Genomic DNA, 49755 nt, shown 5'->3' on the forward strand with positions numbered 1-49755 from the left:
CGCCGCGCGTGGCGGCGACAGGCCATGAATCAATGTCTGCTACGATTGTCGCGCAGGGTTAATCCTTTTTTTCGACGATCCAGATATTGCGGAAGACTACGGGGTTGCCGTGGTCTTGCAACATGATGGGGCCGGCCGTGTCGGCTTCTTCCTGGCCTCCCGCGGTCGGGCCGTCCAGTTCGAAATTCTCGTGAATCACCACGCCATTGTGCTTCACCGTCACCGTGGCCGGCTTCACCTTCTTGTCGCCATCGTACTTGGCGGCGGTGAAGTCGATGTCGTAGGTCTGCCACGCCAGCGGCGGAAAGCACATGTTCTCCTTTGGCGACTTCTTCTCATAGAAGCCGCCGCACTCGTTGTCCAAACCTTCCAGGCCAAACGAGTCCAGAATTTGCAATTCGTAGCGGTCTTGCAGGTACACGCCGCTATTGCCGCGCGCCTGACCTTCCGCCTTGGGCATATACGGTGTGCGGAACTCCAGGTGCAACGTGAAATCCTTGAACTTGTCCTTGGTCTTGCAGCCCCCCTTGAGCAGGCCGTCGTCGGTCAACTTGCCGCCTTCAAAGGCGTCGGCATTCTTGCCGTCGAACAGCACCTTGGCGCCTTCCGGGGCCTTTTCTCCTTCGGTCGGGCTTTTGCGCTCGAGCTTCTTGAGTTCGCCAAGCTGTTGATCGTCGACGCTCTTGATCGTCACCACGCCATCCTTCACGGCGGCGCTGCCTTCGTTCGCCACCAGTGTCACCACGCCATCGCGATCCTCGCTTTCGGCCTCCAGCTTGCCAAAACCATCCCAGCCATCGCCCGGCAGGCCGCCAAAGTAGGCGATGCCGCGATACTTGCCATCGCCGAGCGAGATGACCTGCATGCCGAACTTCTGCTCGGCGCCATCCCCCAGATCAAAATTTCCCTGATACTCGCCTTGCAGGGCGAAGTCCTCGCCAACTTTGGTCGGATCGGTGATCGCCTCGGCCCCTTCTTCAGCCCGCGCCACGCTGAGCGCGCCGCAGACCACTGCCACCATGAAATAGATGTTCCATTTGCGCAACATAGACCACTCCGAGAGAGAAAAACTTGGATGCTGGGGTGTGCTTGGCCGGCGCCAGACGGCGCCGGGAAAAGTTCATTGTGAACCCCGAAAATGCGGGTCGCAACCCGCCCCGGGCGGGAAAATCGCTTGTCGTTTGATTTGACCATTTGCATGCAGCGGCAAATCGCCGCCAGCAACGCCCCAGCAACCGTAACATTTTGCATCCTTTCCCGCTCAGTTAGTTATCGGGCGAGAGATCGCTCGCCTGCGCCAACCAGCCGAACTGACCGACGAAAGGATGTGAATCATGAATCGCCGCTCGACCTTTGTTGCCACCTTGGTCGTCACGCTTGCCATCACTGCCGGCGCCAGCGCCGACGAAAATCAAAATGCCCGTGGCAACCACCACTTGTTCCGAGCGTTCACAGAGAAGTTCAGCAATTCTCAGAACAGCGGCGGCAGCTTTGCCCGCAATGCCGACCTCTGGAGCGACATTTCAGGCATCGCATCGCGGTTCAAGAAACTCCACGACCACAAACCGCCGGAAACCACTAACCCAACTCCCATCGATCCCGGTCGCGGCGACGACCGCGTGCCCGTCGATCCGGTTGTGCCGCAGGGTCGACCGGGCTATGTGTGGGTCAACGACCATTGGGAGCGCGAGCGGGCCAATCAGCCAACAGGGCCGGTGATTGTCGACCCGACTCTGGTCGGCCCCGTGGTTCGCGATCATCGCACGCCTCGGCCCGCCAACAATGTCCCTTGGGGGACGAGCGCGCCGATCGTGCGCGATCATCGCAGTGACGCTCCGACCACTCCTTGGAACACCGGCACGCCCGTTGTACGCGATCATCGCGACGGCGCGGCTGGCGGCGCCGGGCCCGTGGTCAGAGATCACCGAACGAAATCGACTTCGACTGGCGCCAGTGGCGGGGTGACCGTCACCGGCGCCAATCCTGGCTCGGCGCGCCCAACGTCGCGAGGTGGCCGCAGCGTGACGATCAAGATCTGGAACCCTCTGTCCCTACTGCCCTAGCAGCAATCTACGCTCGTGTGAACAATCTCGCATGCGCCGCTCGCCCCGCGAGCGACGCATGTTAAGTTTGGTCCAACCTGGACAATGCTTCTTGCGACAAAAGCGGCGCATCGTCCGGCAGGCAGCAGCGCACACGGCGCGGCAACATAGACACTCGAAACTCTCGCTCGCGCAGCGGTTCGCCGTCCAGATTCATCGGCATCTCGTCGGTGGCATGAATTTCAAATGATGGCAATTGTCGATACACCATTTGTTGCGGATCTTCAGTCTCCAGATTTCTCATCTCGTTGAGCACCGCGCCCCCTTCCGCTAATTTCACCTCGGGGCCGATCACCAAATCGAGTAGCCCATCGTCCAATAGCGCTCGTGGCGCCACTCGATAACCTCCTCCCGCCAACCGACCGTTGCCGATGGCCAATAGCGCCATGCTCCCCTCAAATATCTGCGCTTCAGCATGAATGCTGGCCGTGTGAGGCGTCAGCGTCATGGCCTTGAAGAGTCCCACCAGCGAATACGCTGCCCCGCCCAGCACCCGTTTGATGCCCGGCGGCGTCTGCGCCGTAATCTCGGCGCCGATACCGGCGGTCGCCACATTCACAAAGGGGCGCTCGTTCACCATGCCCACATCAATCGCGCGCGGATCAGCCTCCACTGCCAGCAGTAGCGCTGCGAGCGCGTCGCGCGGAACGCCGCAACCGGTGGCAAAGTCATTGGCGGTTCCCAGGGGCGCCACCGCCAAACATGTTTCGATCTGGTCGCCTGCCCGCAGCAACCCCGTGACGACCTCATTGATGGTGCCATCGCCGCCGGCGGCCACCACAATATCCACACCGTCGCGCGCTCCCTCCTCGGCGAACTGCGCGGCCTGCCCCGCCTCCCAAGTGGCGCGCACTTCCACTACATGCCCGCGCTCGCGGATCTGCCGTACGGCTTCGCGCAGCGACTCGTCCTGCGCACGTCGGCCATTAAGCACGATTCGCAATCGCCGCTTGCCGCGCTGGGTGTGAGTCATGTTCGCCTTCTGTGGATGAGGTTGAGCGGCGGGGCACGCTATCGTCGCAGGAAACGGAAATGGAAGCCGCGACTCCATCCGCTGTTTGTCCAGGACAACACGGCCAACCTTGTGCCGGCGCTCGCCCCGCGTGGAATGCGCCGGCATAGTTCCCGTAGATCGATTCCACCACAAAATAGGCCCCGGAAGTCGACGTTCCGAGGCCTGGGATCGAAGTGAAGCACTGCCGTCGCCTACGCCAATATCTGGCTTACCGCGGCGCCCTTCACCAACTCGCGCGGCTGGTTCAGGTGGTTGTAGACGATCGTATCGGGCGCAATGCCCACACTGTGGTAGATCGTCGCCAAAAGATCGTTGGGATGCACCGGATCAGACAACGGCGCCGAGCCGGTGGAGTCGGACTGCCCATGCACAAAACCGCGCTTCACCCCCGCGCCAGCCACCACTGCCGTGTAGCAGTAGGGCCAGTGATCGCGTCCGTCGTCGCTGTTGCCATTGCCCGAGGTGCTCACGCCTCGTTTGGGACTGCGGCCGAACTCGCCCACCGCCACCACCAGCGTTTCCTCCAATAGGCCCCGCTGATCCAGATCGGCCAGCAGGCCGGCCAGCGCCGCGTCGAGCATCGGCGCCGCCTGGTTCTTCATGCGGTGCGTCAGACCTGAGTGGACATCGAACGAGTGGTTGTCGCTGTTGGCGATTCTTGGCCAGTTGACCTCGACAAAGCGCGTGCCCGCCTCGACCAGCCGCCGCGCAAGCAAGCAGCTTTGGCCAAACGTGTTGCGGCCATACAGGTCGCGCGTGGCGTCGTTCTCCTTCGTCAAGTCAAAGGCGTCGCGCGCCCTGCCGGATAGGATCAGGCCCAGCGCCTGTTGGTAGTACTCGTCCAGGTCGTACTTGGCGACCGCCTTCTCTAGCGCCGGCATGCCGCCGTTGATCAAGTCGCGCACCCGCGCCCGCCGTTCCAGCCGCGCGCTGGTGATCTCGGGCCGCAGCTTGAGATCGTCGACGTTCACACGGTCCATCTTGTTCATGTCCATGTCGTCGCCGGGCGGATACAGATAATACGGGTCGTACGCACGACCCAAGAACCCGGCCGTCCCCGCCTTGCCCACCACGTTGCTCTCTTGCAGCGGACGCGGCATCATCACAAACGGCAGCATCGGCGCGTCGGGCGGCTTGAGGCGCACGATGTTCGATCCGACATTCGGAAAGTCCTTGGGGCTCGGCGGCTCGAGCTGACCGGAGGGACTCACCTTGTCGGCCGTGTAGCCAGTGAGCATCTGATAGATGGCCGCCGTGTGGTTGAACAGCCCAATCGGCGTGTAGCTCATCGAGCGAATCAACGTGGCCTTATCGATCACCTGCGCCAGCTTTGGCATCAACTCGGTGAACTGCACCCCTGGCAGCTTGGTGTCGATCGGTCCAAAAGCGCTCTTCACATTGTCGGGCACGTTCGACTTGGGATCCCACAGGTCAAGATGGCTCGGTCCGCCTTGCAAGTAGAGCAGGATCACGCTCTTGGCTTTGTTCCAGCCGGCGCCGCCGACCACCTCGTTGGCCGAGGCTGTTTGCCAGCGCATGAGATTGGCGAGCGAAAAGCCAAAGGCCGCGCTGCCGCCGACGCGCAAGATGTCGCGCCGGGTGACGCCGTCGCATGTGTCCTTGCCCGACCGTCCTGGAATCACGAGCATGGCGAACTCTCCCGCGAAAAGGATTTGCTTGCGCTGAGCGCAGCCGAATGAATCGACGCGCTCTCGGCGCAAACCCTAAGTGCGTGACCAGCCAGAGTTTGACAACAGCATCTTGCCACTAGCGGGGGGACGTGTCAACTTTTTGAGCGCACCCACGCTGCTCAGCGCGAACAGCGACCGCCGCAGAGCGGCGAAGTCACGATTCAGGACGCGCAGTAGTCCATGACCTTGCCGGATTACCGGGCGGAGAATTTGCCTACCCCACCCGCTTCAGCCGGGTGAACTCGTCCATCGTCACCGTCGTCAACTCGCCGTCATCGCGGCGCAGCACAATGAGATCGCTAAACACCTTGTCGTCGACATTGCGGCGGTAGTGCAGTCCGTGTCGACGCCGCTCGGTCCGCACCACCGTCCCTTCCGTGACCGTGGGCCAGATCTCAGCGCCCACCTTCACCTCGTGGTACAACTCGACCCGCGCGCCGGGCGCTAGCTCCAAAAAGAGCGCGCGTGATTCCGCTTCCGTGACTTGGGAAAAATCGGCCGCCGTCGGCATCTTGCGTCCTTTCTCCAGAAGCGCCCCGCGCTACTCGATTTCCTTCACGTCGATCCAGCTCATCAGGCTCCGCAGCTTGCGACCCACCTGCTCCACCGGATGCTTCCGCTCACGCCGACGAGTCGCCTTGAACGCCGGCGCGTTCGCCTTGTTTTCCAGCAGCCACTCGCGGGCAAACTGCCCCGACTGAATCTCTTGCAGAATCTTCTTCATCTCGGCGCGGGTTTCGTCGGTCACAATCCGCGGGCCGCGCGTGTAGTCACCATACTCGGCCGTGTTCGAAATGCTGTATCGCATAAAGTTCAGCCCGCCGCGATACATCAGGTCGACAATCAGCTTCAACTCGTGCAGACACTCGAAGTACGCCATCTCGGGCTGATAGCCCGCCTCGACCAGCGTATCAAAGCCCGCCTTGACCAGGGCGCTCACTCCGCCGCACAACACCACCTGCTCGCCGAACAGGTCAGTCTCGGTCTCTTCCGCAAAGGTCGTCTCGATGACGCCGCCGCGCGTGCAGCCAATTCCCTTTGCGTAGGCCAGTCCAAGATTAAAGCTCTCCTTGCTCGCCCCATCGCTCACGGCGATCAGGCCCGGCACGCCGCCTCCCCCCTTGTACTCGTCGCGCACTAGGTGCCCCGGCCCCTTCGGCGCAACCAACACCAGATCGACTCCCTGCGGCGGCTCCACCTGCCCGAAGTGAACGTTGAAGCCGTGCGAACACATAAGCAGGTTTCCCGGCTTCAGGTGCGGCTTGATGTGTTGCCGGTAGATGTCGCCCTGCACTTCGTCCGGCAACAGCACATTGACCAAATCGGCTCGCTTGGTGGCGTCGTCCACGCTCATTGGCTCGAAGCCGTCGCGGATCGCCGCGTCGTAATTGGCGCTGCCCGGCCGCTGGCCGATGATCACGTTGCAACCGCTGTCCCGCAAATTCAAGGCGTGAGCGTGCCCTTGCGAACCATAGCCCAAGATGGCGATGGTTTTGTTCTTCAAGAGCGATAGGTCGGCGTCGTTGTCGTAATAAATCTTGGCGGGCATGTTGCTTCCTCACGCGGCGCTTGTCGGCGCCAAAACTAGGGCGGGTAGAAGGGTGTGTATTAGGTGGTTTCGGCCGGCTGCGGATCTCGCGAGCGGCATTGGCAGCGGACCATGGCAATGCGCCCGGTACGGACCAGTTCGACAATGCCTAGCGGGCGCATCATATCGATGAACGCCTCGATTTTGCTCTCTTGGCCCGCGATTTCGACGACGACTTCATCGATGCCGACATCGACGATACGACCGCGAAAAATGTCGGTCAGTTCGCGCACCTGCGTCCGTTGCTCGCCGGGCGTCGCCTTGACACGCATCAGCATCAAGTCGCGCTCCACATAGTCCTGAGCGCTCACATCGTCCACGCGCACCACGGTGACGATCTTTTCGAGCTGCTTACCGACCTGTTCCAGCGTCTTATCATCTCCCACGACGACAAACGTCATCCGCGAGAGATTAGGGTCTTCGGTTTCGCCCACCGCCAGGCTATCGATGTTATAGCCGCGCGACGCGAGCATCCCGGAAATGTGCGCCAGCACGCCGGGAACGTTTTGCACCAAAGCCGAAAGTACGTGACGCATGTTCTCTAATGGGTAAAAACGCGAAACCAGAATGTTAGTCGGCACTTACGTCTTGAACAAGGGGCCTGCCGTTCCTGCGGCGAGCGCACTGCTAACCGCCTGTGAGCCCCGCGCCAGCGTAAGCGGGTAGCGACAACGGTTTGCCTGTTCAGGTTCGGCAGTTACACAATCGCGCGGCCGCTCTAACGACCCTCGGTCAACATTCGGCGCCATTGAAAATAACTGAGATTCGCGGATTTCCGCCACCTGTTGCCGCCAAACGCCACGGCTTGGCCATGCTTTCCCCGCGCTTGCGCCGCGATTAGACTGCTGCCAGCCGCGAAGACTGCCGGTTCCGATTCCGCTGCTCGCGGCGCACCCACCACTGCGATCCCACCGAGGAGACTGCGATGCGTCGTGCCGCTTGCCTGTGTCTACTACTTTGCTGCTTCAGCGAGCTTGCCACGTCTGCCCGTGGCGACGACAAGAAGCCCGTCAAGATCAGCTTCAAGAAGTCAAAACTGGATCATGAATTTCGCAGCGAAGGGGTTGCGGTTGGCGACTTCAATCACGATGGCAAGCAAGACATCGCCGCGGCCAACATGTACTTCGCCGCCCCCGATTGGAAGGCGCACCCGATCGTCGACAAGCCAGAGACCTTTAACCCGGCCGTTTACAGCCACTCGTTTTGCAACTTCGCCGACGACCTGAACGGCGACGGCTGGGATGATCTGATCGTGTGCGACTTTCCCGGTCAGCAGACGTGGTGGTTTGAGAATCCTCAATCCGCCGCCGGCGCTTGGAAGAAGCACGAGTGCGTGCCGGTCACCAACAACGAAAGCCCCACCTATCTCGATGTCGATGGCGACGGCCGCCGCGAACTGGTCTTCGCCGATGGCACGCCCGCTATCGCCCTGGCCAGCCCCGCCGCCAAGCCTGCCGACCTCTGGAAGATTCGTCAGATCGGCGCGCCCAACACGCCGGGCACCAACAAGTTTTCTCACGGCCTCGGAGTAGGCGACGTGAACGCCGATGGCCGCAACGACCTCCTCTGCAACGAAGCCTGGTGGGAAGCGCCTGCCGACAATGCCGCCGGCGAATGGAAGATGCACCCCGCCAACCTCAGCCAGTTGTGCGCCAATATGTACGTCTATGATTTCGATGGCGACGGCGACAACGACATTCTCAGTTCTAGCGCTCATGCCTTCGGCATCTGGTGGCATGAGCAGACGCCCGACGGCTGGAAGGAGCACGAAATCGACTCCAGCTTCTCACAGACGCACAGCCTATGTTTCGCCGACATCAACAGCGATGGCCTGCCCGACTTTGTCACGGGCAAGCGCTGGTGGGCGCACGGCGCCAAAGGAGACCCCGGCTCCGATCAGCCGGCGGTGATGTACTGGTTCGAGTTCAGCCGTGAGGGAGGCAAACCGCGCTGGACGCCGCATCAGTTCGATCACGATAGCGGCGTCGGCACGCAGTTCGAAGTCGCCGACATCAACGGCGATGGACTGCTCGACGTGGCCACCTCGAACAAGAAGGGCACGCACTACTTCGAGCAGGTCCGCGAGTAGAAACAAGCGGAGGCGCTCCAGCGTGTCGCTCGAGCGCCTCCCTAATTGTCAGGCCGTGTACGCTGGCGCGTTACTTCGGCAAGATGTCCGCACGGTGGAACGTGATCGCTGTCGTCTTGTCGAAGAGCGTGTCGACATTCGCCTCGAAAAACGCCCGCAACTTGTCGGTCGGACTGGTTAGTTCGACCTTCTCTACTTCGCCTTGCGCGTTCTTCGTCACTGTGCCCTCCAGCTTGTCGGCCGCGATCGCCTCGGCCAGCACCTGCATCTTCGGCGTGCCGGTCACCTTCAGCGTGTCGCCGTTCACGTCGTAGCTCACGAACCAGAACTGCTTTTGATGGTCCAGGATCAGCTTGGTCTGCGTCGCGTTGCGATGCGCGACAACCGACATATCGACCCCTTCGCTGATGCTGGCCACGTAGGTGTCCTTCACCGGATTGGAAACAAAGTACAGACAGAACGGATCGGAGAACATCCGGTCCTTGGCGCTGTAGTTTTGGTACCAGGCCTGCATCAGTCCCGGTTCCGGCGACTGCCGGTTGGGATCGAGCGGCCGCGCGGCCGGACTCACGTGCAGCACGATCGATTGCTTCCCCTGTGCCGGATCGGCGTTCTTTTCGGGCTCAGACACCCACACCCCAAATAGTCGCTCGTCGCGATCCGCCTGATTGGGATCGATCAGCGGATTCTTCGACAAAGGTTGACACGCCGCAAACAAAAACAGCACCGGGATGACGGCGGCCAAGCGAACGATCGGGCGTAACATGACGGTTTTCTCCTGATTCAAGTGCGCGCGGTGCTCCAACTATTCTACGGCGCCAATTGCCATTTGGATCGCCACCTTTTTAAATGAAAACCGGGTCGACAAATTCCCGGTGCGCTACCCTCAGAAATGGGTTGATTCATCTCTGCGCAGAACTTGAGCCTACGAAATTGCTTGCGCAGGCCCACAATACAATGTCGATTCGACCCGAGCGCGGCGGCGACAAGGTGTTGAGGCTGAAATCATGCAAGAAATTGTCGATGACTCAGCTACGCCAAATAAGGGACGCTTGAAAAACGCCACCAGACGAATTCTTGCGCCGGCCGGGATCACGATCGCCCTGTTGGTGGTTGCCAGCGCCATTAGCTTGTTCGTCCGCGCCCCTTATTTGGCAAGTTTCTTCGGCGGGGACGACTGGGATCTGCTTTGTGAGATCGGCCTCTACCGCTGTGGGCGGCAGGGCTTGCTGGCAGGTTGGTTGTCGCCGGAGGGCCCGCACCTCATGGCGCTCTGGAAGGCCTTCTTTCATTTGGAATGGTTGCTGTTCGGCCTAAGGGTTGAAGCATTCCATGTGGTGATCGCGTTGGTGCACGCCTGCAGCGCCGTGCTGTTGTTCGGTATTGCCAGGCGTTGGGGTGTCAGCGCATTCGGTTCAATTGTCATGTCGCTCACTTGGGCCGGCGCCGCCTTTGGCGGATGGGACAATCCAACCCTGTGGCTCATGTGCGGCATGGCGCCAATGGCGCTTTGCTTTCTGTTTCTTTCGCTGTGGTTCGCCATTGATGTGGATTCTCCTCGGCGGCGCGATCGCTGGTGGATGGCCAGCTTCCTTGGGCTGGCGATGCTTACCTGGAGCGATATGGTTCTGCTGGCGCCCGTTATAATGTTGCAAGTTGCGCTGCGTCTCGGGCCGCGCGAGACTCTTCGCCGCGCACGTCGCTGGATTGCTGCGTGGCTCGTGCCAGTCGTTTTGATTGGCCTCCCGACAGCCGGATTCGTGGCCATTATCCTGCAGATTGCGTCAGCGGCACGGCCCGCCGATCGCTTTCAAGACCTCGGCCCAAGGCGACTTGTTTCGCGCACGTCGTGTCAGTTGGCGGTCGCGATGGGTTCGCTTACGTACGGCACGGTTCGTGAGCCTGATTTGGCGAATTCCGATCTATTCCGGACAACTCGACCAGCCATTCCAGACGAGGCGCTGGCGCCGAAATTTGCGATTGCCGGGGCGATGGTGCTTGCCCTCCTCCTGCTGCGACAACACGTGCAGTGGGGATATCTGGCGAACTTTGTCGCATTGAGCGGGGTATTTCTATTCGCCGCGAATGCTGGCGGCAAGGGAATGTCGTTCCACGACGCCATTAATCATGGGCATTACTTGTACTTCGCCTGCTTGTTGTGCTGCGTCTCATTCGGCGTGCTGGCCGACGGACTTTGGATGCGCTACGAAAGGTGCAGAATATTTATCGTAGTGATCGCCGTCATGTTGGCGCCATTATTTTTGGCGCATCAGCGGCAAGTGGCCGTTCAGGCCGCCGCGATTCATCGGCTCATGTTCGACGTCGGTCGTGTGGAATTCAAACAATCTCGCGAAATCCTTGAACGACTTTCGCTCGCGGCGACGCAAAAAGGCGCGGTTGTTCGCTTTCCCGATTCGCCCATCGATCTTCAAGCGCCGTCGCATCGCTACTGGCCAATCGCCGCCTTCTATTCGCTTTGCTTTCCGGCGGGGCTACCGAATTTGGAGGTGATCGATCCCGCCGAGGCGACCACTCGCGATTTGGAGCAAGCGGTCGAACTCCTCCGAGGGCAACACGCCAAGTACGCTGTCCGCTGGGCAAGCCTCATGGTCGCGTACTATCCAGTGCTCAAGTCACTGGTCTGGTTGAACCAGGTGGTGGACGCTCACCATCCAGCCGTTGCGATTCCCAACATCGAGGTCACGTTGGCATCTGCGTCGTATCAACTCGAGGAGCTTGCAGAACTAGGCATTGGCGCTACGGCGAACGAGTTGCGTTTTCAACGCCCAACGGCCAATGATCCGCCAACCCTCAAGCGAGAATTTCCGGCCTTTTATCAGATTCTCCAAAAGTCGAATCAGCCCGAAGCCAAGTATCTCTTGGCGGTCATTTTCCAGGAAAAATAGCGTTGCCAGCGCAATTTCTGCGCGGCCGCTCGGGTAGCTTTCCGTGTTGCCGGTTCAATCGCTCCAATGCCGAAAAGTCGCCGCGCACTCAGTCAATCAACGCCATGAAGGCCGCCGCGGCTATATAAAGTACTCGGCATCGCCCACCGTGTTTCGATAGCACTCGTAGTTTTCCGTGTCGTCGAAGCAGCGCAGTATTTGGCCATCGTCAAAGGTCAGCGATAGCGTTCCAAGCTCGTCCGCCGCGACGCTTGTCACCATGCGGCCCACAAGCCGCATCAGCGACGAAGACTCAACCGGCGGACATTGCGCCGACTTCGGCTCTGCGGAGTTCTCGTGCACGAAGGACGATTCAATCGTAATGGAAATGCGCTCTTCGAAGCCGATCCAAATTTGATAGGCGGCGAACGAAACCAATTCGATCCGCTTGCCGATAAAGAACGAGCCGTCGAAATCCTTGGGAAACCCATACATTCAACGACAGCTCCCAGGTTTCGCGCTGAACGGGCACTGTTCTCAAATCCTGACAAAAATCCGCTGCCGGTAGAGCCATAGGCACGCCAGCCACAGTACGAGCAGCACCAGCGCCGCGTGCGCGATCGGCTCGTAAACCGGGTCAAACACTTGCCGGCCGAACCACTGTCCCTCGAACACGCGCTGACCCAGATGTGTTTGCAAATTCATGGCGATCCACGGTCTGGCCTTCTCCGCCAGCAAATAAATAGCGATCGAGTTCATGCCCACAATCACCAGCGGCCAGGCCCAGCGGCGCCAGCCGCGAATGTCGATCACCCAAAAAAACGCCGCCAACAACAGGCACGTCCAGCCTGTGCTGAAGATCGTCCAACTGGGAGTCCAAATTCGCTTGACGATTGGGCAGACCGTTTGTCCCAACAGCCAGCCAATCGCCAGGCCGGTCACGCCCGCCGCGGCGAGTCGCCAGAACTTTTCGGCGTGGCTGCGCGGCCCGCGCATCAACTCCCCCGCCATCAGGCCAAAGATCATCGTCGCGATCGATGGCACGAAGTTCAGCGTTTGATAGCCGCCGCCGTTGAAGCGAAACGGCTCGCTGCGCGGAAACAGGTTCAAAAACCATACGTCAAACGCGTGCGCGAAATTGGCGTTCTTGTTCCAATGCGCGAACAATCCTGTCAGCCGCTCGACATCGCCTTCTACTCCCACTGCTTGCCAATCGAAGTCGGGTCCCGGCGCCGGATACAGCACGAACAGTAGCCAGTACGCCGCCAGGATCGCCGCCGCCACCCCCAGTTGAATTCGCCACCCCTGCCCTATGAACGGATACACCAGCGCATAGGCCAAGCCAATTTGCGCCAGCGTGTTCACGAACGTGTAGTTCGTCTCCGGGCGGCCAGTCGAGTATAAAAACACCCCCAGCGCCACCAGGATCGCCGCGCGATAAATCACGTGCGCGCCCCGCTTGAGCGACGATTCTCCCTGCGCCAGTCGGCTGGCGTACGAGTACGGCATTGCGACGCCGACCATGAACAAGAACGACGGCTGGATCAGATCCCAAGCTGCACAGCCGGTCCACGCCACATGGTCGGCCTGATACCCCAAAAACCGCCAAACGCGGCTGTCGCTCATCCGTTCCGCCACCGCAGCCAGGCCCAAACCTTCCGACGCCATCGCCAGCATCACAAAACCGCGATAAGCGTCGAGCGACATCAAGCGGTTGGTGGGCAGGCTGCTGGCCATACGTGACACATCTCCACGTTGCGGTCAAACCGCGATCAGACTACGACGCGCCGGCCAGCGCGTCCAGCGCCACGCGCCGGCAGGCCGTAACAAACGGCCCGCTGCTGCGCCTCATTGGATTGAGCCATCTCAAGACCCTGTTGCTCATTTTCCAAGGAGTGCCCCCGTCATGTTCCCACAATCGAGGAGTTTTTCCGCCTATCTCACGATCTTCGCGCTGACAGCGCTGGCGCAGGCCCACGCCGGCGGCTGGGGCGGCTTTGGCAATTACGGCGGTGGAGGTGGTGGCGGAGGCGGCAACGTTGGCCGCTTCATGCAGCGCTATAGCGCTCAGCCGGCGCAGTCGGCATCGCCGGTTGGGGCGCAACAGTATCGCGGCCAATTCAACACCAACATGCAGTCGCGCGTCGGCAAGATCCTTACGCAACCGTCGCTGCAATCGCAGGTTGGCAAGATCGTGTCGCAGCCAGCCACCCAATCACGTTTCCTTGACCGTATCGGCGCACAAGTGAAGAACCTGCAGGGCGGTGTTGTCACTCCTGGCGGCGCCGCGACGCCAACCCCCAACAACTTGTCGGCGCCGAACCGCATGGAGCGCGTTCTGCGTGGCGGTCTCGGCAACGTCATGAAAGGGAGCCTGCCGACCTTCACGCCCGATCAAATCAAAACGCTTCCGAACGACGCCAATCCTTCGACGCAAGTTCCGACTCCGCCCATTGGTCCAATCACCAAAGTACCGCCGTGGACAGATAAGTCGCCGCTCGACTCCAAGACCAAAGTCGAGATTCCCAGACCTTTGCCGAGCAGCCCCAATGGGCCATTCGACCCAAAACCGGGCAAGTGGAACGACCGGATCATCGACAAGGTGAAGTTCCCCTTCCCCGATTCGGCCACGCCTGGAACGCCCGCGCCCGGCAGCGGTACCCCTGCCCCCGGCACCCCGGCACCAGGGGGTGGCACACCGGCGCCAGCGCCCAGCCCGATGCCGACCGGACCGATTTTGCTCCCCATTATCATTGGCGGTGGTGGCTGGGGCGGTTCTCGCGGCGGCTACGGCGGCCGCGTGATATACAGTCAGCCGGCAACGGTTGTCGCCGCACCCACCGTACAACAGCCTGCCACTTTGCCCGATGTAAAGCCCGGCGTTATCAGCTTAGTGGAGGCGGGCGCCACCACCTCCGGCCCGCGCTATCAGGTCGTCGTTCGCAATGCCGGCACCGCGGCCACGCCACGCGGTTTCACCGTGGCGCTCGTCGCCACTGGCGCTGACGGCCAGCCCACCGCCGTGTCGCCCCGCGCCATCGGTCAACTTGGCGCCATGGCCAGCGGCGAAACCAAGTCGCTCGAACTGCGTTTTGACGCCCCGCTCGGCGCCGCGCAAACCCATCTCGTCCTGGCGGTCGACGCGCTGAGCGAAATCACCGAGTCGGACGAAGCCGACAACGTGACCACCATCACACGCCCCGTGGAGCCAATCGTGACGCCGGCCGCCGGCACGCTGCCCGCAATTTCTCGCGTGCGTGCCGGCGAAGAGGGAAGCATGATTGTTGAGGGCGAGCGGTTTGGCGACCAGGCAGGCCAACTCGTTCTGGAACTTGGCAGCGTGCGGCTGGCGTTGGAGACCACAAGCTGGAACGCGCGTTCGATCGGCGTAAAGCTCCCCCGGTTGCAAGCGCCAGGGGTGATGACTCGGCTGGTGGTTTATGGCGCCGACGGCGCGGCTAGCGCGCCTTTCGATCTGCCGGCCGCCGAGCCAAGCGCAGTGGCGAAGAATTGAATACTGCGCAGCAATCTTCACCCGACCTGATGAGGGGTCCGCGAGTCAATCCGCGGGCCCCTCATTTTTTCTGTGCCCCTTTCGCGTAACAGTTCTTCGCTTAGTGCGCTCCAAGAAAAGAGGGGCTTTACGACCGCTGCAACAACACATTGGCCGAGAACTGGGATACGAACCATGCTGCTTGAAATCAAGCGCGCTACATGTATCGCTATGGCCCTCATGGCGGGCATGGCGCTTTGCTGGCAAGTCGAAAACAGCAAAGACGCAGGCCGCGGCCTGCTGCCGCCCGTGGCAGCTTACGTCGATCGAGTCGCCGCCGTCGCGGCGAGTTGGAGAGAATCGACGAACCATGAGCCGGGTTCGCGGCCTGTTGCTAGCTACGATTCCGCATCGGTCTCGCTAGCTCTGTGAACTACTGGGCGAAGCGCCATCAACTTGCCGACCAGTCCCACGCCACGCGCAGCGCGCTGGCATAAAGCTACGGCGCCGATTGCTGGCGCTGAATTTGATCGACATTGCGACAGTTGCCAGCGCGTTAACGCTTCTCGGCGTCGCCGCCAACGGTCGGCACCACCCACACCTTGAGTTCGGCCTGAATCTCGTGCCCCATGTGCAGCTTCACCGTGTACAGGCCGAGTTCCTTGAGCGGGCCTTCCAGCCGCACCTGGTCGGTCGTGATGGTGAAGTTCTGCTGCTTGAGCGCGTTGACGATTTCGACAGCGCCCACCGAGCCGTACAGGTGTCCTTCGTCGTTGGCGTTGGCCTCGATGGTAATGCTCTGCCGGCTCAGTTCATCGGCCAGTGCCTGCAAGCCAGCCAACCGCTTGCGCTCAATCTCGGCCAGTTTGGCGCGATGCTTCTCCACCATTCGCTTGTGATGATTGGTGGCGATCGTCGCTAGCCCCTGCGGAATCAGGTAGTTGTTGGCGTAACCGGGCTTCACCTCGACAACTTCGCCGGGCTTGCCGAGATGCTCGACCGTTTGAATCAAAAGCAACTCGATGCCTCCGCGCTCGCCACGCGGCAGACGCTTTACTCGCACACGGCCCCGGCCCTTCACACTATTCGCCATGACTGTTTCCTCGTTCAGGGCTCGATCGGCGCTTCGCCGCAAGCCAAAGTCGTCTGTTGTCTGTTGTGTTCGATCCGCCCGCTATCCAACTCAATGGTGGTTTTCCTGCGGCGCTAAAATGGTATGTCGTCTTCGGTTGGCTCGCTGAACGAACCTCGCGGCGAATCAAAATCGGGCTCGCCGCCACCACCACCTCCGCCGCCACTCGATCGGCGACCACCGCCACCAGCGGGGCTACCGCCCCCCGGGCCCTGTCCGCGACCGCCTAATAGTTGCAGCTTTTCGCCAATGACTTTCAGTTTCGAGCGCTTCTGGCCGTCGGTTTCCCAGGTGTCGAGCTTGAGCCGCCCCTCGATCAGGGCGCTCGAACCCTTGCTCAGGTACTCGCTGGCAATCTCCGCGGTCCGGCCCCACAGCGTCACATCGACGAAGGTCGTTTCCTCGACCCACTCGCCAGCCTGATTCTTGCGGCGGTCGTTCACCGCCAGGCCGATGTCGGTCACGGCGGTGCCGCTGGGCGTATAGCGCAACTCGGGATCGCGGGTCAAATTGCCCACCAGCACCACGCGATTGTAGCTCGCCGCCATCGCCACGCATCCGCTACCGCGGAGCCTCAATTGATCTCGTGAAAACGGTTAGTTGGCGGCTTCCGCGGGCACTTCGTCGAATCCCGCCACGTTCGGCGTTGGCGCCGGCTCGGGCGCGCGGGTCTTGGGTTGGGCGCTGCCGCGTGCATGCGTCACTAGCGCGTCCGCGACCCGCGGATCGATCTTGAGGATCAGCGAGCGAAGAATCGAGTCGCTCAATTGGCAATCGCGCTCGATTGCCGCGATCTGATTCCCGTCGACCTTAAAATAGCAGAGCCAATACGTGCCCTTGCGATGGCCGTTGATCGGGTATGCCAGTCGCCGCTCTTCCCACACGCGGCTCACCAACGTTTCGCCACCGACATTCTTGATGAACTTGTCGATCTGGCCCGATACTCCCGCCGCGTCGCGCGCGTAACGGTTCGAATCCAAAACGAGCAGACATTCGTAAGTATGCACCGCCAACGTACTGACTCCTGAAACCGGGGCGCTCAAGCCTTCCGCGCCACATTTTTCGATGGTTGCCGCATCTGCAATAGTGTAACGATTACGGTAGTGAGTTGAACTGGTTCATCGCCGCCGCTGGCCCATCAGACAGCCATTTTTCAATGGCGTCCGCAGCCCGCTGGACCAGAATCCCCACTTCGCCCTGTTCTTCCTTCGTGAATTTGCTCAGCACGAAATCGGCGGCGTCCCAGCCAGCGGGCGGACTCCCGACCCCCAGCCGCAACCGGGAAAAATCGTCTCCCAGCCGCCGAATCACGTCGTCCAGCCCCTTCTGGCCACCGGCCGACCCCTTGGTCCGCATTCGCAACTTGCCCAGCGGCAAGTTGAAGTCGTCGCAGGCCACCAGGATGCTTTCGTTCTCAATCTTATAAAAGTCGCGAGCGTCTCCCACGCTCTGCCCGCTGCGGTTCATGTAGGTGTGCGGCGTCAACAAAAGGCACCGCGTTCCAGCAATCGTCGCTTCCCGTGTCTCCCCCTGAAACGCCAGTCGTCCGCCAGTCGCTTGGTGCCGTCGACCCAGTTCGGCTAACGCCTCAAAACCAATATTGTGGCGGGTGCCATCATATCGACGCCCCGGGTTCCCCAGTCCCACAATCAGCTTCATCTGCGTTAGCCCGCGGCGCCACCAACCCTGCTAGTACTAAGTATCCTCCTCGTCCGACTCCGCCTTCCGTCCAATGATCTCCGGCTCGCCAGCGCCCGGCGCGGCCGACTCTTCCCCCTCCTCCGAGACCGCGTGGCAAGTCACCACCGTCACATCGGCATCGGTCACCAGCGTGACTTCCGGAGGTAGCGTCAATTGGCCCGCCGTGAGGTGCTGCTCCAGGTGCAGCTCCTTCACGTTCACCAAAATCTTTTCGGGAATCGCCGTCACCGGACATTCAATCTCTAGCTCGTGCAGCACCAGATCGAGCACGCCACCTTCTTTCACGCCCGGCGCCTCGCCGCGAGTCTCCAGCGACACCGTCAGCGTCACCCGCTCCCCTTCCGAGACACGCACGAAATCGAGGTGCAGCACGTCATTGCCGTAGGTGTCCCACTGCAAGTCGCCAATGAGCGCCTTCTCGCTGACCGCTCCCGATAGGTCCACCAGCCGGCTGCCATGTCGAATCGCCGCCGACACCTGCTCGGCGGGCACGCATAGACTCACCGGTTCGGCGCCGTGGCCATACAACACGGCCGGCACCTGGCCCTGCCGCCGCAGCCGCTGCGACTGACGTGAGCCTCTTTGTTCGCGAATTTGTACGGTTAGTGTTTCCGCCATGGCAATTCCGGGCCAGAAAAAGCGCCGCGAGCAGAGCCGCCGGCGCTGTAAGTCCAATTCTCCCCGCCGGTTTTGATGCTTCGGCGCGGGTAGAGAATCGCCTATTTTGCCCGATTCGCCGCCAATTGCAAGCCCAGGCAATCGCACATTATGCCCACCGAGCCACCCCGTGGTTAAGCCCTAGGCTGCGGCGGAAAGAAGTGTTCGGCCACGGCCTTCCCGCGTCGCTCGTCAGAGGGCAGCGATGCGCAACCCCCAGGCCGACGTCAATCAAACAACCGGCTCACCGACTCGTTGCGGTGAATTCGCTTGATTGCTTCTCCCAAGAGCGGCGCCACGCTGAGCACCTTGATCTTTTCCAGCGCCCGATCGCGCCGCAGCGGAATCGTGTCGGTGATCACCACCTGCTTGATCGGGGCCGACTCCATTCGCTCCACCGCCGGGCCGCATAGCACGCCGTGCGTCGCCGCCACATAGATTTCTCGCGCGCCGTTTTCCTTCACCACCCGTGCGGCGCCGCAAATCGAGCCCGCCGTGCTGATCATGTCGTCGAACATCAGACAAATCTTGTCTTTCACCGACGCCCCGATGATGTTCTCTTGCGTCACATCGGTGGCGCTCGCCCGGCGCTTGTCCACAATGGCCAGCTTCCCTCCCAATCGCTTCGTGTGCCCGAGCGCCCGCTTGATGCTTCCTTCGTCCGGGCTGACCACCACCAGGTCGTCGGGCCGAAATCCCATCTGCGAGAAATAATCGGTCAACACTGGCGAGGCGTAGAGGTGATCCACCGGCACGTCAAAAAAGCCTTGAATTTGCGCGGCGTGCAGGTCCATCGTCAGCACCCGGTCGGCGCCGGCCCGAGTAATGATGTTCGCCACCAGTTTGGCGGTGATCGGCACCCGTCCCGCGTCTTTGCGGTCCTGTCGGGCATAGCCGAAGTACGGCATCACCGCCGTCACCCGCTCGGCGCTCGCCCGTTTGCAGCTCTCGATCAGGATCAACAACTCCATCAGGTTTTCGTTGACCGGCGGGCAGGTGGGTTGCACCAAAAAGACGTCGCGGCCGCGCACGTCCTCGTCCACCTTGCATGAAATTTCGCCGTCCGGAAAGTTGCCAATCGAGATGGCGCCCAGCGGCAGGCCCAGATACTCGCAGATCTTCTGCGTCAGGTCGGGGTTCGCCCGACCGCTAAAAATCTTCAAGTCGTTCATTGGGTGGCCGCGAGTCGCCACTCGCGGAAAGGGTGCCTGAGATTGCCCCTGGTCAAAGTAACCGAGGGATAAAGCTTCGCCCGCCGGACGTCCCATTGTAGCTACCAGCGCGCTAACCGTCGCAGGGGTGACTTAGCCACTTGCATGGCCGCCCATTTCGGGCCGAAGACCTGCGTATTAGCCTGCTTACGCCACAGTGGTTTGCCGCGGCGCCCGCCAACGACCAGCTCGGCTGTTTGCCGGCGCCAGACGTGCGAAGATTCTGCCTTGTGCGCCCAACACTGAGGGGCATCTCCATACGGTCTCACCGATGTGGCTGTGCGAATTGACCCGCTGTGGCGCGCCAAGTGAGCTACCACGCACAAGCCGCACGCTACTCGCGCGCTTGCGCGGGGTGTATCACCCTGTGGAGCGAGTCACACAACATCAATCACTGATTGAACTTAAAAAACCACACAAATTCGATGTCCCCATCCAGATGTGCGGCCCCGAAGATGCAATGCAGCGGGGCTGCGTAGGGCCCCTTCTCTCTTCTCTGGTTGCGCGCTTTAAGGAAGTACCATGCACGCCACCCTCACAAGTCGCTGGCTCGTCTGGATCATTTTCGCCGCTTCGGTTTTCGCGCTCTTGCTGCTCAGTTCCACTGCGGCGGGCGGCGACAACGCCCAAAAAGACAACTCCCAGAATGTGGGGCAGGCCGTGTCCGATTTCGCCCTGGAAGACACCCTCGGCGCCGCCCATCGGCTCAGCGACTACGCCAACTCCAAGGCCGTGGTTGTCGCCTTTCTCGGCATTGAATGCCCACTGGTGAAACTCTATGCGCCCCGGCTAGAGAAAATCGCGGCTGAGTACCGTGAACGCGGTGTGACCTTTTTGGCCATCGACTCCAATTCGCAAGACTCACTCGCCGAGCTGCAACACTTTGTGCGCACCTACGGGCTGACCTTCCCGGTGCTAAAAGATCCCGGCAATGTCGTCGCTGATCAATTCCAAGCGGTGCGGACTCCCGAGATGTTCGTGCTCGACAGCGATCACAAGATTCGTTACCGCGGCAGGATTGACGATCAATACGGCTTCCAAAAGGGAGTCGGCTATCAGCGGCCCGAAGCGAACCAGAACGAACTCTTGTCCGCGATCGAGTCGGTCATCGCGGGCGAAGATGTCGCCGTCGCCTCAACCGCCGCGCCCGGCTGCCTGATCGGCCGTGTCTCCAGCGGTGACGCGAAAACCGACATCACCTACTCCAATCAAGTCGCGCGAATCTTTCAAAACCATTGTGTGAGCTGTCATCGTGAGGGAGAAATCGCCCCCTTCGCGCTCTCCAGCTACGAGGAGGCGGCCGGCTGGGCCCCGATGATCTCCGAAGTGATTCTCGCTGGCCGCATGCCCCCTTGGCACGCCGATCCAAAGCATGGCGACTTCGCCAACGACGCCCGCCTCCCCGATGAAGACAAAGAGCTGATTCTCGCCTGGGCCAAAGGCGGCGCCCCTGAGGGCGATCCCTCCGACCTGCCCCCCCCGCGTACTTTCACCACCGGCTGGCAAATTCCCACGCCGGATCAGGTGCTGCCGATGGCGGACAAGCCGTTTGTCGTCCCCGCCGAAGGCAAAGTGGAGTACCAGTATTTCACGGCCGATCCCGGCTGGACTGAGGACAAATGGATCAGCGCCGCCGAGTGCCGTGCCGGCAATCGCGCGGTCGTGCATCACATCATTGTGTTCATCATTCCGCCGGGCGAAGACCCGCGCCCCGAGGCCGAAGGCATGTCGGTCCGCGAACTGCTCGCTGGCACCGCCCCCGGCAATCCTCCCACGGTGCTTCCCACCGGCATGGCCAAGCGCGTCAAAGCCGGCTCGAAGCTGATGTTTCAAATGCACTACACCGCCAACGGCCGCGAGCAGTCTGATCTCAGCTCTATTGGTTTCGTGTTCGCCGATCCCGCCACTGTCACTCGCGACGTCAAAACCGATCTGGCGATCAACGTCATGTTCGAAGTCCCCGCCGGCGCCGACAACCACAAGGTCGAGGCCTGGCGGCGATTTCGTCAAGACTCGCTGCTCATCTCGCTGATGCCGCACATGCACCTCCGCGGCAAGGCGTTTCGCTATGAACTCGAGTACCCCGATGGCCGCAAAGAGGTGCTGCTCGACATCCCCAACTACGACTTCAACTGGCAGAACAGCTACTACTTCAAAGAACCGAAGTTCGTGCCGCGCGGCGCCAAGATGCACTGCATCGCCCACTTCGACAACTCGGAGGAGAACCTGGCCAATCCCGATCCCTCGCAGCCCGTGCGCTGGGGCGAACAAACCTGGGAAGAAATGATGATCGGCTGGTTTGTGCGCGCGCCCGCCGAGGAAGGCGCCGATCCGGATGAGCGCCGACCCGCGAATGAGCGGGACGACGACAGTACCGACAAGGTCTCGCTTTCGCAGTGATGATCGCACTCTGACGATCTCGCCACCGCGCCCGCGAACCCAATGTACGCGGCGCAATTGGCAACCTGCCGACAGCGCGCGGCCAGACGAAACTGGTCGCGCGCCCGCTTGCTAAAAGCTTCGATCCGCGCTTTGCAGCGCGCTCAGCGGCGTTTCTTGATGGCCGCGTTCGCCGCGCCCAGCGCCAGCCCCTCGTCCGCCGTCAGCGCCGGCAGCACCACAACTTTGCCGTCCCCCATTCTGCCGGTGCGAGCCACTCCGATCACCTTGCGCACAATCTCCTCGACCCATACGTCGTCGACCCAAAGCGTAATCTCCACCTTGGGCAAAAATGCCAAGGCGTACTCACTGCCTTCGTATTGATCGAGATAATTCTTCTGCCGACCGTACCCTTTCACCTCCTGCACGGTGCATGCTTCAATGGGAGACAGCTTGAGCGTCTCCAGCACCTGCTCGGCCAGATGCGGCTTGACGACGGCGACGATCTGTTTCAACCCAAACTCCCGGCGCTTGATTTGTAATGTCTAACGAGTAGAAATGGCGCTACGCCGCGTCTCGACCTGACCCGCATTATCAGCCGCCGTTCCCGCGCAATCAAACCCCGATCGGAGCCACTTTGTTGAAATCCAGCCGCTACACAAAATGGGCCATCATCGCGGCGCTCCTCAGTAGCGCGGTCACCGGCTGTGGCACAGCCTCCTACGAAAAGCGCATGTCCGAGAGTGTTAGCGCGCGGCGCATTGTGGTCAGTAAGAATCGCGCCAAAGCGGCGAAAGACAAAAACAATCCAGATCAGCCCGCTGCTGGTCAACCTGCCCCTGCTCAAGCGGCGCCTGCCCAGCCCGCGCCTGCCCAACCCGCTGCTCCCGCCGGAAGCTGAATTCACGGTTCCGGTGGCCAGCGTCTCGACTTTTCTAGCGTCAAGGAATCTGCATGGACTTTCAACTCTCCAGCGAGCAGCGCATGATCCGCGATCTGGCTCGCCAGTTCGCCGAGCGCGAGATTGTGCCCGTCGCCCCGCGCTTTGATCGCGAGGCCGCCTTTCCGCACGACATTCATAAGCAGGCGTTGCAACTCGGTCTGCTCAATCTCACCGTGCCGGCGCAGTACGGTGGCGGCGGACAAGGCGTGCTCGAGTTGGCGCTAGTCACCGAACAACTGGCGTGGGGTTGCACCGGCATTGCCGGCGCCATCGGCCTCAACGCCGTCGCCTCCGACGCGCTGCTGGTCGGCGGCAACGAGGCGCAAAAGAAAGAATATCTCGGGCGGCTCACTACAGGGGGCTTTGGCTGCTACGCCATTACCGAGCCGGCCGCCGGGTCGGACGTCGCCAATATGCAAACGCGCGCCGTGAAACGCGGCGACAAATACCTGCTCAGCGGCGCCAAAATCTGGATCTCCAATGCCACCGTCTCGACCTTCGCCATCGTGTTCGCCAAAACGAACCCCGAGGCGGGCAACCGCGGCGTCAGCGCGTTTGTGGTCGATCTCGACCGCCCCGGCGTCGAGATCAGCAAAAAGTTCGACAAACTAGGTCAGCGCGCCTCGCCTGCGGCAGAACTCAGCTTCAACGAGGTTGAACTGCCGCCAAGTTGCCTCCTCGGTGAAGAGAACGCGGGCTTTCTGATCGCGATGCGCGTCTTCGACCGCTCGCGCCCCATGATCGCCGCCAGCGCGGTGGGGCTCATTGCCCGCTGCCTCGACGAAGCACGCCGCTATGCGCTGGAACGCAAAACGATGGGCAAGCCGATCATCGCCCATCAAGCGATTGGCCATAAGCTGGCCGACATGGCCATCAAGCTCGACGCCGCCCGCCTGCTCACCTGGCAGGCGTCGTGGCTGCTGGATCAAGAACAACCCAACACTCTGCAGGCCGCGTTCGCCAAGGCCTTTGCCGCCGACGCCGCCACCTGGGCAGCCAGCGAGGCGGTGCAGGTCTTCGGCGGTATGGGCTACAGCACAGAGTTTCCCGTCGAAAAGCTATATCGCGACGCCAAGGTGTTGCAAATCTACGAAGGCACGAGCGAAATCCAGCGCAACATCATCGTTCGAGAACTATCGCGCTAAATCGGTTTCATTTGTCTGGTTTCTCGACCGAACCATCGAAGAATTTTTCTTGTCATGCCCCCGCAATTGGGGGAGACTGGTTTGACTAGGGGGCGGCCGTTCACGCCGCCCCATCGCTCCGCATGAAACAGGGGTGGGCAGTGGAATCGACGACTCATTGGATTCTTGAGATCGGCGCCGGCAATCGAGACGCCGCCACCGAGCTTTGGAATCGTTATTACGATCGGTTGGTTCGCTTCGCACGACAGCGCTTGTCCACCGCGCCGCGCGCCGCCGCTGACGAAGAAGATGTGGCGCTCAGCGCGTTCAACTGCTTTTACCAGGCGATCGAGGAGGGGCGGCTTCGCGAGTTGCAAGACAGCGAAAGCTTCTGGCGGCTGCTCATCACCATCACGGCGCACAAAGCCATCTCACGCATTCGCCATGAGCGGTGCGATTGCCGCGACTATCGGCGCATCGACGGCGCCGCCTCCAAGTTGCTCGAAGGCAACGAATCGAACGAACTCGATCCCGATTTCGTTGTCGAAACCATCGACACCTGCCGCGAGTGGTTAGAACGTCTCGGCGATGGCTCGTTGCGGCTCGTGGCCATCCGCCGGCTCGAGGGTTACTCGAATCCCGATATCGCTCGCGAGCTGAATTGCTCGATCAAAACTGTCGAGCGCAAACTGAACTTGATTCGGCAACACCTGTTGGCGGAGCCAGCCTGATGTCGTGGCAGCCGGAGGCTGGCGACGCGCTCGGCGGCGACCAGGAGTTGCCGCTCGAACTCGCCACGCAGATCGACTCGGTCTGCGACGAGATCGAGTCGCTGTTGCAGCGTGGCCAGCAACCCGCCGTCGAAGATTATCTCAGTCGCGTTCCCCCCAAAGGGCACGCTCGGCTGCTCCGTGAAACGGTCCAACTCCTGCTCACCTACTGCCCCCCCAGCGGTCTGACTGACACGCAAGGACGACTCGACTCCCCCACCGTCGCGCAAGCGGCGATCGTCGACGCCACCGGGCAAATCGGCAACTACGAACTGCTCGAGCAGGTCGGCGCCGGCGGCATGGGCGTGGTGTATCGCGCTCGCCAGCGCGGCCTCAATCGCGTGGTCGCAATCAAGCTGCTGCCCACAGAACGCCTCACACACGATTCGCGCATGCGCGAAAAGCTGCTCGCCCGCTTTCATCGCGAGGCGACCGCCACCGCCCAGTTGCACCATCCGCACATCGTCGCCATTCATGAGGTGGGCGAGGACCAGGGACGCCCCTTCTACGCCATGCAGTTTGTCGATGGCGTCACACTGGGCCAGCGCGTCAGCGCCCGCAATCTCACTCCCACCGATGCCGCCCGCTACTTGGCCACCGTCGCCCGCGCCGTTTACGCGCTGCATGCCGCGGGCATATTGCACCGCGATCTGAAGCCCAACAATATCCTCATCGAATCCGAGTCAGACCGCGCCATGGTGGCCGACTTTGGCCTGGCCAAACTTGTCACCGAGCAAGACGACGTCACCCGCACCGGCGAGTTCTTCGGCACGCCCGCCTATATGGCCCCCGAGCAAATCACCAGCGCCGCGCGCGCCGGCTCCCCGGCCGATGTCTATTCGCTCGGCGCCACGCTCTACCACGCGCTCACCGGCCGGCCGCCGTTTGTCGACGCCAGCACCGCCGGCGTGCTGCATCAGGTGCTCAACTCGGCGCCCGTGCCGCCGCGCGCGATCAATCCTAGCGTGCCGCGCGATCTGGAGAGCATCTGCCTCAAGTGTCTGGAAAAAGAACCGCATCGCCGCTATCCCTCGGCGCTGGCGCTGGCAGAAGATCTAGAACGCTACTTGGCCGGCCTCCCGGTGCTTGCCCGCCCCATCCGCATGGCAGGCCGGCTGGCGCGCTGGTCGCGTCGCAATCCGATCCCCGCCGCGCTCCTGACCATGGTGGCGGTCTCCCTGCTGGGGGGCGCCGCCATCTCCACCGCGCTCTGGCTGCGCGCCAGCAGCGAGGCGCGGCAGAAGCAGTTGGCGCTCGACGAGTCGCTGCGCAATCAAGCCGCGCAGTGCCGCACCCAGGCGGCTGTGGCGGCAGGCCCCGCCCTTGCCTTGCCCTACTTGGCGCAGGCCATTGAACTCACCGCGGGCGAACCTCGCAGCAACCGGCTCGACCGCGTTCGCTTCGCCGATGCCGAGGCGCGCGTCGGCGACTTGCGCTATCTTGGCTTTCATGGCGCGGGCGTCGATTCGCTCGATTACGACAGCGCATCGCGGCGGCTATTGTCGGCCAGCGACGACGGCACGGCGCGGCTCTGGTCGCTCGATTCGTCCCGACCGCCAATCGTCATGAATCATGGGGCAAGCGCGCTGGCCGCTTTCGCCTCTCCGGGCGTGGTGGTCACCGCCGGCCAGGACCGCGCGCTCAAATTCTGGGACGCCAATAGCGGCCAGCCGATCCGCCAGCAGCAACATACCGGAAGGCTCTCTAGCTTTACGGTCTATCCACCTGCGGAATTCATCGCTGTCGTCAGCGACTACAAGACGATCTGCATCGGCCGAATCGACTCCTCGGATTGGCTCTATCAACTGCCGCACGACGAGTCGGTATCTGAGTTGCAGTTCGTCAACGAGCACACCCTAGTTAGCCGCTCCGGTCGGCGACTGCTCGTTTGGGACTTGCCAGGCCAAAGCGTCACGCGCGAATTCAGCCACGCCAATCAGTTCGGTTCATTCGGTTTGACCGCCGACGGCGAATACCTGCTGGCTGGTTCGAGCGACGGAACCGTGTTCTTGTGGGAACTCGCCACCGGCAAGCAAATCTTCCAAGAGACAATGCCAGCTTCCAGCCGCGCTCTCAAGGTCGCAATGCGCCCCGACGGCAAACTGGCGGCTACTGGCCACGACGACGGCGCGGTGCATCTCTGGTCGGTCCCCGCGGGTGAAAAGGTGGCTACTTTCCAAGTCCCGCGCTCAGTGACCCGGCTGCTCTTTTCCCCCGATGGCCGCCGCCTGGCCGCCACCAACAACGACCGCCAGTTGTTCTTGTGGGATGTGGCCACTCGGGCGCTGATCGGCGGCCCCTATCCGCACGGCGGCACGCCCAACGTCATGGCGTTTGTTGGCGCGGATGCCGTGGCGACCGGGGCCGGCGCCGACGATCGCGCCGTTCGCATCTGGCAGGCCCCCGCGCCCATCAAAAAGGCCTGGAAGGGAACCAACAGCCAACCTGGTATTTTTCACGCCGACCCGCGCCGCGAGCACTTCCTGTGTGGGAATCCATCCGGCGATCTGCGGATGCTGCGCGTCTCGGGCACACCCGCGGTCACGCTCCGTCACAACAGCTCAATAGTCGCGGCCGCGTTTGGCGCGGACGACGACACGGTGTTCAGCGCCACGCAAAAGGGGCTGCTCGCCCGCTGGCGTCTTTCCACCAAAAAGAAGGTTTGGGAGCGGCCGCGCGCCGACACGATCATCGACCTCGTCGCGCTGGCCGGCGACCGGCTGGCCTGCGCCACCGACCAGTGTCTGCTGTTGTGCGACGCCGCCAACGGCAAAATCTTATACGAACAGAAATGGGAAACGGCTGATCGTCCCCACCTGGCCGCGCTGGCCGGCGGCGCGGCGCTCGCCGTCGCGCAAGGCAAGTCGTGCCGCATCCTCCGGCCAAGCGCCGAGGGGTGGACGACGGCTAATAGTTTAACGCTCGATGCCGCGGCGACATCGCTCTCCGCCGCCGACGGCAATGCAGTGGCAATACGCCTCCTGACAGAAGACCTGCTGGTTTGGCGCATCGACACAAATCAGGTGACGCGCCGCAGCGAGAATCGCATCGGTCCGGTTGTGCGACTCAGTCCCGACGCCGAGCGGCTGCTGGTGGGATTGAATGACGGTGGCGCCATGCTCTTTCCGACGATTCCTGACGGCGCCCCCATCGTCTTGCCCATCGCCGCGCCGCTGGTGACCGCCGATTTCTGCGCCGAGCATGGCACGCTGCTCACCCTCGCCGAGAACGGCGCGATCAGCCAGTGGGACGCCCTAACCGGAGAAGCCATCTGGTCGCGCACTCTCCCCGGCGTGAAGCTGGCGGGAGGCTTTCTTTGCGCGGGGGGAGACGCCGTCCTGGTGATCGACGACAAGAGCGGAACCTACCGCTGGTCGCTGCCCCCCGCGCACGGCGCGCAGTCCCAAATCGCCGACCGCGGCGCGCTCGCCAGCGCGCACCGCTATTCGGCCAGCCAAGGGCTCGTGCCGTACTCCGCGGAAGAACTCGAAGCGATCTGGAAACGGAACAAGACTGGCGTCAAGCAACCCTAACCAACAACCGAAAGGCGCAGTATGAGTTGGCGAGACGTTACCAAGACCAGCACCGACGATCATGCGGAGATCGCACAGATCATGTCCGCGCTCGACGAGCGGCACAAATTGCTCGATGCCCGCATGGTGCAGCGCTGGGTGGAGGTATCCTGTCAGCACTGCTTCTTGTTTGATTCTGGCAATGTCGTGAAGCTGGTGCTGCTGTGCCGCGATCATGGTCGCGGCAAATGCCCCGAAGTGCAGATGCTCGGCTGGCGCTTCGCCGATCTGACCAGACCCACCGACGACGAGATGCAACTATTGTGTTCACAAGTTTTGTTGAAGCTACAGTTGTGGGTCAACAGCCTGGCCGATGTGCCCAACATGGCGCGGACCTACGTTCCCAAGAACAAATCCGGCGCAATGAGCAAAGTGTACTCGGCTATGGAAGGCGTGCTTAACAGTTCGCACATGCTGACCAGCGCCGTGGAAACCGACGATGCCATTGTTTGGCATGTGAGCGGCATCAGTTCCAACTAAACAAGGGGACAATTCATGGCAGGCACATTTACCGTTGCATGCGCTCAAACGATTAACGGTTCATCGAGCACCCGAGAGGTCAATATCCAAGTCTCGTCGCAGAACGGATACTACGGGACCGTTACCTTGACCTTCAGCGCGGTGCCCGACACCGGAAGCGTTTCACTCAGCGACGACACGGAACCGGTTTCGGTCCCCAAGAATGGATTCATTGACCATCAGGTCATGGTGACGTTTGAAAACGGCGCGAGCTCGTGCCAATTCACCGCCGACGGGACCGATGGGACTCTGAACCACAGCCACACAAACACGGTGAATCCAAAGTATGGCAACGGCCATCAACCGCCATCCTCAGTCCGCGATTCCAAAGGCGTGGCCAAACCGGCCAAGCCCAAAGCCCCCAAGAAGTGATGGCCCCTGAACCAGTGCCCGCTAGCTGCTAGCAGACGCCATCTACGTCTTGGCCCGCCGCCCCCGTTTTGCTACAAGTCCCCCTCGCCGTCGCGCCGCTGGCATGGCTGCCGCGCGCGCCGGCCGGCGGATTTCCTCTCTCCACGGGCGGTTCACGGATGAACAACTTCGGCCGAGCGCTGAAATTGGCGCTCAAGCATCGCTTCTTGCTCGCCGTCTCCATCGTTTGCGCAATGATGGTCGGCCTCTTTTGGGGCGGCAACATCGGCGTCGTCATGCCGATCGTCAGCGTCACCTTCAAAGGGCATAACCTGCACGACTGGCTGCGCGAGCAGACCGCCGCCGGCCAGGCCAAGATCGAGCAGGGCCAACAGCAACTCGCCGCCGCCAAGACGCCCGCCCAGACCAAACGGGCCGAACGCGATTTGGCCCAGGCCCATTCAGAACTGCGGCGCCTCGACTGGGTCCGCCCCTTGATCGACCGTTACGCCCCGCAAGAACCCTTCTTCACGCTGGTCTGGTTCTTGATCGCGCTGTTGATTGGCCTGGTGATCAAAAACATCTTCTTTGTCGCGCATGCCATCATCGTCGACCGCATGGCCAACCTCGCCGTGCTCGAACTGCGCAAAGAGTTCTATCGCCGCACCCTGCGGATGGATGTCGCCACCTTCGGCAGCGAAGGCACTAGCGACCTGATGAGCCGCTTCACCTACGATATGGAAAGCCTCAGCGCCGGGCTCAGCCAACTGCTGGGCAAGGCGGTTCGCGAACCCTTCAAGATGATCGTCTGTCTCGCCGGCGCCGCCTTTGTTTGCTGGCGGCTGCTGGTCCTCTCGCTGGTCGTGGCGCCCGTCGCCGCCTATCTCATTGGCCGGCTCGCCAAGCTGCTCAAGCGCGCCAATCGCCGCGCCATGGAGGAGATGTCGCAGATCTACAGCATCCTCGAAGAGTCGTTCAACGGCATCAAGGTCGTCAAGGCCTTCACCATGGAACGCTACGAGCGGCAACGCTTCCACCGTTCCAGCAAAAACTTCTTTGCCCGCAGCATGCGCATCGCGCGTTACGACTCGCTCACGCATCCCACCACCGAAACGATGGGCATGATCACCATTTGCCTGGCGATGGCCGCCGGCGCCTACCTGGTGCTGGAGCAACAGACGCATCTGTTTGGCATTCGCATCTGCAACGAGCCACTCGACTTCACCTGGATCATGATGTTCTACGCCATGCTGGCGGGCACCAGCGATCCGGCCCGCAAACTCTCCGACATCTTCAATCGCTTGCAACGCGCCTCGGCGGCCTGCGACCGCATTTACGCGCTCATGGACCGCGAGCCGGCGGTGCGCGACCCCGAGCGCCCGCGCCGCCTGCATCGCCATTGCCGCGAGTTGTCGTTTGAGAACATTGGCTTTCAATACGTGGCCGAGACGCCCGTCTTGGAAGACGTGAGCCTGCGCGTGCCGTTTGGCGAAACGCTGGCCATTGTCGGTCCCAACGGCTGCGGCAAGAGCACGCTCGTCAGCCTCCTGCCGCGATTCTACGATCCGGTGTCGGGCGCGGTGCGGCTCGACGGCATCGACCTGCGCGAAATTCGCCTCCGCGACCTGCGGTCGCAAATCGGGCTGGTGACGCAAGAGACGCTCCTCTTCGACGACACGGTGCTGAACAACATCCGCTACGGCTCGCCCCACGCCACTCGGCAAGAGGCGATCGAAGCCGCCAAACAGGCCCACGCCCATCGCTTCATCGAAGAGCGACTCGAAAACGGCTACGAGACGATCGTCGGCCCACGCGGCGGTCAGCTCTCGGGCGGACAGCGGCAGCGCATCGCGCTGGCCCGCGCCATCCTGCGCGATCCGCCGATTCTGCTCTTGGACGAGGCGACCAGCCAGGTCGACTTGGAGAGCGAACAACTCATCCACCGCGTCTTGGAGCAATTCACCAAGAACCGCACCACCATCATTATCACCCACCGCATGTCGACTCTCGCCTTGGCCGATCGCGTGTTGGTGATGGACGCGGGCCGCGCACTGGACGTTGGCACGCACGACGAGCTACTGCGCCGCTCCGATCTCTACCGCCGGCTGTACCAACTGCAGTTCCGCGAAAGCGCCTGACGATGCTCCACAAGTTGGCCAGACGCCTTGCATTGGACTAAAATCATTGCGAGGAGAAATCCGTGTCGTATCAATTCCCGCCAGAAATCGCGAAACTTTTGGCCGATCAATTGGCTGCAGGGCATTACCTGTCAGAAGACGCCGTCTTGCTCGACGCGCTGCACGCCTTGGTCGCGCAGCGCTCTGCCGAAATGGCGTTCGACTACGAAGTCATTGAAGGTGTGCGCCGCGGTCTCGATGATGTCCAGGCAGGACGACTGCGACCGTTTGCTGAGTTCGATTCCGAGCTGCGCGGCCGACGGCAGTCGCCATAGCCATGTCTCGCTTTCGCGTGTTGTTAACGGCGGAAGCGGAGCGCAATATCACGGCGATTTTTGATTGGCTCGCAGCTCGATCGCCCGGTGGATCTCTTCGTTGGTACAACGCGCTGACATTGGCCCTGGATGCGCTTGCCGAGCATCCGGAGCGGTTTCCCATAGCGCCAGAAAGTGGTCGATTCGACACCACTGTCCGTAATTTGCAGTTTCGCATGCGCAGTGGGCGCGTTTATCGAATCTTGTATTCGATCGAAGGGAACGACGTCCATGGGCTCTACGTTCGTGCGCCAGGTCAGGACTTGGCACGCTGATTGGTTTGACGCCGCCGCTGACGCATCGTCAGCAGCACGCCACACGCGCCCATGCATGCAAGCGCCAACGTCCCTGGCTCGGGCACAGGCGCCAGCACCACCAAGGGCGAGCTGTATTTGTTGAACCGCAGACTGTATGTCTGTCCCGCCTGCAAGTCCTTGTAGATCACATCCCACACGCGGCCATCCTTGTCGGTCATTTGTTCGAAATGGGTCCAGCCTTCGGCTTCCATTTGCGGCAAGGTCAGGCGGTAGTCGTCCCAGTCCCCTTCGCTGTTGCCGTCGTAACCCCAGTAGCCCGCCAGATACACACGGCCGTCGGCAAGCGCCTTGAAATCGGTGATCGCCCCTGATGGACGACGAATCTCGGAGAAAATCGTTCCGCCTTGTAGCGACTCTGGTATCACCGCGAAGTTCGTGTGCGACGCGTCGAGCGGAACCGGGTTGAAATCGGCCACCGCCACTTGGCCGAATTCGGGCCAAGGCGTGGCCGCCGACGGCAGTGTGCCGGTCAACGCGGTGCCCGTGATGGCCCACGGCGGCGTGTACTTGCCAACCCGCAGGTGGTACTGCTCGCCAGCGGCGACCTGCTTTTCAAACAAGCGAAACAGGCCGCCGCTGCCGTGCCGCATGTCGCCGCGGTAGAGCCAACCTTGCGCTTCCAGCTCGTCGCGCGTGGTTTGTTCCTCCAACCAGCCGCCTCCCGAGTTGCCTTGATAGTCGTAGTTCGCCGCGATCCACATCTTGCCCGACTGGGTGACGGTCCAATCCGCCATGCCGTTCGCGGGGCTATCGGCCGGAAACGAAATAAGCGGCAAGCTATGCACGCTCGAACCACGGATGAAGTCGGGTATGTATCGCCACTGCTGCACACTATCGGTCTCCACCAGCGGCAGCGTTCCACGATTCAAAACCTGCACGGCGGCGTACGGTTCGCCCGCGGCCAGTGCCGGCAGTAGGCCGCCAACCGTCATCGCCAAGAAACAATGACGCAACATGGGTGATATCCCGTCTCGGAAAAGTAGGAGAGTGCAGACCAGAGTGTGCGCGCCTGCGTCCTATGACGCGGCGCCGCGCACTACGAAGAATGGAAGCTAGAGATCGCGCGAGGCAAAGCTCAGCGCAAAGTGGTCTGCATTAGCGACGAACGCTCTCGAAATGGTCCAGAAATCAGTAAACTCAAAGCTATTCGACCGGTCGCTTGCCCACAAACCCCGCTCGCGGGTGGACCGATTCGGCTATAGTCACACTTCAATATCCCACTCACTCACGGGAGACGCCAAGTGAAATTGGCTGGCAAGACGGCGCTGGTCACTGGCGCCGGCCGCGGCATCGGCGAGGCAATCGCCAAGGCGCTCGCGGCCTCGGGCGCCGCGGTGGCGGTGAACGACTTTCGCGGCGATGCCGCGGAAGCGGTGGCTGCGGCTATTCGCGACTCAGGCGGCCGCGCTTTCCCCTGCGCGGGCGATGTCGCCGACCCCGCGCGAATGGAGGCCATCGTCGCCGATACAGTGGCCGAATTTGGCCGCCTCGATATCGCCGTCTCCAATGCCGCCTACAGCGATCGCGAGGCGTTCTACCAAGCCGACATGCAGGGCTTTCACCGCACCATCGATGTCACCATGTGGGGCGCCTTTCATCTGCTACGGGCCGCCACCCGTCAAATGCTGGCGCAACCGCAGGCGGATAATGCCCGCGAGCGCGGCTGCCTGCTGGTCATCGGCTCGCCCCATGCCATTTGCCCGGTTCCCAACGCCATGGCCTACAACATGGCCAAGGCGGCCATCGATCAAATGGCGCGCACCGCCGCCATTGAACTGGTCGACCACCGCATTCGCGTCAACATTGTGCATCCGGGCTGGACCGACACGCCGGGCGAGCGAAAATTCGCTAGTGACGCCGAACTGGCGCAAGTCGCCCGCTCAATGCCTTGGGGCCGCATGGCGCGCCCCGACGAGATCGCCCGAGCCGTGTTGTTTCTCGCCGATCCCGACAGCGAATACATCACCGGCAGCACCCTGGTGGTCGATGGGGGCCTCGGATTGCCGTGGTGGGAGTCGCGCCGGTAGGCTGACGCCGTCCAAGCCCCCTTTGCGCGGACTATAGTGTAAGAACGCGCGGCATCCCGGGCGGACAGAGACAAGATTCCCAGGTTTGGCGAGGCAATATGGCCAGGTCGGTGACCGTAGTGCGGTATAAGTTGCGCTGCCAATGCGGCCGCGATGTGCTGGTCGATCGTTCGCAGGCCGGCATCCTGGTGACCTGCGAATGTGGACAGTCGTTGGAGACCCCTACGATCCGCGGGCTCGCCCAGCTAGAACCCGTGACGCAGGCGCCATCCAAAGACGCCAGCGCCTGGAGCGGCCGGCACGGTCTGATGTTGGTGGGTCTGGCGCTGGCCGCGATCGGACTGGGCTGGGGCGCGTATCGTCAATTCTATCCGCCCCCTTATCCCTTCTCGGAGCGGATTGTGTCGCAAGACATCGCCGATGGCGAAATGCTGCTCGATCGCGCTCCGCTCGCCGAAACCTGGAAGCTGTGGGAGACTTTCCGCGAAGGCATCGACCGCAATGAAATGCCGCAACTCGCCATCTATCAAGCGCTGGTTGCGGAAAATCGCCGCTGGATGTGGGTCATGTACGCGCTGGGCGGCGCCGGCCTATTGCTCGCCGCCGCCGCGCTCTTGCTCAACGAGTGACCTGCTCCGAGTGCGCGGCCGCCCAGTTGCGAATTGCCGAGTCCGCTACGCGCTCCAGCGGCGAATAGCGCGGATGCCGTGACTCCTTGTACGGATCGTTCGTGCGCGTGTTGTAGCACGCAATCAGCGACCAGCGCGGGTTGGGTGAGCGGTTCTGGTCGGAGCGATGCAGCAAGTTGGAATGAAAGAACAGCGTGTCGCCCGGATCCATTTCCATGTAGACCAGCGGAAATCGCGCTAGCGCCGCTTCCACCCGTTCCAGATCGGCCCCCTTCTGTTCTCCCGTCTGCGCATGGTCGATGCGGCCTAGTCGCTGCGTGCCCGGCAACACCTGCAAGCAGCCATTCTCGCGCGTCGAGCGGTCGACGGCGATCAGCGCGCTGGCTAGGTCGGGCGACAGACAGCCGTTGTGATACCAATAGCCATAGTCCTGATGCCACTCCCAGGCGCCCCCCACGCGTGGCTCCTTGAGCATCATCTTGGTGTGCCAGTGATACACCTCATCTCCCAACAGTTGCTCCATCCGGTCGACGATACGCCCGCTGCGCGAAAACAGGCTATAGAGGCCATCGTCCGCCTCGTTCCAAAGCGCCAGTCGCGTCCGCGCGCCTTGCGAATCGAGCCGGTCATAGGCGCTAGCCGCCAGCGCCGGATCGCGCCGGGCGAAGTTCAGCAGCGCTTGCATTTCGTCGGCGTCGAACAACGCGCGTTCGAGCCAATAGCCCTCGCGCCGGAACTGCTCCAAGGCCGCCGGAGACAACGGAGTTCGCGTCATGGTTTTGTCACGTCTTGATGTGAATGGATTTGCGCTGCGCCGATTATCTCGCGCGACACCGCTTTCTCGCTAGATGTGCGGCGCGGCGCCAAAATCGCGCGCGATATCGCGCGCAGGCGCCAAGGGGTTTCGACGCGGCTTGTCCGACTAAACCAGTTCGCTGCGCGTCGAACTCTTCGTGCGGCCGAGAAAATATGGCGCCAGCGCCCGCCCCGCTGCTAGCGTCGTGCGCGGGTATTTGAGAAACCGCAATGCGTGCCGCGCGACATACGGCAGACGAAGATACGATTTACGGAAGAACTCCGCTTCCCACTTTGCCAATTCGGCGCGGCGCCCCGGGCTTTTCCACTCGTTGCGATACGGAAACAGCGAGAAGTCAACCTGGTCGCGATATTGCTCAAATAGCGACGTGCCCGGATACGGCACGGTCTGCCCCACTGTGGTGTAGTCCAATTCCAGCGACCGCAGCAGTTTTCCAGTCTGCTGAAAATCTTCGTGTGTTTCCTCGGGATGCCCGACCATGAAGAACGCGCCGACTTCGATATGGCGCTTGCGGAGCATATTCACAATCTCGCGAATCCGCTCTACGCCGTAGTCCTTGCCGTAGAGTTGCAGAATGCGCTGCGAGCCGCTCTCAATGCCCAGATACACCCGCCGGCATCCCGCGTCGCGCAGCGCTTTGGCCCGCTCGTCGTCGAGCGTGTCGACTCGCGACAGGCAACTCCACACCAAGGGCGGCAGCTCCTTTTGTATCTTTTCGCAAATCTCCAACGTGCGCTGTGGAATCGCCGTAAAGGTGTCGTCGATGAACCGGAACGAGCGAATCTTGTAGCGGTCGACCAGTTGCCGCAACTCGGCCACGATATTGTCGGGCGAGCGCATGCCCAATTTCTGCCCATAGCTGCGCACGCAAAAATTGCACGTGTAAGGGCAGCCCCGCGCCGTTTGCAGCATGACGAACGGTTGCGGCAGCAGAAACTCGCTGTAGGCGCTGACGTCGACCAGCGAATAATCGGGATGCGGCAGTTCGTCGATATGCCGGTCGCGCGCCCGATCGGGCGTCGAAACTACCATGCCGTCGTCGCGGCGATACGTTAGTCCTTCGATCCGATCGATCGGCCCGTTTTGTTTCAGCGCCTCGGTCAGCTCAAAGAAGGCGTGCTCGGGTTCGCCGCGAAACACGTAATCGAGGTTCGCGATCGCCATCACCTCGTTGGGAAAGGTGGTGGCGTAATGGCCAAACGCGGCGAACTTGGCCTGTGGCAGCTCCGCGCGCAGCCAAGCGAAGGTCCGCATGTCGGGTTCGAAGATCTCAAAACTGGTGATCGTGATCACCAGGTCTGGCCGAAACCGCTTGAGCTGCTCTAAAGTCTGATCGCGATCAAGTCGCGCGGCGATCGCGTCGATCAGCACGACGTCGTCGTGTCCCCACTCCCGCGCCACCGCCGCCACGTACATTAGTTCCAGCGGCGGAAAGAGAAACACCGGCGAGTTGTAAGAACACATGTACCGGCGCACGACCGGCACTTCGTGCGGCAGATTGACCAGGGCAATTCGCATGGTGTCGACTTTGAGAAGCAGCCAGATCGCGCTCGGCGCGGGCGCGAAGCAATAGACCCCCCCAACGGATGTGCGGAACTCAGTCTAGTGAGCCCCGCGGCGCGCGGCAAGCAAAACCCCATAATCGCCGCTAAAAACGCCAGCCCAACCCCACATTATTGAAGAATCGCGACGATTGCCCATTGATGCCAAATCCGAACCGCGTGCCGATTTCCAGATTCTCCGTCAGCAACAAATGGAAACCGCTGCTGACGAAATGCCGGCTTGAGTCCTCCGCCTTGTCCTCCGTGCAGAGGCCAAAGTACTCGAAGTGGATGTTCCAGCGCTCCCCGATCGGAATCTTCACCACGCTCGACGGCGCCCACGTGCTGAACCGATCATCGTGCTCGCTCCCCGTCCCCATGCGCATCGCGCTGTCCCACTTCCATCCGTTTGGCAGCGTCCAACCAAACACGTAGCCCAGCGTCAGATCGGTGTCGTTCGCTGGGCCATAGGTCGGTGTGAAGCCTTCGATCAACACCGCGCTCTCCGGGATCCAGTCCGCTTGGCGCGTTGTCTGCGCCTTCAAGCCGAATTCAACGTCCGACTCGGCCCCGGTTCCCAGGTCCTCGTCGCCAAATTCCACGTCGGAGAAGGCCCCCCCGGCGCCCCCCACCTCCCAGTTCCAGCCCAAGCGCAGTTCCAGCCAGGGGAGCACGCCCACACGCGCCACCAACTCGGGCAAGCTGTGCGTCTCCACCGTGTGGCGGTTGTCGGCGAACGTGTACGACGATTCGACGATGGTCCGCCCCGGATCGACCACGGTCGTGGCCGGGGTGAATGAATCGCGGTCGGTTTCAATCTCCGACTCGAGCCAGGGCGCGGCGCCGCGACCATCCTGCGCGCACGCAGGTCTGGCGATCGCGCAATCTGCAACGATTAGCAAGACCAGGCAATGGAAGTATCGTGACACTGCCGTCAAAGTGCGCCTCTCCCGCCTATCTTGCAGCGAGGTCGTCTCCAACCACTTAGTTTGCAAAGCTACACTCGCGCGAATATCACGCGCATCGACCAGCCAATGCGTAGGCCATGACACATTGCTTGTGCGATCGCCCCCCCATTTATTTGCAATCGCTGGTCGATTGGAAAATCCAAGGCTGCTACGGCGCGCACTCTCGATAGCCAAGCCCTTCATATAGCGCGAGCGCCCCTTGCCATTGGCGGTGCGTCTCCAGCCAGATCTGGCGTGCCCCTTGGTCCCAGCAGCGCTGCTCCAACAGCGCCATCAATAGCCGGCCAATACCGCGCCGTCTTGCGCGAGGATCGACCATCAGCCAATGGACGGCCGGTCGTCCGGCGCCGCGCTCCGCCAACGTGACCGCCCCAGCTAATTGTGGCGCCTCTCCTGAGTTGATCCACTCCGCCAGCCACATCCGATCTGGCGACCACCACGGTCGCTGCAATAGCTCGCGGCAAAAGTCGTCGCGCTGCCAGGCCCGCACCGCCACGCGCTGGCGCGCAAAGGCCCGCTGGCGCAGCGCGAGCCAGGCGTCGATATCAGTCTCGCCGGCGTAATGACGCACGCGCGCGGCGGCCAGCGGCCTAACTTCCGGCCGCTCGACGAGCACCTTGGTCATCTGCACCACCGACGTCATAAATGACTGCGACAAAAAGTGTAATGAAAGTTGGTTGCGGCGTACCGGAATGTTCGTCCTCAAGCGGTTAACTGATTCTGTCCGCCGCGAGCCGGTGGCGATACCGCAAAAGATTGGCCACGTGTCCGCATTGCGGTTATTCTCAACCGCGTGGCGATCGCCTCAGGCCGCGCAGCAAGCCATGATTGTGGCCTGCGCGAGAAAGGAACCGGCCGACCAGCGGAGTGCTAATGCTGACGCGGCTCGAAAGTAATTTCGCAGGCTCAAGCTCAGTGCCACGATGAATAAGCCCATGGGAGAAACAACCAGTCATGAGTAACCCTATCAGCCGTCGCGCTTTCACCGCCAGCGCCGCCGCGCTTGGCGCCTTGGCCACTACTGCCCGCGCCGCCGACAGCGATCGCAAGATACGGATGGGCTTTGTCGGCCTTGGCAACCGGGGAGATCAGGTCTTAAGCGCGTTTCTGCCGCAGCCCGATGCCGAGATAGTCGCGCTGTGCGACGTGTACGAACCCTATGCGCTCGCGGCCCAAAGCAAGGCCGGCGGCAAGCCGCGCATCTATCGCGACTATCGCGAGTTGCTCGCGCAATCCGATGTCGATGCCGTGGTGATCGCCACCCCCGATCATTGGCACGCCTTGCAATTCATCGACGCCTGCCGCGCCGGCAAGGATGTTTACGTCGAGAAGCCCCTCAGCCTCACCATCGCCGAAGGCCAGCGCATGGTCGAGGTCGCCGAAGAAACGAAGCGCGTCACGCTGATGGGCACCCAGCGCCGCTCCTCACCCTTAATTCAAGAGATGGTCCGACTGATCCAGGATGGCGCCATCGGCAAGGTCAGCGTCGCCAAGTGTTACCACCTGGTGAACGAATCGCCGATGGGCATCGGCAAACCCGCCGACGGCGATCCGCCCCCCGGCCTCGACTGGGATTTTTGGCTCGGACCCGCTCCGCAAGTCGCCTTCAACACCAATCGCTGCCTCTACAAGTTCCGCTGGTTCTGGAACTACTCCGGCGGACAGCTCACCAATATGGGCACTCACTACCTCGACCTGATTCAATGGGCGCTGGGGCAAGACGCGCCCACCAGCGTCGTGGCTAGCGGCGGCAACTATGTGGTGCAAGACAATCGCGAAATTCCCGACACCATGGAAGTGGTCTGGGAGTATCCGGGCGGGACGCTGGTCACCTTCTCGCAGTACAACGGCAACGCCGCCGCCAGCAATCCGCGCGATTGCGATCTCGAATTTCGCGGCAGCGAAGGCACATTGTACTACCGCCAGAACTCCATCGAGATCGTCCCCGAGCGCGTGCGCACCCAGGAGTTGGCGGCGCAAAGCCCTATCGCCCGCGAGGCAAATCGCAAACAAGGCGAGTCGCGGCAATTGGCGCGGAAGGAGTTCCGCCAGCAAGGCGCCATTGGCGATGAACTGCACGCCCGCAATTTCCTCGATTGCGTCAAGTCGCGGCAGCCGACCAATTGCCCGGTGGCGGTTGGGCATCGCTCCACCAGCGTCACGCTCTTGGGCAATATCGCCTATAAGACGGGGCGCAAAATTCGCTGGGACGCTGCGCGTCAAGAGTGCCTCGACGACGCCGCGGCCAACGCGCTATTGACCTACGAATACCGCGCCCCGTGGCGACTTTCGTAGTTTCAATCGCCTTAGCTTGTCGATTGCCGCCAACTCGATCGGTGGTTCACTGGCCAGTCAGCACGGCTGCTAGGATGGCGATATGAACGTCGATCCTTGTGTCGACAATGCGCAGCAACAGCCGGCGGCGGCGTTTTCCCCTCCGCGGGTCGAGGTCGCCGGCGCGCAGTTGTGGCTCTTTGTCGAGTTGGAGCCGTTGCTGGCCGCCATGCTCGCCGACATACGCTCCGCCCAGCATCGTATCTGGCTCGAGTCCTATATCTTCTCCGACGACTCGGCGGGCCGTGCAGTGGCCAACGCCCTCATCGAACGCTCTCAGGCCAGCGTCGATGTGCGAGTCATCTACGACGCAATTGGCAGCCAGGCGACTTCGGCTGCCTTCTTTGGGGAACTGGCCGCGGCGGGGGTTAAGGTGCATGTGCATCAAACAATCTGGGACAGTCTCTTTCGTCAAAGATCGTGGCGGCTACTCAATCGCCGCAATCATCGCAAACTGCTGATTGTCGACGAACACGCGGCCTACTTTGGCGGAATGAACCTGATCGACCCGGTCGAGGCGCTGCAAGCAGGCGGCGCGGCGAACTTGCCCACCTCGGCTGGCTGGCGCGACGTGCATGTGCGGCTAGTCGGTCCGCAAGCGCATGACGTAGCCGAAAGCTTTCACCGCTCTTGGCGTCGCGAGGAGCATCAACTGAATCGCATCCCGTCGCGCGCCTATCGCCGTGGCGTCCTCTCGCCCGAAGCCGAGAGCATTCGCTTCTTCGATAGCGGACCCGGTTTCAAGCAAAGTCGCGCCGCCCGCGTCTATTCGCGCGCGATGCGCGTCGCACGGCGCGAAATCCTCTTGTCGATGGCCTACTTCATCCCCGCTGGCCGGGTGCTGCGGGCGCTGTTAGCCGCGCGGCGCCGTCGCGTGCGCATCCGCGTGGTGGTGCCGCACGACAACGACGTGAAGCTGGTGCAATACGCCTTGCGACATCTCTACTCCAAATTGCTCAAGCGTGGCATCGAAATCTACGAACGCGTCAATTGCATGTTGCACAGCAAGGCGATGGTGGTCGACGATCAGTGGAGCATCGTCGGCTCTTGCAACCTCGATCCCCGTAGCCTGGAAATCAACTACGAGTTTCTGGCGGTGATTCGCTCCCCGGCCTTCGCCGCCGAACTCAAAAAGATCTGCGAAAATGAGATCTTGCATAGCCAGCGCGTCACGCTGGACGACGTGGCTCGCCGCACCCGCTGGCAGCGCTGGATCGATCGACTAGCCTACGCGCTCCGCGCTTGGCTCTAATGGCGCCCCAGCCATGACGCGGCCAGTCACATCTTCTCGACGACCTCAATGCCCAACAGCGCCAAACCCTGCTGGATGACGCGCGCCGTCAAATCGCACAACATCAGCCGGCTGGTGCGCAGCGCGTCGCTTTCGGCGCGCAACACCGGGCACTGCTCAAAGAACGTCGAGTACTTGTTCGCTAGCTCAAACAAGTACGACGTAAGTTGATTGGGGCGATAATCGGCCACGACCGCCGCCAGCGCCTCGGGAAACCGCAAGATCTCCAATCCCAGCGCCCGCTCTGCCTCACTGGTCAGCAAGATGGTCCCTGGCGACCGTCGCAGCGCCTCGATGTCGATGTTCCCCTTGGCGAAGATGCTCCGCACCCGCGCGTACGCGTATTGCATATACGTCGCCGTGTTGCCGTTCATGGCCAGCATCTTGTCGTAGCTGAAGACGTAATCGCTCGTGCGGTTCTGCGACAGATCGGCGTATTTGAGCGCGCCAATGCCCACCCGCTCGGCCACCTGGCGCCGCTCCGGTTCGCTTAGTTCGGCGCCGACCGGCTTACCCTCGTCGTTGGCACGCACAATCTCATACGCGCGGCTCACGGCCTCGTCGAGCAGCCCTTCCAGCCCCACCGTGTCGCCGGCGCGCGTCTTGAATGGCCGCCCGTCGTCTCCCAGCACCGTGCCAAAACTCACATGCACTAGTTCAATTGCGTCGTAACCCCAGCGCCGCGCGGTGGCAAAGAGTTGCTCAAAGTGCAAACCTTGCCGGTGGTCCACCACGTACAACGCGCCCCGTGGCCGCCAGCGCTGCATCCGGTATTGGATCGTCGCCAGATCGGTCGTGGCGTACAAGTACGCGCCATCCTGCTTCTGGATCAAGAACGGTGTTTCATAGCCCTCGTTGAAGACGCACATCGCGCCGGCGCTGGGCGCCGCGATGCCGCGCCCCTTCAAGTCGTCGACCACCCCTTGCAGGCGGTCGTGATAAAAGCTCTCCCCCAGCGACTCGTCGAAGGTCACACCCAACCGCCGGTAGATGCGATGGATATCTTCCTCGCAGGCGGGCAGAAATTCCTCCCACAACTGCCGATTCTCCGCGTCGCCAGCGTGCAGCTTGGCTGTTTCCGCCAGCACCGCTTCGCCGATCTGGGGATGCTCTTTCGCCAATCGGTCGAGCACGATGTCGGCCTCCACCGCCGTCACCTTGCTCTGCGCGGCGTCCAGCGCCTCGCGCGCTTCGACCACCCGCGTCTCCAGCCGCCGCTTTTCCTTGGCCGCTTTCTTGGCGTCGGGCTCCGCCAGTTGCGTCAAGGCAACCTCGGCCGCGCGCAGCTTGGCTTCCAGTTCGGGCAATGCCCCCCGCGCGTCGTAGAACTCGACCAGCCGATTCACCAGCCGGTACAGCCGCGCCAACTCGGCGACGGGGTGTTCGCGATAGGCCGCCTCGTCCCGAAAATTCTTGTAGCCGTACAAGATCATGCCGAACTGCGTCCCCCAGTCGCCAATGTGATTGTCGCCAATCGCCTGGTGTCCCAGAAACCGCAGCGTTCGCGCCAGCGCGTCGCCAATCACCGTCGAGCGGATATGCCCCACGTGCATCGGCTTGGCCACATTCGGCGCCGAGTAATCGACGATGTACACCCCTGGATCGCTCGCCTGCGGCACCCCCAAACGCGGATCGACAAAGGCGCTCGCCAGCGCGCTCGAAAGAAACGTGTCGGACAGTCGCACATTAATGAAGCCCGGCCCGGCGATCTCAGGCGGACCCGCGCAAAGGTCGTCGAGCTTGACCTGCTCCGCAATCTGCTGGGCAATCTCACGCGGCGGCCGACCAAGTTGCTTGCCCAACGGCATCGCGAAGTTCGCCTGATAGTCGCCAAACTTCGCGTCCTGACTCGGCCGGATCAAATCCAGCAGCGCGCCCACATCGGTCGCCATCGGCGCCAGCGCCGGCTCGAACCGCAGGCGAATCTCTTCCAATAAATTCATGCGACTTTTCGCTTCCCAGGTATCAATATCGCCGCGCAGATTACACCTGCGCCGCGCCCGGTCGCAAGGGGATAAGACAAGAAGCGAGAACAAGCCCATCGTGGGCCGGCGGCGACCGTCGCCGCGGCCATCACTTCGCTTCCACAATGTGGCCCCGAACTTAAACGGCCTTCAGCGCGGGCGGATTGCCTTCCACAGGCACGCGCTTCGCGCCCGACCATAAGAGATCGAGGCTGTAATAATCGCGCGCTTCGTCGTCGAACAAATGCACGACCACATCGCCGTAGTCCATCAAGATCCAGCGGCTGCCTTCATAGCCCTCGATCCCGATGCGGCGCTGTCGATACTCGCGGGCCAACACCCGATCGATCTCGTCCCCAATCGCGTGCAGTTGCCGGCGGCTACTGCCCGTCGCGATGACGAAATAATCGAAAATCGGGGTCAGCTCGCGGACGTCCAGCACCAAGATGTCGCGGCCGCGATTGTCTTCTGCGGTGCGTGCGGCCGCCTGGGCGAGCTCAAGACTAGAGTAAGAGGAAGTGGCAACAGGAGACGCCGTGCTGGTCAGAGTTCGGTTAATGGTTTTACCCTCCAGGGGCCATCCTTTCGATGTGAAAGTTGCGCCACTTAGTTCCGCAACAATTGTACCCACACGAGCATTCTGGGGAAGAAAGCCATCGCGGCTTTATTCCCAATCGTCGCTTGCCAGTCTCCTGCTAGACGCCACAACCGGCAGCAAAGTTCGTGAATTTTTTCGCACTCGCAATGGTTTCTAAAGGGGCCGTTCCGATTACGCCGCGACGTTGGCCCCCGTTCGCCCCATCCACGACCGCGTCTCCCCCGCTATAATGCCCGCCGGAATGATCTGATTGCTCAGCATCGAGGTGCGAAGATATGTCCGATTGGGTCGAAGTGGGAGCCAAGGCGCCCGATTTCACGCTGGCCGCCGATGACGGCGCAAAGGTCAAGTTGTCCAGCCTCAAAGGCGCTCCGGTGGTGCTCTACTTTTACCCCAAGGACGACACGCCCGGCTGCACCCGCCAGGCCTGCGCCTTTCGCGACGCCGAAAAGAAGCTGCAAAAGCTCGGCGCCACGGTGCTCGGAGTCAGCGCCGATTCGCTCGCCAGTCACGAGAAGTTTCGCGACAAATACAGCCTCAACTTCCCTCTCCTCTCCGATCCCGATCACAAGGTGGCCGAAAAGTACGGCGCCTGGCGCGAAAAGAACATGTACGGCAAAAAGTCGATGGGCATTCAGCGCTCCACCTTTCTGATCGACGCCACCGGCAAAGTAGCCAAGGTCTGGCAGCGAGTGAAGGTCGACGGCCACGACGAGCAGGTGCTCGCCGCGCTCAAAGCGCTGGCGTCCGCCGAGTAGCGCTGGCGCCCGCGATCGGCTACTTCGCATCGAGCGGCTCGCCCGTGTACAAAAAGTACAGCTCGCGAAACTTGCGCACCATGCGGTGGTGACGATAGCGAACCTTCTCGGGCGTCGACCCGAGCTTGGCGGCCGTTTCCGCGACCGACAGTTCCTTGATCGACCGCAGATAAAAAACCTCAAAGCTGCGCGGCGACACCTGCTCGCGCAACTGCTTCACCACCGCATGCACCACTTCTTGGCGCCAGCGGCGTTCCAACGTCTCGACCGGGTCGACCGCCGCGTCCCACGACTTTGCGTCGGCCTTGGGCGCGAATCGCCGCGCCGCCCGCCGCAGCCGGCGCCGCACCAAATCGGTCGCCCGCGAACGCACGACCGAAAAGAGCCAGCTCCGAAAACGTCCCTGCTCCGGATCGTATTTGAACTCGCGTAGCGCCACGATCACCGTGCGAAACACATCCTGCACGCAATCATCCACCTCGCTCTTCGGCACTTGGCAGGCCAAGGTAAAGCGTCGAATCAACGGTCCATACAGTTCGTAAAACCGCTGCCACGCCTCCGCCGGGGCCCCTCCCGAGGCGTCCCCTGCCAGTTGCCGCTCCAAATAAACCTGCGCGGCGGCCAGCAGCGCGGCGTCGGTCACCTCGCTCACTGGGGTTGGCGTATGTGGCTCTTGCTTCGCGGCGCGCATCGTCGGTTAGCTGGTCCCTACTGGGCTTCGTCGCTGTCGTTCCACAGGCTCCCGCGGTGACAGTCAGTTTACTACGCCAGCCATCGCCAGGTCGCCAGAAGGTAGCAGATCAAGGAACCGTCGCGATTTCCCGGCTACAATCACGGCGCGGCGAACACCCCGAACATTCAGCGAGGACTCCATGTTTCCACACTACGCCAAATTGCGAGTCTTGCTTCTCGTCATGTTGCTGTGCGCCGCGCTCCGCTGCCCGGCGGCGGAGCCAGTCGCCGTCGATATCGCGCAAGCCGCCGACGACAAAGTCACCGCGCTCATGGAGAGCCAACTCATTCCAGGACTCTCGCTAGCCATCGTCGACGACAATGCCCTCGTCCTCGCCAAAGGCTACGGCCTCGCCGATCTGGAGAACGACGTGCCCGCCACGGAGAACACCGTGTACCGCCTCGCTTCGATCTCCAAAATGCTCACCGCCGTCGCCGCGATGCAACTGGCCGAACAAGGCAAGCTAGATCTCGATGCGCCCATCCAAAAATACGTTCCTGCCTTCCCCAAAAAACAATGGCCCGTAACCGCCAGAAATTTGCTTAAACACCAAAGCGGCATTCGGCACTATCGTGGTCGCGAGATGCGCAGCGTGGCCAACTATCGCAACGTGGCCGATGGACTGGCGATCTTTCAAGACGACGAATTGCTGTTCGAACCCGGCGACAGGTTTTCGTACTCCACCTACGGCTACAACCTCCTGGGCTGCGCCATTGAGGGCGCGTCGGACATGCCCTATGCCGAATACATCCAACAATACGTCCTCCAACCCGCCGGCGTAAAAACCATTCAGCCCGACAATCCCGACACGATCATTCCGCACCGCGCGGCCGGCTATCGCCGTGGCCCCGGCCGCAAGCTCTTGAACTCGTTCATGGTGAACGTCACCAACAAGTTGCCCGGTGGCGGCTGGTGCGGCAGCGTCGTCGATCTGGCGCGGTTTGGCATCGCCTACCAGAGCGGCAAGCTGGTCTCCGCCGAAACGCTCGAACGCATGTGGACGCCGCAGCAAACCAACGCCGGCGAAACCACCGAGTCGGGGCTGGGCTGTTTCATCGACCAAGAGCATTCGCCCCGCCGCGTGTTCCACTCGGGCGGACAGCCCAAGGTCTCAACGTTCCTATTGCTTTGTCCAGAACGCGGCTGCGCGGTGGCGGTCATGTGCAATCAAGAAAGCGGACCGGTGGCGCTCTTGGCCCAAGAACTCATGGACCTCATCGACTGATGCGCGGCGAAATTCCAATTAGCAAGGAACTCTATTACGCCGCTCTCTGGATCATGCGTAACGGCGAAGCTGATCCACGCAGCGATGATAAAAAGTCAAGCGTGGGGAAGGTCCTTGAAGAGTGGTACCGCGGGCTGGCGTGCGAAGGATAGGCCATGAGCGACAAAGAAAACGTGTATAGCGCGATTCCATGTGATACAAGTGGACGCAGAAGTGCTCTAGGCGCGCGTGTGATCCTCGGCGTGTTGGGAAGCATATCAGTATTGCTCGCAGTTCTTCCATGGGTCACTGATGGTCGCCCATTTAGCATTCCGTATTGGAACATAGAGTTACCAAATCTGCCGATATTGCCGCTGGACTCACGACTTTATCGCTTCGCCGAGTTTCCGATGCATATTGCCGGAAAGTGGGTCGATTTTGTGTTCATCCCGCAGGAGGGCGTTGCGCGTGTGCGACCGTTTTTCGTATTCGTGTTCTGGGGGCTGTCGGGCATTGCGTTGCTGATGCTTTCGACGTCGATTGGGAGACCGTCGAGGGTTCCGAGAATCTAACTCTTGGCAGCAAGAATCTGGTAGTGCATTAATTCAACTGTAAATGCGTGTGCCGCCAATAGGCTACTTCTTCCCCTCACGCTCCTCCCAGCGCTTCATCAACTCCTTCCAGTTTGTGAATATGATCCCTTCGCTCGCCAGGAATTGCTTCACCACCGGGTCGGAGAACATCTCCGCCTCCCAGGCGCGCTGCTGGTTCGAGCCGGTGATGTGCTTCAGCCCCTCCGTCATCGTCGATGGATGAAAAATGATCTCCGTGATGCCCGGCCGCAGTCCGCGAACCTGTTCAAAAAACTTGTCGCGCTTCTCCTCATACGTCTTGCCTTCCGGAACCGAGTCGAAGTCGTCAAGCTTGGGCAACTTGTAATTGCTAAGAATCTGCTTCATCTGCTCCGTCGGCGGCACGCCGCGCTGGCGGAACTTCTCGATCACCGCGGGCGACGGTTCGATGACCATCGCCGGAATGTGGTACTCCTCGGCCAGCTTGCAGTACACCGCCGTGTAGTCCGGCCGCGCATAGAGCGTGCCCATGTGCGTGTCGATGTGGCTGGGGCGAATGCCGCGCGACAGCGCGCGCTCGATCTGGGCGCGAATCTCCTTTTCAATTTCCTGCGCGGGCGCCTTCATCGCCGTCTTGATCGTGTCGTCCCACAAGTAACCATCCGGATCGACCATGCCGGGCACCTCCGATTTCGGCGCCACCGGTCCCCAGCGATACCACGTCCACTCGCTGTTCATCGCCAGATGCAGCCCCATGTCGTGCTGCGGGTTCTCCTTGTACCAGTGGGCGATTTCGTTGAACCACGGGCACGGAACCATCATCGCGGCCGATTGAATCTCTCCCTTGCCCAAATAGTTCTTGGCTGCTTCATTCGCTTCGTAGCACATGCCAATGTCGTCGGCGTGCAAAATCAGCACGCGCTTGCCGGCCGGGAAACCCAACCGCTCGGCCTGCGTTGCGGGCTTGTCCCCCGCTAGCGCCCAACACGGAAGAGCGGCCATGACGGACCACAGCACGAGCGCGGCAAACAATTTGCGAATGAACATCGAAGCAATTTCTCCCTCAACTGAATAGAATTGAACGCAGGCGGCCTCGCGGATTGATCGCGCTCGCCAAACAACCAGCGGACGATGCTAAACCACGCGGCGGGCAAAGGCCAGCTAAACAGCAAAGAAACGCCGCGCCGTCCTAAGTGGCCTGCTCGCGGCCCCGAGTTCGATTCACTGGCCCGTATCGCCATCTTCGGGTTGCTGCATCCGTACCAGCAACCACTGTTGCGTGCGATCCTTGCCAAAGTGAACCAGCACCGGCGTCTGCTCCTTTGTCAGATTGTAGATGCCGGTCTCATACACGGTGGTCGTGTTGTCGCCCACGGTCCAAGCCGCGCGCTGCGTCTTGGAATCGACCGCGCCATGCACCGGCAGCGTACTGCCGCTCAGCACGTCGCTGTAGTTGCCCGCGATCTCGCCCGACTTGTTGACCGCCAATTGAAACAGCGCGGACGAGTTGGTCTGCTCCCCCTGCACCAGAGAAAACACCCCCAGCGGTGTCCATTCGTCTCCGGCTGCGGGCTGATCGGCAGGCTGTGGCTCGTTTGCCGGCGATTGCGCCAAATCCGACGCTTGTTGATAATACTCGTCGGCCGTGGCGATCGGCTGTCCGTTATCGAGCACCTGATCGTCTTGATAAACGATCGTGTTGCCATAGTCGTAATAAATCGGCGCCGCGCCGCCCCAACCAAACCAGGTCCCCAGCGCGGGCCAGGTGGCCCAGCGCCAACAATACCCAGATCGCCAACCCGCCGCGTACCAGGCCCCCGGATTCCGCGTGTACCAATCGCGATTGTAAAAATTGAACTGATTGAAATCGCGCCGCACCTGATCACCACGCTGACCGGCCCAGCCAGGCTCCAGCGGCCGTGTGCGGTTGCCGCGCGCCATGTAATCCGCCGGCCGATCGAGTGGCCGGCCAACGCCAAAGTCGGTCGGCAGATTGCGGTGTTCCAGCGCGCCGCGGCCGGCGTTCCGATCACCCGGTCGGCTCCCACCGAACTCGCCCGGTTGCATGTGGTAGGGTTCGAAGCCACCCGGTCGATAGCCTCCCCCTTCGAACGACGGTGGCCGAAATCCCCCCGCTTCGACCCCAAATCCTCCCGGTCGACCCGCTTCAAAGCCGCCGGGCCGTCCTCCCTCAAATCCGCCGTAACCTCCCGGCCGCCCCCCCGCGCCGCCAACACCACCCCCGCCATACCCGCCGGCACTGCCGCCTCCGTAGCCACCGCCACACCC

General features: G+C 61.7%; 46 protein-coding genes. 20 read left to right on the forward strand and 26 right to left on the reverse strand.

Annotated features, from left to right (window positions below; genetic code table 11):
* Positions 1–58 precede the first annotated feature (58 nt).
* Positions 59–1048: a DUF1080 domain-containing protein gene (locus tag K1X71_14850; GenBank protein ID MBX7074422.1), complete on the reverse strand. Its 990-nt coding sequence runs from the start codon at positions 1046–1048 to the stop codon at positions 59–61.
* Between the two features lie 286 nt (positions 1049–1334).
* Here K1X71_14850 and K1X71_14855 point away from each other — a divergent pair, with 286 nt between their 5' ends.
* Positions 1335–2063, forward strand: a complete 729-nt coding sequence (locus K1X71_14855) for a YXWGXW repeat-containing protein (protein ID MBX7074423.1) — start codon at positions 1335–1337, stop codon at positions 2061–2063.
* 61 nt (positions 2064–2124) lie between these two features.
* On the opposite strand, the gene yegS is transcribed toward K1X71_14855, so the two are convergent.
* From yegS to ilvN, 5 genes are all read right to left on the reverse strand, one after another.
* Positions 2125–3075: a lipid kinase YegS gene (yegS, locus tag K1X71_14860; GenBank protein MBX7074424.1), complete on the reverse strand. Its 951-nt coding sequence runs from the start codon at positions 3073–3075 to the stop codon at positions 2125–2127.
* 233 nt (positions 3076–3308) lie between these two features.
* Positions 3309–4766 carry a DUF1501 domain-containing protein gene (locus K1X71_14865; protein MBX7074425.1) on the reverse strand — a complete coding sequence of 486 codons (1458 nt, stop codon included), beginning with the start codon at positions 4764–4766 and terminating at the stop codon, positions 3309–3311.
* A 256-nt stretch (positions 4767–5022) separates the two neighbouring features.
* A complete protein-coding gene (locus tag K1X71_14870) occupies positions 5023–5319 on the reverse strand; it encodes a hypothetical protein (protein ID MBX7074426.1) in 297 nt (98 codons plus the stop codon).
* Between the two features lie 30 nt (positions 5320–5349).
* Positions 5350–6357 carry a ketol-acid reductoisomerase gene (gene ilvC, locus K1X71_14875; GenBank protein MBX7074427.1) on the reverse strand — a complete coding sequence of 336 codons (1008 nt, stop codon included), beginning with the start codon at positions 6355–6357 and terminating at the stop codon, positions 5350–5352.
* Between the two features lie 59 nt (positions 6358–6416).
* Positions 6417–6932, reverse strand: a complete 516-nt coding sequence (gene ilvN / locus K1X71_14880) for an acetolactate synthase small subunit (GenBank protein MBX7074428.1) — start codon at positions 6930–6932, stop codon at positions 6417–6419.
* Between the two features lie 389 nt (positions 6933–7321).
* Between ilvN and K1X71_14885 the strand changes: the two genes are divergently transcribed.
* Positions 7322–8485 (forward strand): VCBS repeat-containing protein, encoded by a 1164-nt coding sequence (locus tag K1X71_14885; protein ID MBX7074429.1) that lies wholly within the window; start codon positions 7322–7324, stop codon positions 8483–8485.
* A 70-nt stretch (positions 8486–8555) separates the two neighbouring features.
* Here the strand turns inward: K1X71_14885 and K1X71_14890 are convergent, their stop codons facing one another.
* Entirely contained in the window at positions 8556–9251 is a 696-nt protein-coding gene (locus K1X71_14890) for a hypothetical protein (GenBank protein MBX7074430.1), read from the reverse strand.
* Between the two features lie 241 nt (positions 9252–9492).
* Between K1X71_14890 and K1X71_14895 the strand changes: the two genes are divergently transcribed.
* Positions 9493–11391 (forward strand): hypothetical protein, encoded by a 1899-nt coding sequence (locus tag K1X71_14895; protein ID MBX7074431.1) that lies wholly within the window; start codon positions 9493–9495, stop codon positions 11389–11391.
* A gap of 120 nt (positions 11392–11511) precedes the next feature.
* On the opposite strand, the gene K1X71_14900 is transcribed toward K1X71_14895, so the two are convergent.
* Together K1X71_14900 and K1X71_14905 are read right to left on the reverse strand one after the other, a co-directional pair.
* On the reverse strand, positions 11512–11865 hold the full coding sequence (locus tag K1X71_14900) for a hypothetical protein (GenBank protein ID MBX7074432.1): 354 nt from the start codon (positions 11863–11865) through the stop codon (positions 11512–11514).
* A 42-nt stretch (positions 11866–11907) separates the two neighbouring features.
* A complete protein-coding gene (locus K1X71_14905; protein ID MBX7074433.1) occupies positions 11908–13107 on the reverse strand; it encodes a heparan-alpha-glucosaminide N-acetyltransferase domain-containing protein in 1200 nt (399 codons plus the stop codon).
* 169 nt (positions 13108–13276) lie between these two features.
* Here K1X71_14905 and K1X71_14910 point away from each other — a divergent pair, with 169 nt between their 5' ends.
* Positions 13277–14884 carry a hypothetical protein gene (locus K1X71_14910; protein MBX7074434.1) on the forward strand — a complete coding sequence of 536 codons (1608 nt, stop codon included), beginning with the start codon at positions 13277–13279 and terminating at the stop codon, positions 14882–14884.
* A 535-nt stretch (positions 14885–15419) separates the two neighbouring features.
* Here K1X71_14910 and rplI read toward each other — a convergent pair.
* From rplI to K1X71_14940, 6 genes are all read right to left on the reverse strand, one after another.
* Positions 15420–15956, reverse strand: a complete 537-nt coding sequence (rplI, locus tag K1X71_14915; protein ID MBX7074435.1) for a 50S ribosomal protein L9 — start codon at positions 15954–15956, stop codon at positions 15420–15422.
* A gap of 113 nt (positions 15957–16069) precedes the next feature.
* On the reverse strand, positions 16070–16543 hold the full coding sequence (locus K1X71_14920) for a single-stranded DNA-binding protein (GenBank protein MBX7074436.1): 474 nt from the start codon (positions 16541–16543) through the stop codon (positions 16070–16072).
* A gap of 48 nt (positions 16544–16591) precedes the next feature.
* Positions 16592–17008 carry a 30S ribosomal protein S6 gene (gene rpsF / locus K1X71_14925; protein MBX7074437.1) on the reverse strand — a complete coding sequence of 139 codons (417 nt, stop codon included), beginning with the start codon at positions 17006–17008 and terminating at the stop codon, positions 16592–16594.
* Positions 17009–17090: 82 nt separating this feature from the next.
* Complete coding sequence (gene pth, locus K1X71_14930) at positions 17091–17654, reverse strand: aminoacyl-tRNA hydrolase (protein ID MBX7074438.1); 564 nt, start codon at positions 17652–17654, stop codon at positions 17091–17093.
* A gap of 36 nt (positions 17655–17690) precedes the next feature.
* The gene (locus tag K1X71_14935) at positions 17691–18314 is read right to left on the reverse strand and encodes a 50S ribosomal protein L25 (GenBank protein ID MBX7074439.1); all 624 of its coding nucleotides are present in this window, start codon (positions 18312–18314) and stop codon (positions 17691–17693) included.
* Positions 18315–18580: 266 nt separating this feature from the next.
* The gene (locus K1X71_14940; protein ID MBX7074440.1) at positions 18581–19525 is read right to left on the reverse strand and encodes a ribose-phosphate pyrophosphokinase; all 945 of its coding nucleotides are present in this window, start codon (positions 19523–19525) and stop codon (positions 18581–18583) included.
* A gap of 561 nt (positions 19526–20086) precedes the next feature.
* Between K1X71_14940 and K1X71_14945 the strand changes: the two genes are divergently transcribed.
* Entirely contained in the window at positions 20087–21964 is a 1878-nt protein-coding gene (locus tag K1X71_14945; protein MBX7074441.1) for a redoxin domain-containing protein, read from the forward strand.
* Positions 21965–22107: 143 nt separating this feature from the next.
* Here the strand turns inward: K1X71_14945 and K1X71_14950 are convergent, their stop codons facing one another.
* Entirely contained in the window at positions 22108–22458 is a 351-nt protein-coding gene (locus K1X71_14950) for a P-II family nitrogen regulator (GenBank protein MBX7074442.1), read from the reverse strand.
* A 439-nt stretch (positions 22459–22897) separates the two neighbouring features.
* Between K1X71_14950 and K1X71_14955 the strand changes: the two genes are divergently transcribed.
* The 8 genes from K1X71_14955 to K1X71_14990 all read left to right on the forward strand — a co-directional run bounded on the left by K1X71_14955 (position 22898) and on the right by K1X71_14990 (position 31988).
* Positions 22898–24031 carry an acyl-CoA dehydrogenase family protein gene (locus tag K1X71_14955; GenBank protein MBX7074443.1) on the forward strand — a complete coding sequence of 378 codons (1134 nt, stop codon included), beginning with the start codon at positions 22898–22900 and terminating at the stop codon, positions 24029–24031.
* Between the two features lie 140 nt (positions 24032–24171).
* Positions 24172–24741, forward strand: coding sequence for a hypothetical protein (locus K1X71_14960; GenBank protein ID MBX7074444.1), 570 nt, complete (start codon positions 24172–24174; stop codon positions 24739–24741).
* Positions 24741–28313 (forward strand): protein kinase, encoded by a 3573-nt coding sequence (locus tag K1X71_14965; GenBank protein MBX7074445.1) that lies wholly within the window; start codon positions 24741–24743, stop codon positions 28311–28313. The genes K1X71_14960 and K1X71_14965 overlap by 1 nt, the downstream gene beginning before the upstream one ends.
* 21 nt (positions 28314–28334) lie before the next feature.
* Entirely contained in the window at positions 28335–28832 is a 498-nt protein-coding gene (locus K1X71_14970) for a hypothetical protein (protein ID MBX7074446.1), read from the forward strand.
* 15 nt (positions 28833–28847) lie between these two features.
* The gene (locus K1X71_14975) at positions 28848–29243 is read left to right on the forward strand and encodes a hypothetical protein (GenBank protein MBX7074447.1); all 396 of its coding nucleotides are present in this window, start codon (positions 28848–28850) and stop codon (positions 29241–29243) included.
* A 158-nt stretch (positions 29244–29401) separates the two neighbouring features.
* Positions 29402–31360 carry an ABC transporter ATP-binding protein/permease gene (locus tag K1X71_14980; protein ID MBX7074448.1) on the forward strand — a complete coding sequence of 653 codons (1959 nt, stop codon included), beginning with the start codon at positions 29402–29404 and terminating at the stop codon, positions 31358–31360.
* Between the two features lie 62 nt (positions 31361–31422).
* Positions 31423–31674, forward strand: coding sequence for a hypothetical protein (locus K1X71_14985; GenBank protein ID MBX7074449.1), 252 nt, complete (start codon positions 31423–31425; stop codon positions 31672–31674).
* Between the two features lie 2 nt (positions 31675–31676).
* Positions 31677–31988 (forward strand): type II toxin-antitoxin system RelE/ParE family toxin, encoded by a 312-nt coding sequence (locus tag K1X71_14990; GenBank protein MBX7074450.1) that lies wholly within the window; start codon positions 31677–31679, stop codon positions 31986–31988.
* Here the strand turns inward: K1X71_14990 and K1X71_14995 are convergent.
* Positions 31970–32986, reverse strand: a complete 1017-nt coding sequence (locus tag K1X71_14995; GenBank protein ID MBX7074451.1) for a PEP-CTERM sorting domain-containing protein — start codon at positions 32984–32986, stop codon at positions 31970–31972. The two genes, K1X71_14990 and K1X71_14995, sit on opposite strands and share 19 nt — an antisense overlap.
* A 258-nt stretch (positions 32987–33244) precedes the next feature.
* Here K1X71_14995 and K1X71_15000 point away from each other — a divergent pair, with 258 nt between their 5' ends.
* Both K1X71_15000 and K1X71_15005 read left to right on the forward strand, forming a co-directional pair.
* On the forward strand, positions 33245–34057 hold the full coding sequence (locus tag K1X71_15000; GenBank protein ID MBX7074452.1) for an SDR family oxidoreductase: 813 nt from the start codon (positions 33245–33247) through the stop codon (positions 34055–34057).
* Between the two features lie 98 nt (positions 34058–34155).
* Positions 34156–34686 carry a hypothetical protein gene (locus K1X71_15005; protein ID MBX7074453.1) on the forward strand — a complete coding sequence of 177 codons (531 nt, stop codon included), beginning with the start codon at positions 34156–34158 and terminating at the stop codon, positions 34684–34686.
* Here K1X71_15005 and K1X71_15010 read toward each other — a convergent pair.
* From K1X71_15010 to K1X71_15025, 4 genes are all read right to left on the reverse strand, one after another.
* Positions 34676–35461 carry a phytanoyl-CoA dioxygenase family protein gene (locus tag K1X71_15010; GenBank protein MBX7074454.1) on the reverse strand — a complete coding sequence of 262 codons (786 nt, stop codon included), beginning with the start codon at positions 35459–35461 and terminating at the stop codon, positions 34676–34678. The genes K1X71_15005 and K1X71_15010 overlap by 11 nt on opposite strands.
* Positions 35462–35608: 147 nt before the next feature.
* Positions 35609–37021, reverse strand: a complete 1413-nt coding sequence (locus tag K1X71_15015) for a B12-binding domain-containing radical SAM protein (GenBank protein ID MBX7074455.1) — start codon at positions 37019–37021, stop codon at positions 35609–35611.
* A gap of 130 nt (positions 37022–37151) precedes the next feature.
* The gene (locus K1X71_15020) at positions 37152–37982 is read right to left on the reverse strand and encodes a transporter (GenBank protein ID MBX7074456.1); all 831 of its coding nucleotides are present in this window, start codon (positions 37980–37982) and stop codon (positions 37152–37154) included.
* A 178-nt stretch (positions 37983–38160) separates the two neighbouring features.
* On the reverse strand, positions 38161–38655 hold the full coding sequence (locus K1X71_15025; protein MBX7074457.1) for a GNAT family N-acetyltransferase: 495 nt from the start codon (positions 38653–38655) through the stop codon (positions 38161–38163).
* 311 nt (positions 38656–38966) lie between these two features.
* Here K1X71_15025 and K1X71_15030 point away from each other — a divergent pair, with 311 nt between their 5' ends.
* The gene (locus K1X71_15030; protein ID MBX7074458.1) at positions 38967–40307 is read left to right on the forward strand and encodes a Gfo/Idh/MocA family oxidoreductase; all 1341 of its coding nucleotides are present in this window, start codon (positions 38967–38969) and stop codon (positions 40305–40307) included.
* A gap of 82 nt (positions 40308–40389) precedes the next feature.
* Positions 40390–41598 (forward strand): hypothetical protein, encoded by a 1209-nt coding sequence (locus K1X71_15035; GenBank protein ID MBX7074459.1) that lies wholly within the window; start codon positions 40390–40392, stop codon positions 41596–41598.
* Between the two features lie 26 nt (positions 41599–41624).
* Here the strand turns inward: K1X71_15035 and argS are convergent, their stop codons facing one another.
* Both argS and rsfS read right to left on the reverse strand, forming a co-directional pair.
* Positions 41625–43580 carry an arginine--tRNA ligase gene (argS, locus tag K1X71_15040; protein MBX7074460.1) on the reverse strand — a complete coding sequence of 652 codons (1956 nt, stop codon included), beginning with the start codon at positions 43578–43580 and terminating at the stop codon, positions 41625–41627.
* 160 nt (positions 43581–43740) lie between these two features.
* Positions 43741–44148 (reverse strand): ribosome silencing factor, encoded by a 408-nt coding sequence (rsfS, locus tag K1X71_15045; protein MBX7074461.1) that lies wholly within the window; start codon positions 44146–44148, stop codon positions 43741–43743.
* A gap of 326 nt (positions 44149–44474) precedes the next feature.
* Here rsfS and bcp point away from each other — a divergent pair, with 326 nt between their 5' ends.
* Positions 44475–44957: a thioredoxin-dependent thiol peroxidase gene (gene bcp / locus K1X71_15050; GenBank protein MBX7074462.1), complete on the forward strand. Its 483-nt coding sequence runs from the start codon at positions 44475–44477 to the stop codon at positions 44955–44957.
* A 19-nt stretch (positions 44958–44976) separates the two neighbouring features.
* Here the strand turns inward: bcp and K1X71_15055 are convergent, their stop codons facing one another.
* A complete protein-coding gene (locus tag K1X71_15055) occupies positions 44977–45648 on the reverse strand; it encodes a sigma-70 family RNA polymerase sigma factor (protein MBX7074463.1) in 672 nt (223 codons plus the stop codon).
* Positions 45649–45829: 181 nt separating this feature from the next.
* On the opposite strand from K1X71_15055, the gene K1X71_15060 reads away from it, so the two are divergent.
* Positions 45830–46915 carry a beta-lactamase family protein gene (locus K1X71_15060; GenBank protein MBX7074464.1) on the forward strand — a complete coding sequence of 362 codons (1086 nt, stop codon included), beginning with the start codon at positions 45830–45832 and terminating at the stop codon, positions 46913–46915.
* A gap of 155 nt (positions 46916–47070) precedes the next feature.
* Positions 47071–47466 (forward strand): hypothetical protein, encoded by a 396-nt coding sequence (locus K1X71_15065; protein ID MBX7074465.1) that lies wholly within the window; start codon positions 47071–47073, stop codon positions 47464–47466.
* A gap of 63 nt (positions 47467–47529) precedes the next feature.
* Here the strand turns inward: K1X71_15065 and K1X71_15070 are convergent, their stop codons facing one another.
* Positions 47530–48513: a polysaccharide deacetylase family protein gene (locus tag K1X71_15070; GenBank protein ID MBX7074466.1), complete on the reverse strand. Its 984-nt coding sequence runs from the start codon at positions 48511–48513 to the stop codon at positions 47530–47532.
* A gap of 174 nt (positions 48514–48687) precedes the next feature.
* Positions 48688–49755, reverse strand: a 1068-nt coding sequence (locus tag K1X71_15075; GenBank protein MBX7074467.1) for a protocadherin, incomplete at its 5' end; no start/stop codon positions are given.

It is taken from the genome of Pirellulales bacterium (assembly GCA_019694455.1).
In the GTDB taxonomy this organism is placed as follows: domain Bacteria; phylum Planctomycetota; class Planctomycetia; order Pirellulales; family JAEUIK01; genus JAIBBY01.

Bases quoted from the DNA above. Each gene is read 5' to 3' on its own strand.
- K1X71_14965 (MBX7074445.1), top strand. From the start codon at position 24,741: ATGTCGTGGCAGCCGGAGGCTGGCGACGCGCTCGGCGGCGACCAGGAG.
- K1X71_14920 (MBX7074436.1), bottom strand. From the start codon at position 16,543: ATGGCGGCGAGCTACAATCGCGTGGTGCTGGTGGGCAATTTGACCCGC.
- K1X71_14990 (MBX7074450.1), top strand. From the start codon at position 31,677: ATGTCTCGCTTTCGCGTGTTGTTAACGGCGGAAGCGGAGCGCAATATC.
- yegS (MBX7074424.1), bottom strand. From the start codon at position 3,075: ATGACTCACACCCAGCGCGGCAAGCGGCGATTGCGAATCGTGCTTAAT.
- K1X71_14975 (MBX7074447.1), top strand. From the start codon at position 28,848: ATGGCAGGCACATTTACCGTTGCATGCGCTCAAACGATTAACGGTTCA.
- K1X71_15010 (MBX7074454.1), bottom strand. From the start codon at position 35,461: ATGACGCGAACTCCGTTGTCTCCGGCGGCCTTGGAGCAGTTCCGGCGC.
- ilvC (MBX7074427.1), bottom strand. From the start codon at position 6,357: ATGCCCGCCAAGATTTATTACGACAACGACGCCGACCTATCGCTCTTG.
- K1X71_14850 (MBX7074422.1), bottom strand. From the start codon at position 1,048: ATGTTGCGCAAATGGAACATCTATTTCATGGTGGCAGTGGTCTGCGGC.
- K1X71_15060 (MBX7074464.1), top strand. From the start codon at position 45,830: ATGTTTCCACACTACGCCAAATTGCGAGTCTTGCTTCTCGTCATGTTG.
- K1X71_15035 (MBX7074459.1), top strand. From the start codon at position 40,390: ATGAACGTCGATCCTTGTGTCGACAATGCGCAGCAACAGCCGGCGGCG.
- K1X71_15065 (MBX7074465.1), top strand. From the start codon at position 47,071: ATGAGCGACAAAGAAAACGTGTATAGCGCGATTCCATGTGATACAAGT.
- K1X71_14885 (MBX7074429.1), top strand. From the start codon at position 7,322: ATGCGTCGTGCCGCTTGCCTGTGTCTACTACTTTGCTGCTTCAGCGAG.
- K1X71_14910 (MBX7074434.1), top strand. From the start codon at position 13,277: ATGTTCCCACAATCGAGGAGTTTTTCCGCCTATCTCACGATCTTCGCG.
- K1X71_15070 (MBX7074466.1), bottom strand. From the start codon at position 48,513: ATGTTCATTCGCAAATTGTTTGCCGCGCTCGTGCTGTGGTCCGTCATG.
- K1X71_14855 (MBX7074423.1), top strand. From the start codon at position 1,335: ATGAATCGCCGCTCGACCTTTGTTGCCACCTTGGTCGTCACGCTTGCC.
- K1X71_14995 (MBX7074451.1), bottom strand. From the start codon at position 32,986: ATGTTGCGTCATTGTTTCTTGGCGATGACGGTTGGCGGCCTACTGCCG.
- rplI (MBX7074435.1), bottom strand. From the start codon at position 15,956: ATGGCGAATAGTGTGAAGGGCCGGGGCCGTGTGCGAGTAAAGCGTCTG.
- K1X71_14865 (MBX7074425.1), bottom strand. From the start codon at position 4,766: ATGCTCGTGATTCCAGGACGGTCGGGCAAGGACACATGCGACGGCGTC.
- K1X71_14900 (MBX7074432.1), bottom strand. From the start codon at position 11,865: ATGTATGGGTTTCCCAAGGATTTCGACGGCTCGTTCTTTATCGGCAAG.
- K1X71_14935 (MBX7074439.1), bottom strand. From the start codon at position 18,314: ATGGCGGAAACACTAACCGTACAAATTCGCGAACAAAGAGGCTCACGT.
- K1X71_14980 (MBX7074448.1), top strand. From the start codon at position 29,402: ATGAACAACTTCGGCCGAGCGCTGAAATTGGCGCTCAAGCATCGCTTC.
- K1X71_15025 (MBX7074457.1), bottom strand. From the start codon at position 38,655: ATGACGTCGGTGGTGCAGATGACCAAGGTGCTCGTCGAGCGGCCGGAA.
- K1X71_14905 (MBX7074433.1), bottom strand. From the start codon at position 13,107: ATGGCCAGCAGCCTGCCCACCAACCGCTTGATGTCGCTCGACGCTTAT.
- K1X71_14890 (MBX7074430.1), bottom strand. From the start codon at position 9,251: ATGTTACGCCCGATCGTTCGCTTGGCCGCCGTCATCCCGGTGCTGTTT.
- argS (MBX7074460.1), bottom strand. From the start codon at position 43,580: ATGAATTTATTGGAAGAGATTCGCCTGCGGTTCGAGCCGGCGCTGGCG.
- K1X71_14895 (MBX7074431.1), top strand. From the start codon at position 9,493: ATGCAAGAAATTGTCGATGACTCAGCTACGCCAAATAAGGGACGCTTG.
- K1X71_15030 (MBX7074458.1), top strand. From the start codon at position 38,967: ATGAGTAACCCTATCAGCCGTCGCGCTTTCACCGCCAGCGCCGCCGCG.
- bcp (MBX7074462.1), top strand. From the start codon at position 44,475: ATGTCCGATTGGGTCGAAGTGGGAGCCAAGGCGCCCGATTTCACGCTG.
- K1X71_15005 (MBX7074453.1), top strand. From the start codon at position 34,156: ATGGCCAGGTCGGTGACCGTAGTGCGGTATAAGTTGCGCTGCCAATGC.
- K1X71_15015 (MBX7074455.1), bottom strand. From the start codon at position 37,021: ATGCGAATTGCCCTGGTCAATCTGCCGCACGAAGTGCCGGTCGTGCGC.
- K1X71_14940 (MBX7074440.1), bottom strand. From the start codon at position 19,525: ATGAACGACTTGAAGATTTTTAGCGGTCGGGCGAACCCCGACCTGACG.
- K1X71_14870 (MBX7074426.1), bottom strand. From the start codon at position 5,319: ATGCCGACGGCGGCCGATTTTTCCCAAGTCACGGAAGCGGAATCACGC.
- K1X71_14970 (MBX7074446.1), top strand. From the start codon at position 28,335: ATGAGTTGGCGAGACGTTACCAAGACCAGCACCGACGATCATGCGGAG.
- K1X71_14945 (MBX7074441.1), top strand. From the start codon at position 20,087: ATGCACGCCACCCTCACAAGTCGCTGGCTCGTCTGGATCATTTTCGCC.
- K1X71_15055 (MBX7074463.1), bottom strand. From the start codon at position 45,648: ATGCGCGCCGCGAAGCAAGAGCCACATACGCCAACCCCAGTGAGCGAG.
- K1X71_14955 (MBX7074443.1), top strand. From the start codon at position 22,898: ATGGACTTTCAACTCTCCAGCGAGCAGCGCATGATCCGCGATCTGGCT.
- ilvN (MBX7074428.1), bottom strand. From the start codon at position 6,932: ATGCGTCACGTACTTTCGGCTTTGGTGCAAAACGTTCCCGGCGTGCTG.
- pth (MBX7074438.1), bottom strand. From the start codon at position 17,654: ATGAAGCTGATTGTGGGACTGGGGAACCCGGGGCGTCGATATGATGGC.